46 protein-coding genes and 3 tRNA genes are annotated in these 56,943 nt (G+C 64.6%); 23 read left to right on the top strand and 26 right to left on the bottom strand.

The genetic code is table 11. The annotated features are described in order from the left end of the window. Positions 1–194 precede the first annotated feature (194 nt). A complete protein-coding gene (locus tag ACCC94_RS04590; protein WP_413348219.1) occupies positions 195–773 on the bottom strand; it encodes a TetR/AcrR family transcriptional regulator in 579 nt (192 codons plus the stop codon). Between the two features lie 126 nt (positions 774–899). Here ACCC94_RS04590 and ACCC94_RS04585 point away from each other — a divergent pair, with 126 nt between their 5' ends. Together ACCC94_RS04585 and ACCC94_RS04580 are read left to right on the top strand one after the other, a co-directional pair. After that, on the top strand, positions 900–1,337 hold the full coding sequence (locus tag ACCC94_RS04585) for a hotdog fold domain-containing protein (protein ID WP_017519523.1): 438 nt from the start codon (positions 900–902) through the stop codon (positions 1,335–1,337). A gap of 10 nt (positions 1,338–1,347) precedes the next feature. Beyond that, positions 1,348–2,202, top strand: coding sequence for an alpha/beta fold hydrolase (locus ACCC94_RS04580; protein ID WP_413348218.1), 855 nt, complete (start codon positions 1,348–1,350; stop codon positions 2,200–2,202). A gap of 31 nt (positions 2,203–2,233) precedes the next feature. On the opposite strand, the gene ACCC94_RS04575 is transcribed toward ACCC94_RS04580, so the two are convergent. Beyond that, complete coding sequence (locus tag ACCC94_RS04575) at positions 2,234–3,226, bottom strand: YhdH/YhfP family quinone oxidoreductase (RefSeq protein WP_413348217.1); 993 nt, start codon at positions 3,224–3,226, stop codon at positions 2,234–2,236. A 74-nt stretch (positions 3,227–3,300) separates the two neighbouring features. Further along, complete coding sequence (gene sohB / locus ACCC94_RS04570; protein WP_413348216.1) at positions 3,301–4,329, bottom strand: protease SohB; 1,029 nt, start codon at positions 4,327–4,329, stop codon at positions 3,301–3,303. A gap of 211 nt (positions 4,330–4,540) precedes the next feature. Here sohB and ACCC94_RS04565 point away from each other — a divergent pair, with 211 nt between their 5' ends. The 4 genes from ACCC94_RS04565 (at position 4,541) to ACCC94_RS04550 (ending at position 7,942) form a co-directional block, all read left to right on the top strand. After that, positions 4,541–5,251 (top strand): histidine phosphatase family protein, encoded by a 711-nt coding sequence (locus tag ACCC94_RS04565; protein WP_413348215.1) that lies wholly within the window; start codon positions 4,541–4,543, stop codon positions 5,249–5,251. Positions 5,252–5,309: 58 nt separating this feature from the next. Next, a complete protein-coding gene (locus ACCC94_RS04560) occupies positions 5,310–5,621 on the top strand; it encodes an SCP2 sterol-binding domain-containing protein (RefSeq protein ID WP_017519529.1) in 312 nt (103 codons plus the stop codon). 318 nt (positions 5,622–5,939) lie between these two features. After that, positions 5,940–7,007 (top strand): phosphotransferase family protein, encoded by a 1,068-nt coding sequence (locus tag ACCC94_RS04555; RefSeq protein ID WP_413348214.1) that lies wholly within the window; start codon positions 5,940–5,942, stop codon positions 7,005–7,007. Between the two features lie 167 nt (positions 7,008–7,174). After that, positions 7,175–7,942: an SDR family oxidoreductase gene (locus ACCC94_RS04550; RefSeq protein ID WP_413348213.1), complete on the top strand. Its 768-nt coding sequence runs from the start codon at positions 7,175–7,177 to the stop codon at positions 7,940–7,942. A 160-nt stretch (positions 7,943–8,102) separates the two neighbouring features. Here ACCC94_RS04550 and ACCC94_RS04545 read toward each other — a convergent pair whose 3' ends face one another. After that, positions 8,103–8,747 (bottom strand): hypothetical protein, encoded by a 645-nt coding sequence (locus ACCC94_RS04545; RefSeq protein WP_413348212.1) that lies wholly within the window; start codon positions 8,745–8,747, stop codon positions 8,103–8,105. 157 nt (positions 8,748–8,904) lie between these two features. Here ACCC94_RS04545 and ACCC94_RS04540 point away from each other — a divergent pair, with 157 nt between their 5' ends. After that, complete coding sequence (locus ACCC94_RS04540; protein ID WP_413348211.1) at positions 8,905–9,687, top strand: TSUP family transporter; 783 nt, start codon at positions 8,905–8,907, stop codon at positions 9,685–9,687. Between the two features lie 24 nt (positions 9,688–9,711). Here the strand turns inward: ACCC94_RS04540 and nudC are convergent, their stop codons facing one another. The 9 genes from nudC to ACCC94_RS04495 all read right to left on the bottom strand — a co-directional run bounded on the left by nudC (position 9,712) and on the right by ACCC94_RS04495 (position 22,118). Beyond that, a complete protein-coding gene (nudC, locus tag ACCC94_RS04535; protein WP_413348210.1) occupies positions 9,712–10,551 on the bottom strand; it encodes an NAD(+) diphosphatase in 840 nt (279 codons plus the stop codon). Then, positions 10,551–12,224, bottom strand: a complete 1,674-nt coding sequence (locus ACCC94_RS04530; protein ID WP_413348209.1) for a ferrous iron transporter B — start codon at positions 12,222–12,224, stop codon at positions 10,551–10,553. The genes nudC and ACCC94_RS04530 overlap by 1 nt, the downstream gene beginning before the upstream one ends. Before the next feature lie 42 nt (positions 12,225–12,266). Then, on the bottom strand, positions 12,267–13,079 hold the full coding sequence (locus tag ACCC94_RS04525) for a crotonase/enoyl-CoA hydratase family protein (protein WP_413348208.1): 813 nt from the start codon (positions 13,077–13,079) through the stop codon (positions 12,267–12,269). A 248-nt stretch (positions 13,080–13,327) separates the two neighbouring features. Next, on the bottom strand, positions 13,328–14,671 hold the full coding sequence (locus ACCC94_RS04520; protein WP_413348207.1) for an amino acid permease: 1,344 nt from the start codon (positions 14,669–14,671) through the stop codon (positions 13,328–13,330). Between the two features lie 202 nt (positions 14,672–14,873). Then, positions 14,874–17,060, bottom strand: coding sequence for a putative bifunctional diguanylate cyclase/phosphodiesterase (locus ACCC94_RS04515; protein WP_413348206.1), 2,187 nt, complete (start codon positions 17,058–17,060; stop codon positions 14,874–14,876). Positions 17,061–17,165: 105 nt separating this feature from the next. Beyond that, on the bottom strand, positions 17,166–19,418 hold the full coding sequence (locus ACCC94_RS04510) for an Orn/Lys/Arg decarboxylase N-terminal domain-containing protein (protein WP_413348205.1): 2,253 nt from the start codon (positions 19,416–19,418) through the stop codon (positions 17,166–17,168). A gap of 693 nt (positions 19,419–20,111) precedes the next feature. Then, complete coding sequence (dnaQ, locus tag ACCC94_RS04505) at positions 20,112–20,849, bottom strand: DNA polymerase III subunit epsilon (protein ID WP_413348204.1); 738 nt, start codon at positions 20,847–20,849, stop codon at positions 20,112–20,114. 58 nt (positions 20,850–20,907) lie between these two features. Beyond that, the gene (gene rnhA, locus ACCC94_RS04500) at positions 20,908–21,351 is read right to left on the bottom strand and encodes a ribonuclease HI (RefSeq protein ID WP_017519541.1); all 444 of its coding nucleotides are present in this window, start codon (positions 21,349–21,351) and stop codon (positions 20,908–20,910) included. 11 nt (positions 21,352–21,362) lie between these two features. Next, positions 21,363–22,118, bottom strand: coding sequence for a class I SAM-dependent methyltransferase (locus ACCC94_RS04495; protein WP_413348222.1), 756 nt, complete (start codon positions 22,116–22,118; stop codon positions 21,363–21,365). Positions 22,119–22,207: 89 nt separating this feature from the next. Between ACCC94_RS04495 and gloB the strand changes: the two genes are divergently transcribed. The 8 genes from gloB to fabI all read left to right on the top strand — a co-directional run bounded on the left by gloB (position 22,208) and on the right by fabI (position 33,053). Continuing rightward, positions 22,208–23,002: a hydroxyacylglutathione hydrolase gene (gene gloB / locus ACCC94_RS04490; protein ID WP_413348221.1), complete on the top strand. Its 795-nt coding sequence runs from the start codon at positions 22,208–22,210 to the stop codon at positions 23,000–23,002. A gap of 79 nt (positions 23,003–23,081) precedes the next feature. Beyond that, complete coding sequence (locus ACCC94_RS04485; protein ID WP_413348203.1) at positions 23,082–24,701, top strand: LysM peptidoglycan-binding domain-containing protein; 1,620 nt, start codon at positions 23,082–23,084, stop codon at positions 24,699–24,701. Between the two features lie 116 nt (positions 24,702–24,817). Further along, the gene (locus ACCC94_RS04480; protein WP_413348202.1) at positions 24,818–26,647 is read left to right on the top strand and encodes an extracellular solute-binding protein; all 1,830 of its coding nucleotides are present in this window, start codon (positions 24,818–24,820) and stop codon (positions 26,645–26,647) included. Continuing rightward, entirely contained in the window at positions 26,644–28,509 is a 1,866-nt protein-coding gene (locus ACCC94_RS04475; protein WP_413348201.1) for an extracellular solute-binding protein, read from the top strand. Before ACCC94_RS04480 ends, ACCC94_RS04475 begins: the two co-directional genes overlap by 4 nt. After that, complete coding sequence (locus ACCC94_RS04470; protein ID WP_413348200.1) at positions 28,509–29,591, top strand: microcin C ABC transporter permease YejB; 1,083 nt, start codon at positions 28,509–28,511, stop codon at positions 29,589–29,591. The genes ACCC94_RS04475 and ACCC94_RS04470 overlap by 1 nt, the downstream gene beginning before the upstream one ends. Positions 29,592–29,595: 4 nt before the next feature. Further along, a complete protein-coding gene (locus tag ACCC94_RS04465; protein WP_413348199.1) occupies positions 29,596–30,615 on the top strand; it encodes an ABC transporter permease in 1,020 nt (339 codons plus the stop codon). Position 30,616: 1 nt separating this feature from the next. After that, the gene (locus ACCC94_RS04460) at positions 30,617–32,227 is read left to right on the top strand and encodes an ABC transporter ATP-binding protein (RefSeq protein ID WP_413348198.1); all 1,611 of its coding nucleotides are present in this window, start codon (positions 30,617–30,619) and stop codon (positions 32,225–32,227) included. Positions 32,228–32,255: 28 nt separating this feature from the next. Beyond that, on the top strand, positions 32,256–33,053 hold the full coding sequence (gene fabI, locus ACCC94_RS04455) for an enoyl-ACP reductase FabI (RefSeq protein ID WP_413348197.1): 798 nt from the start codon (positions 32,256–32,258) through the stop codon (positions 33,051–33,053). 166 nt (positions 33,054–33,219) lie between these two features. On the opposite strand, the gene ACCC94_RS04450 is transcribed toward fabI, so the two are convergent. The 9 genes from ACCC94_RS04450 to ACCC94_RS04410 all read right to left on the bottom strand — a co-directional run bounded on the left by ACCC94_RS04450 (position 33,220) and on the right by ACCC94_RS04410 (position 42,170). Beyond that, a complete protein-coding gene (locus tag ACCC94_RS04450) occupies positions 33,220–35,109 on the bottom strand; it encodes a SurA N-terminal domain-containing protein (protein ID WP_413348196.1) in 1,890 nt (629 codons plus the stop codon). A gap of 227 nt (positions 35,110–35,336) precedes the next feature. Beyond that, a complete protein-coding gene (gene hupB, locus ACCC94_RS04445; RefSeq protein WP_003087931.1) occupies positions 35,337–35,609 on the bottom strand; it encodes a nucleoid-associated protein HU-beta in 273 nt (90 codons plus the stop codon). 136 nt (positions 35,610–35,745) lie between these two features. After that, complete coding sequence (lon, locus tag ACCC94_RS04440; protein ID WP_413348195.1) at positions 35,746–38,142, bottom strand: endopeptidase La; 2,397 nt, start codon at positions 38,140–38,142, stop codon at positions 35,746–35,748. A gap of 133 nt (positions 38,143–38,275) precedes the next feature. Next, on the bottom strand, positions 38,276–39,556 hold the full coding sequence (clpX, locus tag ACCC94_RS04435; RefSeq protein WP_017519553.1) for an ATP-dependent Clp protease ATP-binding subunit ClpX: 1,281 nt from the start codon (positions 39,554–39,556) through the stop codon (positions 38,276–38,278). A 108-nt stretch (positions 39,557–39,664) separates the two neighbouring features. Then, positions 39,665–40,303, bottom strand: coding sequence for an ATP-dependent Clp endopeptidase proteolytic subunit ClpP (gene clpP, locus ACCC94_RS04430; protein ID WP_037006195.1), 639 nt, complete (start codon positions 40,301–40,303; stop codon positions 39,665–39,667). 93 nt (positions 40,304–40,396) lie between these two features. Further along, on the bottom strand, positions 40,397–41,707 hold the full coding sequence (gene tig / locus ACCC94_RS04425; protein WP_413348194.1) for a trigger factor: 1,311 nt from the start codon (positions 41,705–41,707) through the stop codon (positions 40,397–40,399). A 142-nt stretch (positions 41,708–41,849) separates the two neighbouring features. Continuing rightward, positions 41,850–41,934, bottom strand: a tRNA-Leu gene (locus tag ACCC94_RS04420). Between the two features lie 52 nt (positions 41,935–41,986). Further along, positions 41,987–42,062: transfer RNA gene (locus tag ACCC94_RS04415), tRNA-His, on the bottom strand. Positions 42,063–42,093: 31 nt separating this feature from the next. Further along, positions 42,094–42,170, bottom strand: a tRNA-Arg gene (locus ACCC94_RS04410). A 262-nt stretch (positions 42,171–42,432) separates the two neighbouring features. Between ACCC94_RS04410 and folD the strand changes: the two genes are divergently transcribed. After that, the gene (gene folD / locus ACCC94_RS04405; RefSeq protein ID WP_413348193.1) at positions 42,433–43,287 is read left to right on the top strand and encodes a bifunctional methylenetetrahydrofolate dehydrogenase/methenyltetrahydrofolate cyclohydrolase FolD; all 855 of its coding nucleotides are present in this window, start codon (positions 42,433–42,435) and stop codon (positions 43,285–43,287) included. A gap of 63 nt (positions 43,288–43,350) precedes the next feature. Here folD and cysS read toward each other — a convergent pair whose 3' ends face one another. Then, the gene (gene cysS / locus ACCC94_RS04400; protein ID WP_413348192.1) at positions 43,351–44,739 is read right to left on the bottom strand and encodes a cysteine--tRNA ligase; all 1,389 of its coding nucleotides are present in this window, start codon (positions 44,737–44,739) and stop codon (positions 43,351–43,353) included. A 3-nt stretch (positions 44,740–44,742) separates the two neighbouring features. Next, positions 44,743–46,425: a glutamine--tRNA ligase/YqeY domain fusion protein gene (locus ACCC94_RS04395; protein ID WP_413348220.1), complete on the bottom strand. Its 1,683-nt coding sequence runs from the start codon at positions 46,423–46,425 to the stop codon at positions 44,743–44,745. A 121-nt stretch (positions 46,426–46,546) separates the two neighbouring features. On the opposite strand from ACCC94_RS04395, the gene ACCC94_RS04390 reads away from it, so the two are divergent. From ACCC94_RS04390 to ACCC94_RS04380, 3 genes are all read left to right on the top strand, one after another. Beyond that, the gene (locus tag ACCC94_RS04390) at positions 46,547–47,053 is read left to right on the top strand and encodes a peptidylprolyl isomerase (RefSeq protein WP_017519610.1); all 507 of its coding nucleotides are present in this window, start codon (positions 46,547–46,549) and stop codon (positions 47,051–47,053) included. Between the two features lie 4 nt (positions 47,054–47,057). Beyond that, positions 47,058–47,780, top strand: coding sequence for a UDP-2,3-diacylglucosamine diphosphatase (lpxH, locus tag ACCC94_RS04385; protein WP_413348191.1), 723 nt, complete (start codon positions 47,058–47,060; stop codon positions 47,778–47,780). A 122-nt stretch (positions 47,781–47,902) separates the two neighbouring features. Beyond that, positions 47,903–49,231 (top strand): SPFH domain-containing protein, encoded by a 1,329-nt coding sequence (locus ACCC94_RS04380; protein ID WP_413348190.1) that lies wholly within the window; start codon positions 47,903–47,905, stop codon positions 49,229–49,231. Between the two features lie 144 nt (positions 49,232–49,375). Here the strand turns inward: ACCC94_RS04380 and ACCC94_RS04375 are convergent, their stop codons facing one another. Further along, positions 49,376–49,987 carry a tRNA-(ms[2]io[6]A)-hydroxylase gene (locus tag ACCC94_RS04375; protein WP_413348189.1) on the bottom strand — a complete coding sequence of 204 codons (612 nt, stop codon included), beginning with the start codon at positions 49,985–49,987 and terminating at the stop codon, positions 49,376–49,378. Between the two features lie 204 nt (positions 49,988–50,191). Between ACCC94_RS04375 and ACCC94_RS04370 the strand changes: the two genes are divergently transcribed. Beyond that, a complete protein-coding gene (locus ACCC94_RS04370; protein WP_413348188.1) occupies positions 50,192–51,055 on the top strand; it encodes a universal stress protein in 864 nt (287 codons plus the stop codon). 142 nt (positions 51,056–51,197) lie between these two features. Here the strand turns inward: ACCC94_RS04370 and ACCC94_RS04365 are convergent, their stop codons facing one another. Beyond that, positions 51,198–51,674: a DUF1289 domain-containing protein gene (locus ACCC94_RS04365; RefSeq protein WP_413348187.1), complete on the bottom strand. Its 477-nt coding sequence runs from the start codon at positions 51,672–51,674 to the stop codon at positions 51,198–51,200. 380 nt (positions 51,675–52,054) lie between these two features. Between ACCC94_RS04365 and acnB the strand changes: the two genes are divergently transcribed. The 3 genes from acnB (at position 52,055) to ACCC94_RS04350 (ending at position 56,837) form a co-directional block, all read left to right on the top strand. After that, positions 52,055–54,664 (top strand): bifunctional aconitate hydratase 2/2-methylisocitrate dehydratase, encoded by a 2,610-nt coding sequence (gene acnB / locus ACCC94_RS04360; RefSeq protein WP_413348186.1) that lies wholly within the window; start codon positions 52,055–52,057, stop codon positions 54,662–54,664. Positions 54,665–55,053: 389 nt separating this feature from the next. Next, the gene (locus ACCC94_RS04355) at positions 55,054–56,256 is read left to right on the top strand and encodes a CmpA/NrtA family ABC transporter substrate-binding protein (RefSeq protein WP_413348185.1); all 1,203 of its coding nucleotides are present in this window, start codon (positions 55,054–55,056) and stop codon (positions 56,254–56,256) included. A 2-nt stretch (positions 56,257–56,258) separates the two neighbouring features. Continuing rightward, a complete protein-coding gene (locus tag ACCC94_RS04350; RefSeq protein ID WP_413348184.1) occupies positions 56,259–56,837 on the top strand; it encodes an ANTAR domain-containing response regulator in 579 nt (192 codons plus the stop codon). Positions 56,838–56,943 lie beyond the last annotated feature (106 nt).

Genomic DNA, 56,943 nt, shown 5'->3' with positions numbered 1-56,943 from the left:
CGCCCCCGCCCCCCACACCCCCCCCCCCCCCCCCCCGCCCAAAACCCCGCCCCCCCCCCCCCCCCCCTCCTACAGGGTGCATCTGCAAACCACCTCGCCGCGGACGAACGGCTCTCGTAGGAGCGGAGCTTCTCCGCGAAGCTCTTCAGCCTGGTCGGGATTTCGCGGACAAGGTCCGCTCCTACAGAAAGCTGTCAGGCCCGCACGCTCTCCCAGGCAATCTGCGCCAACTGCTCGCGGCACTCGATCAGGTCCACCCGCGTCCGCCCGGCCAGCCAGTTGCGCGCGTAGTCGTGGGTCGGGCCGATCACGACGGAGTTGAACAGCTCCGCCGACAGCGCCTTGAACGCCCCGGCCTTGCGGTGCTCCGTCAGCAGCTCGGCGATACGCCGGCCCTGCTGACGGTTCGCCTCGCGCAGTTCCTCCCCCATCTCCCCCGCCTCCACGCGCCCGCGGCTGTGCAGGATGAAGCGCGCCCACTGCGGATTGGCCGAGACCCAGTCGATGTAGGAGGTGACGAACAGCTTCACCACCGCCTCGGCGCTTTTCGCTTCCTCCAGCCCAGCATCGAGCAGCGCCGCGTACTGGCCGACGCCGGCGAGATACAGCGCACCGATGATGCGCTCCTTGTTGCCATAGTGGTGGTAGAGACTGCCGATGCTGGCGCCGGAACGGTCGCGGATCATCTCGATGGTGGTGGCGTCCACGCCGGATTCGCTGAAGCAGGCCAGCGCGGCCTGGAGGATGTCGTCTTTGCGGGAAGGTCGGGCCATGGGGGTCTTGTTCAGGGATTTCGGTACAGAAAGTAATTCTAGAATATTTTTCTAGAATTACTTTCTAATCTTCGTATACTGCCTGGGCGCGCATCCTTCTTCAATCCGTTTGATCCCGGAGTTGCCATGAGTCAGATGATGCAAATGTACCAGCAGGCCGGCCCGGCCCAGTTCAGCGCCATGATCGGCCAGGTCGCCCCCTACTTCGCCAGCATCGCCCCGCAGTTCGTCGAGCTGCGCCCGGGCTATGCGGAAGTCACCTTCCCCAAACGCCGCGAAGTGCTCAACCACATCGGCACCGTGCACGCCATTGCCCTGTGCAATGCGGCCGAGCTGGCCGCCGGAACCATGACCGACGTATCGATCCCCAAGGGCCGCCGCTGGATTCCTCGCGGCATGACGGTGGAATACCTGGCCAAGGCCGAGGGTGACGTCCGCGCCGTGGCCGATGGCCGCGCGATCGACTGGAACCAGGAAGGCGACGTCGTCGTCCCGGTGCTCGCCTACGTCGGTGACAAGAAGGTGTTCCGCGCCGACATCACCATGTACGTCAGCCAGGCCTGAGGAATCCGCCATGATCACCCCGCTCCCCCGTCCGCTGGACAACGGCAACGGCCACAGCCTCTCCAGCCACTGGTACTACCCGCCCGGCGATGCGCGGGGGGCGGTTTTGATCGTTCCCGCCATGGGCGTCGAGCAGCGCTTCTACGCTGCCTTCGCCAACTGGCTGGCCGAGCGCGGCTTCCTCGCCGTGACCTTCGATTACGTCGGCATGGGCCAATCCCGCGCCGGCCACCTGCGCGACCTGGACGTCAACGTCGTCGCCTGGGGCAACCATGATTGCAGCGCCATGCTCGATGCAGTGATCGAGGCCGCCGGCGAACTGCCGGTGTACTGGATCGGCCACAGCCTCGGCGGGCAGATCCTGCCCTTCGTGCGTGGCAACGAGCGCATCCAGCGCGCCTTCACCATCGCCACCGGCAGCGGCTACTGGCGCGAGAACACCAAGGGGCTGCGGCACAAGGCCTGGCTGCTCTGGTATTGCCTGGCACCGGCCCTCACGCCGCTGCTGGGCTACTTCCCGGGCAAGCGCCTGGGCGTGGTCGGCGACCTGCCGCGCGGGGTGATCGAACAATGGCGGCGCTGGTGCCTGGACCCGGAATACGCCGTGGGCGCAGAAGGCGGTGCGGTGCGCGAAGCCTATTCCTCGGTACGCACGCCCATCACCTCCATCTCGTTCACCGACGACGAGATGATGTCCGGGCGCAACACCGAGTCGCTGCACGGCTTCTACCGTGGCTCGCCGAAGACCTTGAAGCGAATCGCCCCGGAGGACATCGGCGTGAAGCGCATCGGCCACTTCGGCTTCTTCCGCCGCCAGTTCGCCGATTCGCTGTGGGCGGGCTACCTGTTGCCGGACCTGGGCTGACCCGAGCCCGGCGCGGGCATCGTGCAGAGGATCAGTCCAGCGTCACCAGCACCCGGCCGACCAGCTTGCCGGCAAGGATCTGGTGAATGGCGGCCGGCAGGTCGTCGAGCTTGACCTCGCGCACCGCCGCTTCGAGGTTGTCGAGCTTCCACTGAAGGGACAGCTTGTCCCACATGGACGCCTTGACCACCAGCGGCAACTCCACCGAGTCCACACCCAGCAGGTTCACGCCGCGCAGGATGAAGGGCAGCACGGTGGCATTGAAGGCGGCGCCGGCGGTCAGGCCGCAGCAGGCGACGCTGCCGCCGTACTGCAGGGACTTGACCACGTTGAACAGGATATCGCCGCCGACGGTATCCACGGCGCCGGCCCACTGCTCACGCAGCAGCGGCTTGTCGACGCCATCGGAGACGGTGGCGCGATCGAGGATCTGCCGCGCACCGAGGCGGTTGAGCAATTCGGCCTGTTCCAGCTTGCCGGTGGCGGCGGCCACGGTGTAGCCCAGTTGCGCCAGCAACATCACCGCGATGCTGCCCACGCCGCCGGTGGCACCGGTGACCAGGATCGGACCGGCGGACGGCGTGACGCCGGCGCGCTCCAGCTTGTCGACGCACAGCGCGGCAGTGAGGCCGGCGGTGCCGAGGATCATCGATTCGCGCAGCGACAGGCCCTGCGGACGCTTGATCAGCCAGGCCGCGGGCACGCGGATGTACTGGCCGAAGCCGCCCGGCGTGTTCATGCCCAGGTCGTAGCCGGTGACGATGACTTCGTCGCCGACGGCGAATTCGCCCACCGAGGACTCTTCCACCACGCCGGCGGCATCGATGCCGGGCGTGTGCGGGTACTTGCGGGTCACGCCGCGGTTGCCGCTGGCGGACAGCGCATCCTTGTAGTTCAGCGACGAATACTTCACCCGCACCAGCACTTCGCCCGCCGGCAGATCGGCAACCTGCCGCTCGGTCACCTGCAGGTCATACACGCCATGCGCGCTCTCCGTGACCCACAACGCCTTGAATGCACTCATCTCGACCCTCCTCTTTCGAATTCGCTGAAACGGGCGCTATCCCGGCGCCCGACACCCAATCTTTGCCAGAAGCGTCACTGCCAGAAGCGGCTGCGACCCAGGCGGTCCCACCAGCTCACCAGCACGCGATCGATCACGCCGCTGACGCCCACGCCGAAGCGCTCCTGGATGGACTTCTTCTGTACGTAACTGAGCTGGTAGACATCCGCCTCGCGGGCGCGTTCGGCCAGGTACTCGTCACTGGTCTTGAGCTCGTCGACCAGCTTCTTGCCCAGCGCCGCCTGGCCCAGCCAGACCTCGCCGGTGGCGATCTCGTCGATGGCCAGCTGCGGGCGGTAGTGAACGACGAAGCGCTTGAACAGCTCGTGGGTGGTTTCCAGGTCTTCCTGGAACTTCTCGCGGCCCTTGTCGGTGTTCTCGCCGAACACGGTCAGGGTGCGTTTGTACTCGCCGGCGGTGAGCACCTCGAAATCGACATCGTGCTTCTTCAGCAGGCGATGGATGTTGGGCAGCTGCGCCACCACGCCGATGGAGCCGAGGATGGCGAAGGGTGCGGAAAGGATGCGCTCGCCGATGCAAGCCATCATGTAGCCGCCGCTCGCCGCCACCTTGTCGACGCAGACGGTCAGCGGTACGCCAGCCTGGCGGATGCGCGCCAGCTGGGAGGCGGCCAAGCCATAGCCGTGAACCATGCCGCCGCCGCTCTCCAGGCGCAGCACCACTTCGTCGCGCGGGGTGGCGAGGGTCAGCAGTGCAGTCACTTCATGGCGCAGCTGCTCGGTAGCCGAGGCCTTGATGTCGCCATCGAAGTCGAGCACATAGACGCGGTTCTTTTCGCCGCCCTTCTTCTTTTTCGCGTCCTTCAGGCTTTTCGCCTCGGACTTGCGCAGGGCCTTGAGCTTGGCCTTTTCCAATACGCTATGTTGCAGGCGCTCGCGCAGCTCCTTGTAGAAGTCGTTGAGCTTGTGCACCTCCAGATGCCCGCTGCCACCGCGACGACCGCGGCCGCGCAACGCGGCGATCACTACCAGGACGATGACGATGGCCACCACCACGGTGAAGGTCTTGGCCAGGAAACCCGCGTAATCCGCTAGAAACTCCACTCACATCCCCTTTTACGATTCTGGTCGAGCCCGCCAGGCGAGCGCAGCGAATCCCGCAAGCATACCCACGCCGCAGGCCCGCCACCAGCGCTGGCAAACGGCTGCATCAGTCCAGCGAATGGCATTCAAACAAGCGTATGTTTTTTCGTTGACAGCCCCAGACGATCCCCATAACCTCGCCGGAACTTTCAGCCCTGCCGGGATACTGCGCGTGGGAAGCATCTACCTGATTCGACATGGCCAGGCTTCATTCGGCGCCGACGACTACGATGTGCTCTCGGCCACCGGCGTACGCCAGGCCCAGATCCTCGGCGAGCACCTGGCCAGCCTTGGCCTGCGCTTCGACCGCTGCGTGGCCGGCGACCTGCGCCGCCAGCGCCACACCGCCGAAGCGGTGATGGGACGGTTGAACGAAGCCGGGATCGAAACCCCGCCCCTGGAAATCGATTCCGCCTTCAACGAATTCGAAGCCGACGCGGTGATCCGCGCGCACCTGCCGGACCTGCTGGAGATCGAGCCGCAGGCGCTGCACATCATGCGCAACGCCGCCGACCACCGCGCCGAGTTCCAGCGCCTGTTCTCCACCGTGATCGCCCGCTGGGTTTCCGGCGACCACGACAAGGACGGCCTGGTGAGCTGGGCGGAGTTCCTCGACACCGTCCACGGCGGCCTCCAGCGCCTGCTGGAATCGGCCAGCGGCAAGGACAACATCGGCGTATTCACCTCCGGCGGCACCATCACCGCGGTGCTCCAGCACGTGACCGGCATACCGGCGCTGAACGCCTTCGAACTCAACTGGCAGATCGTCAACACCTCGCTCAACCGCCTGAAGTTCCGTGGCAGCGAAGTGGCCCTGGCTTCCTTCAACAGTCACGTGCATCTGGAACTGTTGAGGGCGCCGGAACTCATCACCTACCGTTGAGTACCGGCCCATTGCGACGCGAGCGTCGCGCGAGAAAACCTAGAAAAGGAATAGAACCATGAGTGTTGCTGACATCGTTTCCACCATGAAGAGCAAGTTCAACGCCAGCGCGGCCGCCGGCCTGGATCTGGTGTTCCAGTTCAACATCGAAGACGGCGACAACCACTACCTGGTCGTCAAGGACGGCACCTGCGAAGTCGTACAGGGCGACGCCGAGTCCCCCAACGTCACCCTGATCATGGACAGCGAAACCCTCAAGGGCATCACCAGCGGCGAAACCGACGGCATGCAGGCCTTCATGGCCGGCAAGCTGCGCGCCGAAGGCGACATGATGCTGGCGATGAAGCTGGGCGAACTGTTCCCGGTCTGATCCGAGGAAAACTGCCCGCGCAGCACGAAGAACCGGAGTCCATGGCTCCGGTTTTTTTATGCCCGCGCCACGCTGCGAGGTCCTGATCAGGCAGCCTGATCGGGGCCCAACACGAACGCCAATAACGGCTCCGGCCGCTTGTGACGGGCAGAGGCGGACATTAGATTAGCCAATGATCACCCGGCGCCATCATTGCTTTGCCTGATCCTGCAAGGCATCGCGCCGGCCTGCGCGCACCTCGCCAGGGGCCTTGGGCCCTCGCGGGAAGATCAGTACGAGCCAGTACAAAAACGAGCTCCTAGATAAAAAGGGACCAGCATGTCGTTGACCGACCAGACCATCCGCTCCCGCGAAGGCGAAGAACTCGATGCCGCCGTGATCGACGGCTACCTCAAGGACCACATCCCCGGCCTGCAGGGTCAACCGCGCATCAGCCAGTTCCCCGGCGGCGCCTCGAACCTGACCTACCTGATCCAGTACGACAACCAGGAACTGGTCCTGCGTCGCCCGCCGTTCGGCAAGAAGGCCAAGTCGGCCCACGACATGGGCCGCGAATTCCGCATCCTGAACCAGCTCAAGGACGGCTTCCCGTACTGCCCGAAGGCATACGCCTACTGCACCGACGAGTCGGTGATCGGCGCCGAGTTCTATGTCATGGAGCGGGTCAACGGCATCATCCTGCGCAGCGACCTGCCCAAGGAACTGAACCTCGATGCCGACAAGACCACCGCCCTTTGCAAGAGCTTCATCGACAAGTTCGTCGACCTGCATAACGTCGACTACAACGCCTGCGGCCTGGGTGACCTGGGCAAGCCCGAGGGTTACGTGCAGCGCCAGATCGGCGGCTGGATCGATCGCTACGAGAAATCCCTGACCCCCGACGCGCCGGCCTGGGAACAGGTGAAGGTGTGGCTGCGCGAGAAGATGCCGGCCGACCACCACAAGCCCGGCATCGTCCACAACGACTACCGCTTCGACAACGTCATCCTCGACCCGAACAACCCGATGCAGATCATCGGCGTGCTCGACTGGGAGATGACCACCATCGGCGACCCGCTGATGGACCTGGGCAATACCCTCGCCTACTGGATCGAGGCGGGCGACCCGCAGCCGATGCAGATGCTGCGCCGCCAGCCCAGCCACGAGCCGGGCATGCTGACCCGCCAGCAGTTCGCCGACTATTACGCCGAGCGCGCCGGCATCCAGATCGACAACCTCGATTACTACTACACCTACGGCCTGTTCCGCCTGGCCGGCATCATGCAGCAGATCTACTACCGCTTCTTCCACGGCCAGACCCAGGACAAGCGCTTCGCCACCTTCATCCACGCCAACAAGCTGCTGGAACAGGTGAGCCTGCAGGTCATCGGCAAGTCCCGCCTGTAAGAGTCGGTTGTCGACCTGGCGAGCTAGAGCCGTACAAGGCGGAAGCCGGACGAAGAGCGGAGTTTACCGATTGTAAATGAGCATCTGAGTCCGGCTTCCAACGCAGTACGGCCGACGCGCAGCCGGTCGCCAGCCGGCTCTTCCAGCCCCAAACAAGGAGAACCTACATGTCCAAGACCCAACTGTTCGACCTCGACGGCAAGATCGCCTTCGTCTCCGGCGCCAGCCGCGGCATCGGCGAGGCCATTGCCAAGCTGCTGGCGCAACAGGGCGCCCACGTGATCGTCTCCAGCCGCAAGATCGACGGCTGCCAGAGCGTCGCTGACGAAATCGTCGCCGCCGGCGGCAAGGCCACCGCGATTGCTTGCCACATCGGCGAGATGGAGCAGATCCAGGCCGTCTTCGCACAGATCCGCGAGCAGTTCGGCCGCCTGGACATCCTGGTCAACAACGCCGCCACCAACCCGCAGTTCTGTAACGTGCTGGACACCGACCTGTCGGCCTTCCAGAAGACCGTCGACGTGAACATCCGCGGCTACTACTTCATGTCCATCGAAGGCGGCAAGCTGATGAAGGCCAACGGCGGCGGCAGCATCATCAACGTCGCTTCGGTCAACGGCGTCACCCCGGGCGAATTCCAGGGCATCTACTCGGTGACCAAGGCTGCGGTGATCAGCATGACCAAGGTCTTCGCCAAGGAATGCGCGCAGTTCGGCATCCGCTGCAACGCCCTGCTGCCGGGCCTGACCGATACCAAGTTCGCCTCGGCGCTGGTAAGCAACGACGCCATCCGCAACGTCGCGCTGCAGCGCATCCCGCTCAAACGCGTGGCCGACCCGAGCGAAATGGCCGGCGCCGTGCTGTACCTCGCCAGCGATGCGTCCAGCTACACCACCGGCGTGACGCTGAACGTGGACGGCGGTTTCCTCGCATAAGAGTTATTGCGCAAACGAAAAAGGGAGCCGGTTGGCTCCCTTTTTCATGGGCGGGGATTGGGCTTTTCGTAGGAGCGAGCTTGCTCGCGAACCCTGCTTCTCACTGGAGATATAGGATGCGATGCGGTTCGCGAGCAAGCTCGCTCCTACATGAAAACAATCATTGCCAGTCTTTCAGCGCCTGGTTCGCCGCCGCGTTCATCGGCTCGGCGGTCAGCCCGCCGGCTCCATAGCGCACCGCGAAAACGGCCTGGTCGGCCATCGGCAGGTAGTTCACCCGGCCCGCCTTGGGCACGAAGGTCAGCAGGTCATGCTGGCCGTCACGCAACCAGCGCCACAGGTCGACGCCCAGTACGTCATCCGCCAGCGACACCTTGCGCCCCAGGCTCTGCTGCTCCACGGCCAGGAAGCGGCCGCTGAGGTCCTGCAGGCGGTAACCCGGCGCCATCCCGATCAACCGCGCCAGCCCTTTCCACTCCAGCACCCGCGCGTCCAGTTGCCAGAGGTCGCCGGCCAGTTCCACGCGGCGCTCGTCGTTGCCCTGCAACAGCGTTACCTCATAGCGCTGCTCGGCGACCTTGCGGAAACCCAGTGTCGCCAGTGGCCGCTCTGCCGGCAGCGGGTCATAGCTGCGCAGGTCCCAGGCGACCAGCGCCACCAGCACGGCGACGGCCACGAACAGCATTCCCGCCGTACCCCGCAACCAGCCGAGGAACCAGTGACGGTCGAACAGGATGCGGGCGGCCACCAACAAGGCCAACAACGCCAAGAAGGCAACGACCCAGGCCAGACCGTCGTACTGCATCGAATGATTTCCTTCCTCGTAGAAATGCCGGCATTATGCGCACCGCGTACCTGCGCGGCCAGCCACACCGTCGCAGCTTTCGGGCCCGTTAACGTTTCCTATGCCACCGCTCTTTACAAAGGAGCGGCGCCACGGGCTCCTGATCAAGGCTGACCCCATGCCCTTCGAACTCGTCGTAGACCCGACCACCCTCGTCATCCTCGCCGGCGTCGCCTTCCTCGCCGGTTTCATCGACGCCATCGCCGGCGGCGGCGGCCTGCTGACCATCCCTGCCCTGCTCACTGCCGGCGTCCCGCCGCACCTGGCCCTGGGCACCAACAAGCTGAGCTCGACCTTCGGCGCCGCGGTGGCCAGCTACACCTTCTACCGGCGCAAACTCTTCCAGCCGCGCCAATGGCGTAACGGCATCATCGCCACCGCCATCGGCGCGGCGCTGGGCGCCTGGGCCGCGCACCTCATGCCGGCGGAATGGCTCAACCGCATGCTGCCGGTGGTGGTATTCGGCTGCGGCCTCTATCTGCTGTTCGGCAAGACGCCCGAAGCGCCGCTGGACGCCAACCCGCGCATCGCCCAGCGCCGCCAATGGCCTCAGGGCCTCGGCCTGGGCTTCTACGATGGCGTGGCGGGCCCCGGCACCGGCGCCTTCTGGACGGTCAGTTCGCTGCTGATGTATCCGCTGGACCTGGTCCGCGCCAGCGGTGTGGCGCGCAGCATGAACTTCGTCAGCAACATAGTCGCGCTGGCGGTGTTCATCGCTTCAGGTCAAGTGGTCTGGCTGATGGGCCTGTGCATGGGCAGCTCGCTGATGATCGGCGCCTACTTCGGCGCGCGCACGGCGATCGGCGGCGGCGCCAGGTTCATCCGACCGGTGTTCATCCTGGTGGTGCTTGCCTTGACCGTGCGCCTGGCCTGGCAGCACTGGTTCACTGCCGCGGCCTAGGAAAGGCCGCAGCGACGCCTGAACTCAGGCGCCGCCGGGCAGGACAGGATCGGGGCGACCGGCGCGGCGCGCCAGGTAGACCTCGATCAAATAGCGGGCGATGGAACGCTCGGCCGGCAGGCGCGGCAGCTCGTCGACGTGGAACCAGCGGGCATCCTCGATCTCGTCCGGCTGCATGACGATCTCGCCGCTGACGTACTCGGCGTGGTAGCCGAACATCAGCGAATGCGGGAATGGCCAGGGCTGGCTGCCCATGTAGCGGATATTGCCGATCTCCACCCCCACCTCTTCGCGCACTTCCCGCGCGACGCAGTGCTCCACCGACTCGCCCGGCTCAACGAAGCCGGCCAGCGTGCTGTACATCCCCGGCACGAAGCGCGGCGAGCGCGCCAGCAGCACTTCATCGCCACGGGTCACCAGCACGATCATGCTCGGCGACAGCAGCGGGTAGCGCTGGATGCCGCAGCTTTCGCAGTGCATGGCGCGGTCGCGGGGCATGCGCAGGCTGGGCTGGCCGCAACTGCCACAGAAGCGGTTCTGCCGCCACCAGATGCCGATCTGGCTGGCAAAGCCGAGCATGGCGAAGATGTCTTCCTCGGCCTGCATCATGAACTGGCGCAGGCCGATCCAGCTGGCGCCTTCCAGCGGGTCGGTACGGTCGATTTCCAGCAGGTACACCGGCTCGCCATCGAACTGGCCGACGGCGTGCTCGGAAAGCACCGAAAGGTCCTGGCGCTTGAGCCAATCGCGGGGGAACAGCACGCCGTTGCTATCGGCGAGGAACTGCTGCTGGCAGTGGGCGAGCGCCCAGCCGCCGTTCGCCGCGATCTCGAACATCGAGGATTCCCAGCGCCCGGTACGCATCAGGCTGCCACCGTCAGGCCCAGGGCCTTGACGCTCTCGCTGGCGACGTCGAGGACGTCGGGTTGGCCTTCAGGCCGCATCATCGCTCCACCCTCCAGGTAGTACTCCAGGCCGGTCAGCGCATCCGCCAGGGTTTCCAGCATCTGCTCGGACGGCATCTGGGTCGTCTCGATCATCTGTCCCTGAATGTAGTCGGCACAGGCGCCCACGAGCAATGCCGCGCGCTCCTGGCCGAGGAACCACAAACCGCCACGCACCGCCTGCAGGCTGACCGGCACGTTGGCCAGGTGCAGCTTGTCGCCGTTGGATTCCAGGTACGCGGTGATCGCACGCTTGGCCAGCGCCAGGCCCGCCTGGGCCTCGTCGATCACCACGATGCGCGCCTCGGCGAGCTGGTGCACGGCGAAGGAGTCGTCGTCGCCCACCGGCGCCGGACGCGCGCTCATGCGCTCGCCACGCTCCAGGTTGCCGGCCATGCTCTCGACGTACAGCAGCGCGTCGGCCAGCGCGTTGAGCGCGGCAGGTTCGTCCACCGCGCCCTTGGCGACCCAGCCGGCGACCACGCCGTGCTGGTGCTGCAGCGAGGTGGCGGCGGAGTTCAGGCCGACCATGCCCAGGGTCTTGGCCAGTTTGCCCAGCTGGGTGTGCAGGATGCCCAGCGCGTCGGCCTGGGACACGCCGCGCTCGATCAGGTCGAGCTGATCCTTCACCGCGGTCAGCTCCTCGCGGATTGCCACCGACAGCGAACGCATCACCGACTGGCCGGGGCCGGACAGGCGCTGCGACTCGTCTTCGAGCAGGTGATCGGTGAACGGCAACGGCGCGAGGCCGAACACCTGCCGCAATTCGGTGGCGCGTACGCCGCTGGTGTCCGCCAGCGTGGTGAGGTACAGCAACTCCTTGAGCAACTGCCGCGGCGCTTCGTACTGCGGGTTGGCGATCAGTTGCTTCAGCTCGCGGTCCAGCCGCGCGAATACCTGCTTGCGCGTCTTGCGCGGCAGCATCTGCGCGTCCACCAGCGCTTCCAGGGCGCCGGCGCCGACCCAGCACAGGCGGGTGCGCGCGGCGCTGCCCAGCAGCACGTCGAGCTTGCCCAGCGCGCGGCCCATGAGCCTCAGGCTGGGGTAGAGATTCTGTTCGCGGATCAGCCCCACCAGGCCGACCTGGTACATCTGCCGCAGGCGACGGACTTCGCGGGCCGGGTCGTCCACCTGCGGGGCGGTGACGGCGCGCAGCGGGCGCGGCAGGTCCAGGCGCGCACTGAAGAAGAAGCTCTCCGGCAGCGCGGGCTGGCCGGCGGCCTGGCGCACGTCATTGATCGCCGGCAGCAGCAGCTCGGGGATTTCCTGACGATGCGCTTCGAGGTTTTCCAGGTAGCGGCGTAGCACGTAGAGCGCATTGCCGAGGGCGGCCAGTTGGCCGTCGCGGTCTTCGCTGACCCCGGTGGGAATGTCGGTGGCCAGGTCCAGCGCTTCCTGCGCCAGCAACTCGGCACCGGCCAGCTCGATGAGATTGAGCGTGCCGCGAATCTGGCTCAGGCAATCGACGGAATGTTGCAGCAGGCTGCCGTTCTGACGCTCGGCGATGAAGTGCTCGAGATTCTGCTCGGCCTCCTCCATCGTCGCGAACAGCTCGTCGCGGACCAGACTGAGGGACGTGGCTCCAGTAACCATCGGCCTAGTGCGCCTCCTGCGCGCAAGAAGAGTGGACGGACATCAATCGGCGAACTCGGCGGTCTTCTTGCTCATGTGCGCCATCATCGCGGCCTGCAGGTCGGCAGACTGCAGCATGGCGGCGTTCCAGGTGGCGATGTATTCCAGGCCGTCCTCGACGCGGTGGTCGCGGGCGTAGCCGATCATTTCCTTGGTGCCGCGGATGGCGATCGGCGACTTGGCGGCGATCTGCCGGGCCAGCTCCATCACGCCGTCGAACAGCGCGGAGTGGTCGGCGTAGACGCTGTTGACCAGGCCGATGCGCTGCGCCTCCTCGGCGTTGACGTTGCGCCCGGTGTAGGCCAGCTCACGCATGATGCCGTCGCCGATCAGGCGTGGCAGGCGCTGCAGGGTGCCGACATCGGCGGCCATGCCCATGTCGATTTCCTTGATGGAGAACTGCGCATCCGCGCTGCAGTAGCGCATGTCGCAGGCGGAGATCAGGTCGATGCCGCCGCCGATGCAGTAGCCCTGGATCGCCGCGAGGACCGGCTTGCTGCACTTGTCGACGGCGGTGAAGGAGCCCTGCAGTTGCAGGATGGTCTTGCGCAGGGCGCGGGCATTGCGGCCGACGTCCTTGCCCAGGTGGCTGGCGGCCTGGGCCAGCAGAGCGAGGTCGATGCCGGCGGAGAAGTGCTTGCCGGCGCCGCTGAGCACGACGACACGGACTTCATCCGTTTCATCGGCCCATTGGAAGATATCGATGATTTCCTTCCAGAAATCGGCGTTCATCGCGTTGAGTTTTTCCGGACGGTTGATCTGCACATGGGCGATCTTGTCCGTCAGTTCAACGCGGAAGGCTTTGTATTCGGTCACGGGGATGTCCTCGGGAATGCCCTGCTTCTCGTCTGGGTGCGGCGCGTTGCCGCTGGAGCCCGGGCCAACAGTTCTTATGGGTGCCGCTTATTCGCGTGGAGAACAGATTTTTGGCATCGCGCCACTATAACAAGGCAAGACCAAAAGTCGATGCCGCGGTCTGTGACACAGGCCACGGCATCGGTCGCGAATCCGCTGGCAGTTCAGCCATCAAGTGCTTGATCTGCCAGGACCTGCCAGTGCGACTATCAGTCGCCGGCAGCCACCGGCAATCCCTGGGCGCGGTTGCGGTACTGGCGCCAGGTGTACATCGGGATGCCCGCCATGAACACCAGGAAGCCCCAGAAGATCGCCTGCTGGCCCGTGCCGTAGAGCGCCCACAGCGAGTAGAGGAAGCCCAGGCAACCGATGGCCAGCACCTGCGGACGCGAGCGCGGGGAGAAGGACTCCGGCTTGACCGCCAGCAGTTGCAGCAGCGCGGCGGTGCAGAAGGCGTAGGGCACGACGCCGGTCATGGTACCGAGCAGGATGATGACGTTGAACACCTCTACCAGTTCGCCGTGGCCGTCCACCATCACCAGCGCGGTCACCAGCAGCCCGGAGGACAGCAGGCCGTTGGCCGGCGCGCCGTTCTTGTTGAGCTTGCCCAGGGACTCGGGGAACAGCCCGTCACGGGCCGGCGCGACCGGGATCTGGCCCTGCAGCAATACCCAGCCATTGAGCGCGCCGAGGCAGGCGATCACCGCGCCGCCGGCCACCAGGTAATACCCCCAGGAGCCCAGCAGGATGCGCGCGGCGTCGGCGAAGGGCGAAGTGGACTTGGCCAGCACCTCCGGCGGCATCAGCCCCTGCACGGCGGTGATCGACAGGATGTACACGGCGGCGGCGGCCAGGGTGCCGAACAGCGTGGCGCGCGGGATGGTCTTCTTCGGGTCGCGCACATCATCCGCCGGCACGGTGGCGGACTCGAGACCGATGAAGGACCACAGCGTCAGCGCCGCCGTGGTGGCGATGGCCTGGGCATAACCCATGTTCGGCAGCTCGCTGGGCGCCGGGATGGTCAGGTACTCGGGATTGAAATGGAACCAGCCGAGGATGCCGACCAGCAGCAGCGGGATCAGCTTGAGCGCGGTCAGGCAGTTCTGCACCACGGCGAAGGCAGTGATGCCGCGCAGGTTGATCAGGGTGCACAGCCAGATGGCGCCAATGGCCGTGGCGACCATCAGCAACGGGTCGGCCAACGCCGGGATGAACACCCGCAGATAGCCCACCAGCGTGACGGCGATGGCGGCGTTGCCGATCCATGCGGCTTTCCAGTACGTCCAGGCACAAAGATAGCCGGCGAAGCTGCCGAAACCGTCACGGGTATAGGCGTAGGGCCCGCCAGCGCCGGGATTGAGCCGCGCCAGCCGGGCGAAGGTGAAGGCCAGGATCACGGCCCCGGTGCTCGACACCAGCCAGCCGAACAGGCTCAGCCCGCCGAACGCCGCCAGGCTCGACGGCAACAGAAACACACCGGAGCCCACCATGTTGCCAACCACCAGCGCGGTGCAGCTCCAGAACCCCATGCTGCCCTTTTTCGCTTCCGCCATCTGTGCTCCTTAGAAGCCCGCGACCCGTGTTATTCGTTTACCGCCCTGCCCTTCAAGAACCGTTGAAGAAGGCACGGAGCGGCGATCTGCCCTACAGGGTAGCCAGCGCCGGGCAAAGGAGGAAACCGTTTTGCACGGCGAGACCGCCCGTTTCGAGCGATTTCGCCCCGGGCGGTCAATGCCGCCGTAGAAAATCCGCCGCTCAGGCAGACCCGACCTGGCGCATGCCAATCCCGTAAAGCTGCTCGAATTGCGGCGACGGCATCGGCTTGGCGAACAGGTATCCCTGCCCTTCGGTACACCGCTCGACCCGCAGCCGATCGCGCTGGGCGGAAGTCTCGATGCCTTCGGCGATGGTCTCCAGGTCGAAACTGCGCGCCATGTCGAGGATGGCGCGGATCACCGAGAGGTCCTGCTGGGTTTCCAGCATGCCGATGACGAAGCTGCGGTCGATCTTGATGCGGCTCAGCGGATAGGTCTTGAGCAGGCTGAGGGAGGCGTAGCCGGTGCCGAAATCGTCGAAGGCGATGCCGACCCCGTAGGAGCGCAGGCTCTGCAAGGTGCTGAGCACGGTGTCGTCGTGGTTGAGCACGATGTTCTCGGTGATTTCCAGCTCCAGCGCCTCCGCCGGCAGGCCATGGCGTTCCAGCGCCTCGAGGACCTGGGTGACCAGGTTGCCCATGCGGAACTGCGCGCCGAACAGATTCACCCCCATGCGCAGGTCCGGCGCGCCGTTGCGCCGCCAGTAGGCAGCCTGGGCACAGGCTTCATCGAGAATCCAGGTGCCGACGATGGCCGCCAGCGGCCCACCCTCCAGCGACGGCAGGAAGGCTGCCGGGGACAGCAGGCCGCGCTGCGGATGCTGCCAGCGGATCAGCGCCTCGACGCCGCGCAGGGAACCGTCGCGCAGGCTGACCTGGGGCTGGTAGAACAGCAGGAATTCGCCGTTGGCCACGGCCCGGTGCAACTCCATGCCGTAGAGGTGGCGCGCCGCTGCCTCCATCTTCAGTGCGGGCAGGAACACGAAGGCATGCCCGCGGCCGCTGCTCTTGGCCTTGAACAGCGCCAGGTCGGCGTCACCCACCAGGTCCAGCGCCTCCTGGGCGTGCAGGGGCGCCAACGCCACACCGCAGCTGGCGGCAACGCGGATTTCGTGGGCATCGATGAGGATCGGCTCGGCGATCCTGGAGATCACCGCCAGGGCGAAGCGCATGGCGTGCTCGGGTGACAGCAGGTTGGGCTCCAGAATGGCGAACTCGTCCCCACCGATCCGTGCCACCGTGGCGCCGGCGGTAGCCAACTGGTCCAGGCGCGCGGCGACCTGCTGCAGGATCCTGTCGCCCACGGCATGGCCGAGGGAGTCGTTGACGTCCTTGAAGCCATCCAGGTCGATCATCAGCACTGCCGCAGGACGCGACTGCATCAGCACTTCTTCGGTGCGCCGGTAGAACTGGCCGCGGTTGGCCAGACCGGTCAGCACATCGACGCTGGCCAGTTGGCGCAGCGCCTCTTCTTCCTGATGCTGGGCGGTGACATCCTTGAGCACCGCCTCGAATTTCAGCTTGCCCTTCTCCGACCAGCTGAACAGGGTCAGCCCCAGGGAAAGCAGGGAGCCGTCCTTGCGCAGGCCGGTGATCTCCCCCGGCACGGCCATGCCATCCAGGGATGTGGCGTCGCTGGCCCCGCTGATCAGCGCGCGCAGCGACGGGCGCTCGCTCTCGCAGAGCAGCAGTTCGAAGGCCTGGCCGTTGCCTTCGGCCAGGTCGTAGCCGAACAGGCTGGCCGCCGCCTCGTTCCAGGCGATGATCTCGCCCCAGCAGTCGAACCACACCACCGGGGTCGGCGAGGTGCCGGCGTAATCCTCGAACAGCGGCCGGGTGCGTGAGGAAGCCACTTCGATCCGGCGCAACTCGAGCCGGTCCGACGCCATGCGCGCCAGCTCCACCAGGCGCTCCCGATCTTCGCTGGAGAAGTCTTCGTGGGCTTTGCTGTCGATGATGCACAGGGCACCCAGCGCCTGCCCTTCCACCGACAGCAGCGGCACGCCCGCGTAGAAGCGCACGCCATTGGGTGCGGTCACCAGCGGGTTGTCATGGAAACGCTCGTCGCGGCTGGCGTCACCCACCACCATCACGCCGTCCTGGGTGATCGCATGGGCACAGAAGGATACGTCGCGCCCCATGTCCACCTCGCCGACGCCAGTGGCGGCGGCGAAGAACACATGGTCGCTGCCGATCATGTTCACCGCCGCAACCGGCATGCCGAACATGCGCACGGCGATCTGTACCACCGGGTCAAGGCTCGGCAGCAGGCTTTCGTCGTCGAATCCGTAATCGGACAGCGCACTCAGGCGCTCGCTTTCGTTCGGCAACGTCACGGGACAGCGCATGGGGGAAACCTCCCTTTTTCCTCATTTCTCCCTTTACCGATGCGCAGAAGAATAGTTCCACTTTTCAAAAAAGGACGCCGGCCCCCGAATGCAGGGGCCGAGCGGTCATTTGCAGCACTCCACGGTGTAGTGCTTTTCCCCATCGACCTCACGTATCTGCAGGCCATGGACGTCGGAGTCGAAGCCGGGGAAGTTGCGCTCGAAACTCTGCGCGAAGGTAAGGTAGTCGAGTATCGAACGAGTGGATTCGGTGAACCGTTCCCCCGGCATGATCAGCGGAATGCCTGGCGGGTACGGCACCAGCATCACCGCGGCGATGCGCCCTTCCAGCCGATCGACCGGCACCGCCTCGACTTCGCCGCGCACCAGTTGCGCGTAGGCATCCGCCGGGCGCAGGGCGATTTCCGGCAGCACCGTGTACATCCGTTTCATCGCCTTGGCCGTGGCGTGGTCACGGTAGCAGCGGTGCAGTTCGTCGCACAGGTCGCGCAGGCCCATGCCGGCGTAGCGCGCGCCACCGGCCTGGGAGACGCTGGGCAGTGCGTCGGCCAGCGGTTGGTTGGCGTCGTAGCTGCGCTTGAACTCCAGCAACTCGGTCACCAGGGTGCTCCACTTGCCCTTGGTCACGCCCATGGAGAACAGCACGAGGAAGGAGTACAGCCCGGTCTTCTCCACCACCAGCCCGCGTTCCCAGAGAAAGCGGCTGACCACCGCGGCGGGAATCCCGCGCGAGTCGAGGCGCCCGCCGGCGGTGAGGCCCGGCGTCGCCAGGGTGACCTTGATCGGGTCGAGCAGCACGTAGTCTTCCACCGCATCGCCAAAGCCATGCCAGTCGGCGTTGGGCTCCAGCACCCAGTCGCGGGTCTTCACCTCGTCGGTGCCCTCGACACCCGGCGGCTGCCAGACGCTGAACCACCAGTCGTCCTCGGCCAGGTTCTGCTGCACGTTGGCCAGGGCGCGGCGGAAGCTCAGGGCTTCGTCGAAGGTTTCCTGGATCAGCGAGCGTCCCGCCGGGCCTTCCATCATGGCCGAGGCCACGTCCAGCGAGGCGATGATGCCGTACTGCGGCGAAGTGGAAATGTGCATCATGAAGGCTTCGTTGAAGCGCGCCTGCTCGAAGCGCCGTACGCCGGCATCCTGCACGTGGATCATCGAGGCCTGGCTGAAGGCCGCGAGCATCTTGTGCGTGGAGTGGGTGGTGAATACCAGCGGGCCGCTGTCGTCGCGGCTGGTGCCCATGCCGTAGCGGCCATCGTAGAACTCGTGGAAAGCCGCGTAGGCGTACCAGGCCTCGTCGAAATGCAGCACCTCGACGCTGTCGCCCAGGGCCTGCTTGATCATCTGCGCGTTGTAGCAGAGGCCGTCGTAGGTGGAATTGGTCACCACCGCCAGCCGCACCCTGGGCTCGCGGCCGCGCGCCAGCGGGCTGGCCTCGATCTTCGCGGCAATGGATTCGCGGCTGAACTCCGCCAGCGGGATCGGCCCGATGATGCCCAGCTCGTTGCGCTCCGGCGTCAGGTACAGCGGGATGGCGCCGGTCATGATGATCGCGTGGAGGATCGACTTGTGGCAGTTGCGGTCGACCAGTACCAGGTCGTCGCGGCAGACCATCGAATGCCAGACGATCTTGTTCGCCGTGGAGGTGCCGTTGATCACGAAGTAGGTGTGGTCGGCGCCGAAGTTGCGCGCGGCGCGAGCCTCGGCCTCGGCCAGCGGGCCGGTGTGGTCGAGCAACGAGCCCAGCTCGGGTACCGAGACGGAGAGGTCCGAACGCAGGGTGTTTTCCCCGAAGAACTGGTGGAACGCCTGCCCCACCGGGCTCTTGCGGTAGGCCACGCCGCCCCCGTGGCCGGGCGTGTGCCAGGAATAGTTGGACTGCGCGGTGTGCTCCACCAGCGCGCGGAAGAACGGCGGCAGCAGGCCTTCCAGGTACTTGCGCGCGGCGCGACTGACTTGTCTTGCAAGGAAAGGCACGGTGTCTTCGAACAGGTAGAGGATGCCGCGCAGTTGATGCAGGTCGGCCATCGACTCGGCCGGCGCGTTCTCGATGGTCATCTGCTCGCCCAGGGCGAAGATCGGCAACTGCGGCGCACGCACCCGCGCCATGCGGATCAGCTCGACCACGTCCTGCAACAGGCGCTGGTTCTCCCCCGCCCCCTCGGCGGCGACCAGGATGCAGGCCAGCCCATGGTGGGTGGAGGCTACGATGCGCCCCTCGGCGGAGCTGGCGGTGGAGAGGATGCTGAAGCCGTCCTGCTCCAGCTCCCGCGCGATATCCCTCACCCGGTCGCCGGCCACGGTATCGGCCTTAATGTCGCGGTGAACGATGAGAATGGGGAATTTTAAATCTTTATACATTGTGAACCCCTGAGTGGACGTACGACTGGCGTCGATCTCCCTCAGAGTATGGACTCACGGAATGTAGGGGAATGCGCCCGGCTGACCGCTGTAATAAAACGTCGCGTGGGTGACAGGCGAAGCTCCAAACCAGAGCTCTGGCTCTGGCTCTGGCTCTGGCAATTGGAGATTTCCAGAGAAACCTCCGCGCGCTCCGGCCCGCCCCTTTCAGGAGGCCTCGTTGAATCGGAGTTTCAGGGGTTGAGCGGCATGGATGCCGCGAGAGCGTTGTCGGGCCAGGGATGGCCCGTCAACGCGTGCCCCTGAAACTTCGATTCGACGAGGGAATTTTTCGCCTGAGCGAAAAACCGGATGGAGGGGCAAGCCTTCTTGGTTACTTCTTCGGCGCTTGGAAGAAGTGACTCGCCCGAGGGGGCGAAACACAGAGTTCGCGCGTACGCCGAAGCGACGCAGTAATACCCAGCCCGAAGCAGAGACATCGCGGACGAAGTCCGCTCCTACAGGAGCGCGAGACATCCGCAACACCCGGTTAGAACGGATTCATCCGCATAAGATTTCGCGGACAAGGTCCGCTCCTACGAAATATTCGAGGATTATCCGGCGGCACCGGAGCTGGGCGGTTCGCGAGCAAGCTCGCTCCTACGAAAAGCAAAAGGCCCCTGTTCAGGGGCCTTTTTCGTGCAGCGCGGAGGATCACTCCTTCGGCGCTTCCATCTGCGCCCACAGCGACGGACCGCCAGCGGACTTCTCGATCACCGCCAGACGGGCGATATGCGCCTCGATCTCTTCATCGGTGGCTCGGATTACACGGGTCAGCGCGCGATCCGCCGCCAGGCGGCGGATCGCCGTGGCGGTTGCACGGCCACTGCCGTCCCCCTCGGCACCGTTGCCAGCCAGCGACAGGCTGGTCTGGCCACCGGTCATCGCCAGGTAGACGTCGGCCAGAATCTCGGCGTCGAGCAAGGCGCCGTGCAGGTCGCGGCCAGAGTTGTCGACGCCATAGCGCTTGCACAAGGCATCGAGGTTGTTGCGCTGCCCCGGATGACGCTCGCGGGCCATCAGCAGGGTGTCGAGGATGCCGCAGTAGTCGGCGACGTCGGCACGCTCGGTCTGTCCCAGCAGGGCGAACTCGTTGTTGATGAAGCCAACGTCGAACGCCGCGTTGTGGATGATCAGCTGGGCGCCCTTGATGAACTCGAAGAAGTCATCCGCCACTTCGCGGAAGCGCGGCATGTCCTTGACGTATTCATTGGTGATGCCGTGGACCGCGATGGCGCCCTCGTCGATCTCGCGATCGGGCTGCAGGTAGACGTGGAAGTGCCGGCCGGTGAGGCGGCGGCCTTCGAGCTCGACGCAACCGATCTCGATGATCCGGTGGCCGTCGGTGACCGGCATACCGGTCGTTTCAGTATCGAGTACGACGCTGCGCATTCTGTGTGAAACCTTCTTGCGATGGATTCGCCCGGAGCTTTCCGGGCGCTCATGATTCTCAGCGCGGCAGTTCGCTCACGCCACGGTTGGCGAGCATGTCGGCGCGCTCGTTGCCGGGGTGGCCCGTGTGGCCGCGCACCCAGCGCCATTCGACATTATGCCGGTTCACCTGCTCGTCCAGCGCCTGCCACAGGTCGGCATTCTTCACCGGCTGCTTGGCGGCAGTCTTCCAGCCGCGCTTCTTCCAGTTGACCATCCACTCGGTGATGCCCTGCATGACGTACTGCGAGTCGGTGACGATGCGCACGTCGCAATGCCGCTTGAGCGCCGCCAGGGCCATGATGGCGGCCATCAGCTCCATGCGATTGTTGGTGGTTTCCGCCTCGCCGCCCCACAGTTCACGCTCGGCACCCTTGTAGAACAGCACGGCGCCCCAGCCACCCGGACCTGGATTGCCCTTGCAGGCGCCGTCGGTGTAGATCTCGACTTTCTCTTCGCTCATTTGGCTCGCTTTCAGGACTCGGAATCGCGGCGACTGACCTTGGCCACCGGCAGCGGCACCAGTTGGCCGCGCGGCTCGCGACGGGGCTGACGCAGGGGCCGCAGACCGACCACCAGCTTGCGCGCCACCAATAGATAGAAGCCGGCGCCGGAGCCCTGCAGGACGGGTCCCCAGGTCTCCATGCGGGCCAGACGGCCCTGCCATTTCGCCGATGCAAGCGGCGGACGATAACACCCGAAGCGGCGTTTCTCCAGCGCGAAGCCCAGCAGGTTGAGCCAGTCGCAGACCCGGTTCGGCGAGATGCAACGGGCGCGGCGCAAGGCGTCGCGGGCGAAGTAGTGGCGGATCCCCCAGGCGCTCCAGGGATTCACCCCGACCACCAGCAGATGCCCGCCAGGACGCACGCTGCGCGCGGCTTCGCGCAGCAGGCGATGCGGTGACAGGCAGAAATCCAGGCCGTGGTGCAGCAGCACCACGTCGGCGGCGTGCTCGCCCAGCGGCCAAGCCGCCTCGTCGCAGGCGATCTCCACGCCGGGCAACGGTGGCCCCAGGCGCACGCCACACTGGATATTGCCGACACTGGCCGGTAGCTCCGCATGCGGTCCGTAATGCACCAGGTAACCGCCGAAATAGCGCTCCAGCTCGTCGATCAGCAGTTGCTGTTCTGCGGCGAGCATCATCCCGCCGATCGGCCCGGACAGCCAGTGACGGGCCTGGTCGATCAGTTCGAGCCAGTCGGCATCGGCCTGGGCGAAGGGTTCTTCAATCATCACTACCCCCTGTGGGACAGCGCGACACAAAAGTGCGTATCCGCACTACTATGCGCCAATGCCCACCACTTGGCGACTTTCCACCCATGATACAGATAGATGCTCTTCCCGCCTTTTCCGACAATTACCTCTGGCTGTTGCAGGATGCGGCCCGCCGCGAATGCGCGGTGGTCGACCCGGGTGACGCCGCGCCGGTCGAGCAATGGCTGCAGGCCCATCCCGGCTGGAAGCTGACCGACATCCTCGTCACCCACCACCACGCCGACCACGTCGGCGGCGTCGCCCGTCTGAAGGCCGAAACCGGCGCCCGGGTGCTGGGCCCGGCGGGGGAAAAGATTCCGGGGCGCGACGTGGCGCTGGAAGATGGTGACCGTGTCGAAGTGCTGGGCCTGGAATTCCAGGTCATCCACGTGCCCGGCCATACCCTGGGGCACATTGCCTATTTCCACTCGACAGATAGCAACGAAGATGAAAAACAACCGCTGCTGTTCTGCGGCGACACCCTGTTCGCGGCGGGTTGCGGTCGCCTGTTCGAAGGCACGCCGGCGCAGATGCACGCCTCGCTGAGCCGACTGGCCGCCCTGCCCGGCCAAACTGCAGTGTACTGCGCCCACGAATACACCTTGAGCAACCTGCGCTTCGCCTGCGCCGTGGAGCCGAAGAACCCCGAAGTCCTGGCACGCTTCGAGGAAGTCAGCCGTTGGCGCGAACAGGGCAGGATCAGCCTTCCTTCTTCCATTGCCCTGGAACGGGCGACGAATCCTTTCCTGCGCGTGTCAGAAATATCCGTTAAGAAAATCGCCGACGAGCGGAACGGCCAGCAAATCCGCACGCCGGAAGAGGTCTTTGCGACCATTCGCAGCTGGAAGGACCAGTTCTGAGGGCTGGCGAAATCTTGACCAGGACCGGCACGGTTTCTAGAATCGCCGAAATTTTTGCCCCGGACATAGTCATCAGCCAATGCCGCCCAAGACCAGAAAGACCTCCGATCTAGACGCATTGGCACGCGCCATCCGAGTCTCCATTGTGCTGCTCGCGGCGGGCCTGGCGGGCTGCCAGTCGACCCAGCAGACCGCCAGCAACAACCAGATCCGCAGCGCCTCGCGCGCCGTCGATGTGCAGTTCAACCCGGCCTGGAACGAAGCCCAGAACGATATCTGGGAGCGTATGCGCGGCGGCTTCCAGTTGCAGGATCAGCTCAATACCAACCCGCGCATCGAGCGTCAGCGCCTGTGGTTCATGAGCAACCAGTCGTTCCTGGAAAATGCCAGCGAGCGCGGCGCCCCGTACATGCATTACGTCGTCGAGCGCCTGGAAGAGCGCGACATGCCGCTGGAACTGGCGCTGCTGCCGATGATCGAGAGCTCGTACAACCCGATGGCGGTGTCGCGCGCCCAGGCCGTGGGCCTGTGGCAGTTCATCCCGAGCACCGGCACGCACTTCAACCTGCGCCAGACCAACTTCTATGACGGTCGTCGCGACATCACCGCCTCGACCAACGCCGCCCTGACCTACCTGAACCGTCTGCACGACATGTTCAACGGTGACTGGCTGCTCGCGCTCGCCGCCTACAACGCCGGCGAAGGCACCGTCAGCCGCGCGATCGAGCGCAACGAGCGCCTCGGCCTGCCCACCGACTACTGGAACCTGCCGCTGCCGCAGGAAACCCAGGACTACGTGCCCAAGCTGCTGGCCCTGTCGCAACTGGTGAATGCCCCGACCATCTACGGCATCAACCTCAGCCCGATCGCCAACCAGCCCTACTTCACCTCGATCCGGGTCAAGCCGGGCCTGGATCTCTCCCAGGTCGCCGCGGTGGCCGACCTGGACCAGGACGAACTGCAGCAGCTCAACCCCGCCTTCAAGCGCGGCGTGACCCTGGACGGTCCGCACCACCTGCTGGTGCCGCTGGCCAAGGCCGACTCCCTTAAAGCCGGGGTCGCGAACCTGCAGCCGGTCGAACTCAAGCCGCTGGCGGCAACCGTGGCCAGCTCCGGCAGCCGCTACCGCGTGCGCAAGGGCGACAGCCTGCACAGCATCGCCCAGCGCTACCGTCTGAGCGTCGCCGAGCTCAAGGCCGCCAACCGCCTGAGCGCCAACCGACTGCGCAACGGCCAGACCCTGATCATTCCCGGCCAGCCCGGTCGCCCGACCATCGAGCCGGAGAGCCCGCGTCAACTGGCCCAGGTAGAAAGCTCGAAAACCGTCGCCAGCGCCCGCGTCGCCACCCGCAGCTACACCGTGAAGAACGGCGACACCCTGTGGAACATCGCCAAGAAGAACAGCGTCGACGTCGCTGACCTCAAGCGCTGGAACGGCCTGGACAGCCATGGCGTCAAACCCGGCCAGACCCTCAGGCTGCAGAGCGCCGCTGCCACCCAACTGGCTTCCAGCAGCAAGAGCAAGGCCAAGCAGGACACCGCGACCTACTACAAGGTCAAGCAGGGCGACTCGATGTACCTGATCGCCAAGCGCTTCAACGTCGAGATGCAGCACATCAAGCGCTGGAACCCGCGCAGCGGCAAGGCCCTCAAGCCGGGCCAGACCATCACCCTGTACCTCGATACCGCCAGCCGCTGAGTTTCACCTTGCGCCGGGGCGCACAGCCCCGGCCGCATGTCTTCTGGCAGCACGGACAAGCTGCTACTGTACGACGCAACTCTCCTTCAGCCAGCCAGGATCGGATCCTACGCCTGATGCGTCGCTTGTCTCTGATGCTCCTGGGACTTTTCCTGGGCCTCCCCGCCTCTGCCCAGATCACCGAGAGCCACGGCTACGCCCAGTTCGGCGACCTCAAGTACCCGGCCAGCTTCGACCACTTCGACTGGGTCAACCCTCTGGCACCAAAGGGCGGCGTGCTGCGGCTGATGGGCCTGGGCAGCTTCGACACGCTCAACCCCTACACCTTCAAGGGCAGCCCGCCGGTCAGCACCGCGGACTTCCTGCAGTACGGCGTCAGCGAGCTGAACGAGCCGCTGATGGTCGGTACTGGCCTGTATGACCCTTCCGGCGACGAGCCCGCCTCCAGCTACGGCCTGATCGCCCGCAGCGTCGAGTACGCCGAAGACCGCAGCTGGGTGGTGTTCAACCTGCGCCCCGAAGCGCGCTTCCACGACGGCAAGCCGATTACCGCCTACGACGTGGCGTTCTCCTACCGCACGCTGCTGCACCACGGTCACCCGATGTACCGCACCAACCTGCAGGAAGTGCAGCGGGTAGACATCCTTTCGCCGCAGAGCATCCGTTTCGTCTTCAAGCGCCACGACAACCCGCTGCTGATCCTGCGCCTGGGCGAGATGCCGGTGCTGCCGCAGCACTACTGGAAAGGCCGCGACTTCCAGGCCACCACCTTCGAGCCGCCGCTGGGCAGCGGCCCCTACCGGATCACCGAGGTGGAGCCGGGGCGACGGCTGGTGTTCGAGCGGGTCAAGGACTGGTGGGGCAAGGACCTGCCGGTGAACCGCGGCAAGTACAACTTCGACCGCGTCGAGGTGGACTTCTACCGTGACGCCGGCATCGCCTTCGAAGCCTTCAAGGCCGGCGAATTCGACGTCTACATCGAACACCAGGCGAAGAACTGGCGCAGCAACTACCGCTTCCCGGCGGTACGCCGCGGTGACGTGGTAAAGGTGGAAATCCCCCACCGGATTCCCACCCAGACCCAGGCGCTGTTCCTCAACACCCGCCGCGCGACCTTCGCCGATCGCCGCCTGCGCGAAGCCCTGGGGATGATGTTCGACTTCGAGTGGACCAACCGGGCGCTGTTCAACGACGCCTATGTCCGCGCCAGCAGCTACTACCCCAACAGCACCCTGTCTGCCACCGGCGTACCGCAAGGCCAGGAGTGGCTGCTGCTCTCACCGTACCGCGCGCAACTGCCCGAAGCGCTGTTCAAGCGCCCCTTCACGGTGCCGGTGACCAAGGGCGCCGGCATCCCGCGGGAAACCCTGCGCCACGCCTTGGGTCTATTGGGCGAAGCCGGCTGGAAGCTCTCCGGAGACCGCCTGCTGGACGCCAACGGCAAGCAGCTGCGCTTCGAGATCCTGCTGGTCAACCCCAGCCTGGAACGCATCCTCCAGCCCTATCGCGAGAATCTGGCCAGCATCGGCATCGATGCGAGCTTGCGCACCGTGGACCGCGCCCAGTACAAACAGCGTCTGGACCAGTTCGACTACGACATGATTCTGATGACCCTGCCCCAGACCCTCAGCCCCGGCCTCGAACAATGGCAGTACTTCCACTCCAGCCAGGTGGCGGTGAAGGGCAGCAAGAACTATGCGGGCATCGCCAACCCCGTGGTGGATGCGATGCTCGAGAAACTCCTCGGCGCCACCGACCGCGACCAGCAGGAAGCCGCGGCCCGCGCCCTGGACCGGGTGCTGCTGTGGCAGCACTACAGCATTCCCAACTGGTACCTGAACAAGCACCGACTGGCGTACCGCAACCGCTTCGCCTTCGTCACCACGCCGCCCTACACTCTGGGCCTGCGAGCCTGGTGGCAAAAAGACCAGGAGAAAACCCTATGAAGAGCCCCCGCCGCGCCGCGCTCTGCGCCGGCCTGTTGCTGGGACTGCTGGGCAGTGCGCAGGCCGCGCCGCAGCACGCCATCACCCTGTATGACGAGGCGCCGAAGTACCCGGCGAACTTCAAGCACTTCGACTTCGTCAACCCGGATGCCCCCAAGGGCGGCACGTTGCGCCTGTCCGACTTCGGCGGTTTCGACAGCCTCAACCCCTTCATCGCCAAGGGCAACTCCGCGCCGCAGATCAACTTGATCTACGACACCCTGACCTTCCACTCCCTCGACGAGCCCTTCACCGAATACGGCCTGCTCGCCGAGAAGATCGAGAAGGACCCGGAGCACCGCTTTGTCCGCTACTACCTGCGCCCCGAGGCGCGCTTCCAGGACGGCACGCCGGTCACCGCCGAGGATGTGGTGTTCACCTTCGAGACACTGATGAAGGACGGCGACCCGATGTACCGCAACTACTACGCGGACGTCGACAAGGTGGTCGCCGAGGACAAGCTGCGCGTGCGCTTCGACTTCAAGCACGGCGACAACCGCGAGCTGCCGCTGATCCTCGGCCAGCTGTCGATCCTGCCCAAGCACTGGTGGGCCAGCCGCGACTTCAACAAGACCAACATGGAACCACCCCTGGGCAGCGGCCCGTACCGCATCGCCAAGGTCGAGGCCGGCCGCTCGATCCGCTACGAGAAGGTCAAGGACTGGTGGGGCGACAAGCTGCCGGTGAATCGCGGCTTCAACAACTTCGATGCCGTGGTGGTGGAGTCCTACCGCGACCTCACCGTCGCCCTGGAAGCCTTCAAGGCCGGGCAATTCGACTTCAACGACGAACGCATCGCGAAGAACTGGGCGACCGCCTACGACTCGCCCGCCGTGCGTGACGGCCGCATCGTCCGCGAGGAGCCGGTCAACGGCAATCCGTGGGGCATGCAGGCCTATGCCTTCAACATCCGCCGCCCGGTGTTCCAGGACCCGCGCGTGCGCGAGGCGATCACCAACCTGTTCGACTTCGAATGGACCAACAAGCAGCTGTTCTTCGGCTCCTACCTGCGCGATGGCAGCTTCTTCGAGAACTCCGAGATGGCCGCCAAGGAGCTGCCCGACGCCGAGGAGCTGAAGATTCTCGAACCGCTGCGCGACAAGCTGCCGCCAGAGGTCTTCACCCAGGTCTACGTGCCGCCCACCAGCGACGGCAGCGGCATCATCCGCGAGCAGAAGCGCAAGGCCTACCAGCTGCTGCTGGACGCCGGCTACAAGATCGAGAACGACAAGATGGTCGGCCCCGACGGCAAGCAGCTGAGCTTCGAGTTCATGCTCGCCCAGGCCGATTTCGAGCGCGTGCTGCTGCCCTTCAAGCGCAATCTCGCGGAGCTTGGCATCGACATGCAGCTGCGCCGGGTCGACGTCTCGCAGTACATCAACCGCCTGCGCTCGCGGGACTACGACATGATCGTCAGCAGCTGGCCGCAGTCCAGCTCGCCGGGCAACGAGCAGCGCGAGTTCTGGCACTCCAGCAGCGCCGACAAACCCGGCAGCCGCAACTTCATCGGCCTGCGCGACCCGGGCATCGACGCCCTGGTGGAAGGCCTGATCAACGCCGGCTCCCGGGAAAGCCTGGTGCGCCATGCCCGCGCCCTCGACCGCGCGCTGCTCTGGGGCCACTACGTGGTGCCCAACTGGTACCTGGGCAACTGGCGCATCGCCTACTGGAACCGCATCGCCCACCCGGAAAAGTTGCCGCCCTACAGCTACGCGCTGCAGACCTGGTGGCAGGCCCGCGACAAGGCGGTACCGACCAACGCGGGCGCCAAGGCCGCGAACGAAGCGCCGGCTGACGGCGCCGTCGCCCAAGGGGCCAACTGATGCTGGCCTACATCCTGCGGCGCCTGCTGCTGATCATCCCCACCCTGTTCGGCATCCTGCTGGTCAACTTCATCATCATCCAGGCCGCTCCCGGCGGCCCGGTGGAACAGATGATCGCCAAGCTGGAAGGCTTCGACGCCGCCAGCGGCGGCGCCACCGGGCGCATTTCCGGCGGCGGCGGTGAAGTCGCCTCGGCTGGCACGCACTACCGCGGCGCCCAGGGCCTGGACCCGGAACTGGTGAAGGAAATCGAGCGCATGTACGGCTTCGACAAGCCGGCGCCCGAGCGTTTCTGGATAATGCTCAAGAACTACGTGCACCTGGACTTCGGCCAGAGCTTCTTCCGCGACGCCAAGGTCACCGACCTGATCGTCGAGAAGCTGCCCGTGTCCATCTCCCTCGGGTTGTGGAGCACGCTGATCATGTACCTGGTATCGATCCCGCTGGGCATCGCCAAGGCGGTGCGCCATGGCAGCCACTTCGACGTCTGGACCAGCTCGGCGATCATCGTCGGCTACGCCATCCCCGCGTTCCTCTTCGCCATCCTGCTGGTGGTGCTGTTCGCCGGCGGCAGCTACTGGGACTGGTTCCCGCTCAGGGGACTGACCTCCAACAACTTCGACGAGCTGACCTGGGGCGGCAAAGTCCGCGACTACTTCTGGCACCTCGCGCTGCCCATCACCGCGCTGGTGATCGGCAACTTCGCCACCATCACCCTGCTGACCAAGAACAGCTTCCTCGACGAGATCGGCAAGCAGTACGTGGTCACCGCCCGCGCCAAGGGCCTGACCGAACGCCGCGTGCTCTACGGCCACGTGTTCCGCAACGCCATGCTGCTGATCATCGCCGGCCTGCCCTCGGCCCTGCTGGGCATCTTCTTCACCGGCTCGCTGCTGATCGAGGTGATCTTCTCCCTCGACGGCCTGGGCCTGCTGAGCTTCGAGGCGGCGCTGAACCGCGACTACCCGGTGGTGTTCGGCACGCTGTTCATCTTCACCCTGTTCGGCCTGATCATGAAGCTGGTCAGCGACGTCCTCTACACGCTGGTCGATCCGCGCATCGACTTCGAGAACCGGGAGTAATCCGATGCGCCTGTCTCCCATCAATCAGCGCCGCTGGGCGCGCTTCAAGGCCAACAAGCGTGGCTGGTGGTCGCTCTGGCTGTTCCTCGCGCTGTTCGTCCTGAGCCTGGGCGCCGAGCTGATCGCCAACGACAAGCCGCTGGCGATCCGTTACGACGGCCAGTGGTACTTCCCGGTGCTCAAGCGCTACCCGGAAACCGCCTTCGGCGGCGAGTTCCCCATGGAGGCGAACTACAAGAGCCCGTACATGCGCGAACAGATCGCGCAGAAGGACGGCTGGATTCTCTGGCCGCCGATCGCCTACAGCTACGACACCATCAACTACGACCTGCGGGTGCCAGCCCCTTCGGCCCCCAGCGCGGAGAACTGGCTGGGCACCGACGACCAGGCGCGCGACGTGATGGCGCGGGTGATCTATGGCTTCCGCGTCTCCGTGCTGTTCGCCCTGATCCTCACCGTGCTCAGCTCCCTCATCGGCGTCGCCGTGGGCGCGCTGCAGGGCTTCTACGGCGGGTGGATCGACCTGCTCGGCCAGCGCTTCCTGGAAATCTGGTCCGGCCTGCCGGTGCTCTACCTGCTGATCATCCTCGCCAGCTTCGTGCAGCCCGGCTTCTGGTGGCTGCTGGGGATCATGCTGCTGTTCTCCTGGATGAGCCTGGTGGACGTGGTGCGCGCCGAGTTCCTCCGTGGCCGCAACCTGGAGTACGTGCGGGCTGCGCGCGCCCTGGGCATGCGCAACGGGGCGATCATGTTCCGCCACATCCTGCCCAACGCGATGATCTCCACCCTGACCTTCATGCCCTTCATCCTCACCGGCGCGATCGGCACCCTGACCTCCCTGGACTTCCTCGGCTTCGGCCTGCCCGCCGGCGCGCCGTCGCTGGGCGAGCTGGTCGCCCAGGGCAAGTCCAACCTGCAGGCGCCCTGGCTGGGCATCACCGCCTTCGTGGTGCTGGCCGTGATGCTGAGCCTGCTGGTGTTCATCGGCGAAGCCGCCCGCGATGCCTTCGACCCGAGGAAGTGACATGAGCCAGAACGAGAACCTCATCGAAGTCCGCGACCTGTCCGTCGATTTCCTCTGCGGCGACGAACAGGTGCGCGCGGTGGAACACATCAGCTTCGACATCCGCAAGGGCGAGACCCTGGCGCTGGTGGGTGAAAGCGGCTCCGGCAAGTCGGTCACCGCGCACTCCATCCTGCGCCTGCTGCCCTACCCCACCGCCAGCCATCCCTCCGGCAGTATCCAGTACGCCGGCAAGGACCTGCTCAAGCTGCCCGAGCGCAAGCTGCGCGGCATCCGCGGCAACCGCATCGCCATGGTGTTCCAGGAACCCATGACCTCGCTGAACCCGCTGCACACCATCGAGAAGCAGATCGGCGAAGTGCTCGCGTTGCACAAGGGCATGAGCGGCAATCAGGCCCGCGCACGCACGCTGGAACTGCTCGATCTGGTCGGCATCCCCAATCCGGCCAGTCGTCTCAAGGCCTACCCGCACGAGCTTTCCGGCGGCCAGCGGCAGCGGGTGATGATCGCCATGGCCCTGGCCTGCGAGCCGGAGCTGCTGATCGCCGACGAACCGACCACGGCGCTGGACGTCACGGTGCAGCTGAAGATCCTCGACCTGCTGCGCGACCTGCAACAGCGCCTGGGCATGGCCCTGCTGCTGATCACCCATGACCTCAACCTGGTGCGGCGCATCGCCCATCGCGTCTGCGTGATGAAGCGCGGCTGCATCGTCGAGCAGGCTGATTGCGAAACCCTCTTCGCGGCCCCGCAGCACCCCTACACGCGCGAATTGCTCGGCGCCGAGCCCAGCGGTACCCCCACGCAGAACGAGCCCGGTGCACCGCTGCTGGAGGTCGACGACCTGCGCGTGTGGTTCCCGATCAAGAAAGGCGTGTTCCGCAAGACCGTCGACCACGTCAAGGCAGTGGACGGTATCGACTTCAGCCTGCCGCGCGGCCAGACCCTGGGCATCGTCGGCGAGAGCGGCTCGGGCAAGTCGACTCTGGGCCTGGCCATCCTGCGCCTGATCAACAGCCAGGGCGGCATCCGCTTCGAAGGCCAGGCCATCGAAGGCATGAACCAGGCGCAGGTCAGGCCTCTGCGGCGCGAAATGCAGGTCGTCTTCCAGGACCCGTTCGGCAGCCTCAGCCCGCGCATGTCGGTGGGCCAGATCGTCGGCGAAGGCCTGGAAATACATGGCATGGGCACCGCCGAGGAACGCGAGCTGGCGATCATCGAGGCGCTCAAGGAAGTCGGGCTCGACCCGGACACCCGCCACCGCTACCCCCATGAATTTTCCGGCGGCCAGCGGCAGCGCATCGCCATCGCCCGCGCATTGGTGCTCAAGCCGGCGCTGATCCTGCTGGACGAGCCGACCTCGGCGCTGGACCGCACCGTGCAGCGCCAGGTGGTCGAACTGCTGCGCGGGCTGCAGGCCAAGTACAACCTGACCTACCTGTTCATCAGCCACGACCTGGCGGTGGTCAAAGCCCTCAGTCACCAGTTGATGGTGATCCGCCACGGCAAGGTGGTCGAACAGGGCATGGCCGAGGATGTCTTCGCCGCGCCGCAACATGCGTACACACAGCAATTGCTGGAAGCAGCCTTCATGGTGCCCACGCAAGCCTGAGCCAGCAGCCTGAAAAGGAAGCAATCATATGGGGTTTCTCGCCGGTAAACGCGTTCTGATAGTCGGTGTCGCCAGCAAGCTGTCCATCGCCTCCGGTATCGCCGCGGCGATGCATCGGGAAGGCGCCGAGCTCGCGTTCACCTACCAGAACGACAAGCTCAAGGGCCGCGTCGAGGAGTTCGCCACCAGCTGGGGCTCCAGCGCCGAGCTGTGCTTTCCCTGCGACGTGGCCAGCGACGCGGACATCGAGGCCGTGTTCGCCGCGCTGGCAAGGCAGTGGGACGGCCTGGACTGCATCGTCCACTCGGTGGGCTTCGCGCCGGGCGACCAGCTCGACGGCGACTTCACCGAAGTCACCACCCGCGACGGCTTCCGCATCGCCCACGACATCAGCGCATACAGCTTCGTCGCCCTCGCCAAGGCCGGGCGCGAGCTGATGCGCGGCCGTCACGGCAGCCTGCTGACGCTTTCCTACCTGGGCGCCGAGCGCACGTTGCCCAACTACAACGTCATGGGCATGGCCAAGGCCAGCCTGGAAGCCGGCGTGCGCTACCTGGCCGGCAGCCTCGGCCCGGAAGGCACCCGCGTCAACGCCATCTCCGCCGGCCCAATCCGCACCCTGGCCGCCTCCGGGATCAAGAGCTTCCGCAGGATGCTCGCCGCCAACGAGCGCCAGACGCCGCTGCGGCGCAACGTGACCATCGAGGAGGTCGGCAACGCCGGCGCCTTCCTCTGCTCGGACCTGGCCAGTGGCATCAGCGGCGAAATCCTCTATGTCGACGGCGGCTTCAACACCACCGCGATGGGCCCGCTGGGCGACGACTGAAATTGCCCAAAGTTGTAGGAGCGAGCTTGCTCGCGAACCCAGCCGGCGGCACCGATGGCGATCGATTCGCGAGCAAGCCCACTCCTATAGCTCCATGAAAAAAGGTCGCTGATGCGGCCTTTTCCTTGCCCGAAAGAACAAGGGCCGCTTGCGCGGCCCCTGTCTGTCACTTCTTGGCTTCGTCGAATTTCTCGATCTTCGCCTGATCCTGCAGGTAGCGACGGAAGGCGGCAAAATCATCCGCACCGCTACGCGAGGCGAGGAAGCGCTGGTACATCGCTTTCTCCTGCTCGGTCGGCTTGCCCTCCGGCTCGCTCACACCGCTGAGCTTGACCAGCACGAAGTCACCGTTCTGCAGCGCAACGCCACCCAGGCCGGGCTTATCGGCGCCTTGCGGGCGGGCCATGCGGAACACGCTCTGCAGCACGACCGGGTCGACACCTTCCTGACCACGGGCGGCCGCTTCGACGACCTTCCACTGCTGCCCTTCCTGGGCCTGGGTCAGCGGGATCTTGCCGTCGCGCAGCCCAGCCAGCAGCGCTTCGCCACGGGCCTTGGCATCGGTGGCGGCATGTTCCACCTGCAGACGCTTGAGGATATCGGCACTCACCTGCTCGAGAGTTTCCTGCTCAGGCTTGTGGTGCTCCTTCACGCGCAGCACGACCACGGTATCCGGATCGAGCTCGATGGCGCCGCTGTTCGCACCCTCCTCGAGCACTTCGGGACTGAACGCAGCCTGGATGACCTGGCGGTTGGCGGTCACGCCTTCGCCACCCTCCTTGCCGAACGGCTTGCTGGTCTGCACCTTCAAGCCCATGTCCTGAGCCGGCTGGCCCAGATCGGAAGCCTCGTAGGCGGAGCTTTCCAGCTGCTTGGTGGCATCGACGAAGCGCTGCTCGACCAGTTGGGTCTTGGCTTCATGCTCCAGCTTGGCCTTCAGGCTGTCGAAGGTCGGAACCTCCGGCGCTTCGACGCCGAGCAGCTTGATCAGGTGCCAGCCGTAGGAGGTCTTCACCGGAGCGGATACTTCGCCCTTCTTCAGCGCGTAGAGCGACTCTTCGAAAGCCGGGTCATACACGCCGCGACCGGCGAAGCCCAGGTCACCACCATTGGCGGCGGAACCGGTGTCGTTGGACAGCTCCTTGGCCAGCTTGGCGAAGTCTTCACCCTTGTCCAGGCGCGCCTTGATCTCGTCGATCCTGGCCTTGGCCTGCTGGTCATTCTGCTTGTCGTTCACCTCGATCAGAATGTGCGCGGCGTCGCGCTGCTCGGCCAGGCCGGCGATTTCCTTCTGATAGAGGGCGTCGAGGTCTTCCTTCTTCACCTCGACCTGATCGAAGAAGGCGGATTTCTTCAACTCGATGTAGTCGATGGTGACCTGTTCGGGCGTCAGGAACTCGGTGCGGTGAGCGTCGTAGTACGCCTTGATCTCGCTGTCCTCGACCTTGCTCCTGGCCGGGTCGGCCTTGAGGGTCAGGGTGGCGAAGTCGCGGGTCTGCTTCTCCAGACGGGCGAAGGCGTTCAGCTCGTCGTCGGTGACGAAACCGGTTCCGGCGATGCCGGCGCGCAGCTGACCGATCAGCATTTCCTCGCCGAACATGCGGCGGAACTGCATGCGGTCATAGCCCATCTGGCGGATGACCTGATCGAAGCGCTCAGCGCTGAACTTGCCGTCCACCTGGAATTCAGGAGTCGACAGGATCAACTGGTCCAGCGCCTGCTGGGAGAAGGCGAACTTGTCGTTCTGGGCAGCCTGCAGGACCAGCTTGCGCTCGATGAGCGACTTCAGCGCGGATTCCTTGAGCAGCTTGTCGTCGAGCATGGACGAATCGAAGTCCTTGCCCAGGCGCTGCATCAACTGGCGACGCTGCATGTCCGCAGCCTGCTGCAGTTCGGGCAGACCGATGTCTTCACCGTTGACTTGAGCAGCGACGTTCTCGTGGTGGGTTGCGCGAATGATCTGATCGAACCCGGTCAAAGCCATGAGGACAACGATCACGCCCAGGATGGTCTTGGTGATCCAGCCTTGGGAATTGTCCCTGATGTTTTGCAGCATGCGGCCCCCGACGCGGCCACGGCCCACCGTCAATGGCGGCGCGGCGTGGAAAAAAAGCGGATATAAGAAAGGCGCATCCGAGGATGCGCCTTCTCGTAACTGGTGGAGCTTGCGGGCATCGAGCCCGTGACCCCTGATGATTCCAACCGACTTACGCCAGCCGGGTCACCGCTCCGTGACCGGCCCAACCGAGGTTGAACCGGTCCAGGTCAAGTCCAAAAAGACGCTTAGTTGACAGCGTCCTTGAGGGCTTTACCGGCCTTGAAGCCCGGGATCTTAGCAGCAGCGATCTTGATCGGCTTGCCGGTTTGCGGGTTGCGACCGGTGCGAGCAGCACGCTCTTTGACAGCGAAGGTGCCGAAGCCGACCAGTACGACGGAGTCACCAGCCTTCAGGGCGCCAGTTACGGACTCGATCACCGCGTCCAGAGCGCGACCGGCAACAGCTTTCGGGATATCAGCAGATGCGGCGATAGCATCGATCAGTTCCGACTTGTTCACTCTAAGTCCCCTTATTTCTGTTGAGTATGTTTCTATGTGTTAGGTGTAAGCAAAAGCAGGTGCTGGTTTGCCATCTGACAAAGCAAGTGCCGCTTTATAACAAGGGCTCAAAAACAGTGTCAAGAAAGCCCCCCAACTAATGCGTGCTGATTCGCTCCTTGGAATCAGACTCGCGCTTCTCATCCTTTGCAACCATCTCGGGAGCCGCATCGGGCAAGGGCTCCGGGGCGTATTGCAGCGCAATTTGCAGGACCTCGTCAATCCATTTAACCGGTTTAATAACGAGATCGGCCTTAATATTATCCGGAATTTCCCTAAGGTCTCGTACATTTTCCTCGGGAATGATCACAGTCTTGATTCCACCCCGGTGTGCAGCCAGAAGTTTTTCCTTCAGGCCGCCAATGGCCAGCACCTGCCCCCGCAGGGTGATCTCGCCGGTCATGGCAACGTCCGCGCGAACCGGGATCTGGGTGATCGCCGAGACCAGTGCGGTACACATGCCGATGCCCGCGCTGGGGCCGTCCTTGGGCGTGGCGCCCTCTGGGACGTGGATGTGGATGTCATGCTTCTCGTGGAAGTCCGGGGCGATGCCGAGGCTCTTCGAACGGCTACGAACCACGGTCAGCGCGGCGGTGATGGACTCCGCCATGACGTCGCCCAGCGAACCGGTCTTGGTCAGCGCGCCCTTGCCGGGAACCATGGCCGACTCGATGGTCAGCAGTTCGCCGCCCACCTGGGTCCATGCCAGCCCGGTTACCTGGCCGATCTGGTCCTGCTGCTCGGCCAGGCCGTAGCGGAACTTGCGCACACCCAGGTAATTCTCCAGCGAATCCGGAGTCACCACGGCGTCGATGCGCTTGGCCTTGCCGCCGTCCTTGACCGCCTTGCGGCAGACCTTGGCAATCTGGCGCTCGAGGCTGCGCACACCGGCTTCGCGGGTGTAATAGCGGATGATGTCACGGGTAGCGGCTTCCTCGAAGACCAGCTCGCCCTTCTTCAGTCCATTGGCCGCCGTCTGTTTCGGTACAAGATATTTCGAGGCGATGTTGATCTTCTCGTCCTCGGTGTAACCCGGCAGGCGGATGACTTCCATGCGGTCCAGCAACGGCGCCGGAATATTCATGGAGTTGGCCGTGCAGAGGAACATCACGTCGGAGAGGTCGTAGTCGACTTCGAGGTAGTGGTCGTTGAAGTTGTGGTTCTGCTCCGGATCGAGCACTTCCAGCAACGCCGACGCGGGATCGCCGCGCATGTCGCTACCCATCTTGTCGATTTCGTCGAGCAGGAACAGGGGATTGCGTACGCCGACCTTGGTCATTTTCTGAATCAGACGACCGGGCATGGAGCCGATGTAGGTACGGCGGTGACCGCGGATTTCAGCCTCGTCACGCACACCACCCAAGGCCATGCGCACGAACTTGCGGTTGGTCGCACGGGCGATGGACTCGGCCAGCGAGGTCTTGCCCACGCCGGGCGGGCCGACCAGGCAGAGCACCGGACCCTTGAGTTTCTTCACGCGCTTCTGCACGGCGAGATACTCGAGGATGCGCTCCTTGACCTCTTCCAGCCCGTAGTGATCGGCATCGAGGATGTCCTCGGCCTTGTCCAGGTCGTGGCGCACCTTGCTCTCGGCCTTCCACGGCACATTGACCAGCCAGTCGATATAGGAACGCACCACGGTCGCCTCGGCGGACATCGGCGACATCTGCTTGAGCTTGTTCAACTCGGCAGTGGCCTTGGCCAGGGCTTCCTTGGTCAGGCCGGCGGCGTCGATGCGCTTCTTCAGCTCCTCGACTTCGTTGTGGCCTTCGTCGATGTCACCCAGTTCTTTCTGGATGGCCTTCATCTGTTCGTTGAGATAGTACTCGCGCTGGCTGCGCTCCATCTGCTTCTTCACGCGGCCGCGGATGCGCTTTTCGACCTGCAGCAGGTCGATCTCGGCATCCAGCATGGCCAGCACGTGCTCGACGCGGGCGGACAGTTCGGTGATCTCGAGAATTTCCTGCTTCTGCTCGATCTTCAGCGCCATGTGGGCGGCCATGGTATCCACCAGGCGGCCGGGCTCGTCGATGCTGTTGAGCGAAGACAGGACTTCAGCCGGGACCTTCTTGCCCAACTGGACGTACTGCTCGAACTGGCTGAGCAGGCTGCGGGTGAAGACCTCGGATTCGCGCTCGCCGACGGTGACCTCGTCAATGATCGAAACTTCCGCGCGGCAGTAGGCGTCCTCGTCGATGAAGCGTTCGACCTGGCCACGCTGCTCACCCTCGACCAGCACCTTGACGGTGCCGTCGGGCAGTTTCAGCAATTGCAGGACGGTGGCAACGGTGCCCATGCGGTACAGGCCGTCGGCGCCCGGGTCGTCGTCGGCAGGGTTCTTCTGCGCCAGCAACAGGATCTGCTTGTCGCTGGTCATGGCGGCCTCGAGGGCCTCGATGGATTTCTCACGCCCCACGAAAAGCGGGATGACCATGTGCGGATAGACCACTACGTCACGCAGGGGCAGCAGGGGCAACTCGACGAGTGTTTTCATGATATTCGGCTCTACAGCGGCACTTGGCCTGAACGGTGGGTTTGGACCCTTCGGGCTAAGATGGGGTTAGGACTGGGAAAAAACAAGCGCGGTAGATGGGAAGAAAAAAGGGGCCCTAGGGCCCCTTCTGGTTTCAGGCGTCAGGTGCAGCCTTGGCCGGCTGCTCGCTGTTCTCGTAGATCAGCAGCGGCTGGGAGGAGCCCTCGATGACGCTTTCGTCGATCACCACCTTGCTGACGTCGTTCTGCGAGGGGATCTCGTACATGGTATCGAGCAGAATGCCTTCGAGGATCGACCGCAGGCCACGGGCGCCGGTCTTGCGCTCCAGGGCGCGACGGGCGACGGCCTTGAGCGCGTCCGGGCGGAACTCGAGGTCCACGCCTTCCATCTCGAAAAGCTTGGCGTACTGCTTGGTCAGCGCGTTCTTCGGCTCGGTCAGAATCTGCATCAGCGCAGGCTCGTCCAGCTCGTCAAGGGTCGCGATGATCGGCAGGCGGCCGACGAACTCGGGGATCAGGCCGAATTTCACCAGATCTTCCGGCTCGACCTCACGCAGCGCCTCGCCCACCTTCTTGCCCGCTTCCTGGCTGCGAACCTCGGCGTTGAAGCCGATGCCGCCCTTGGTGGAACGGTTCTGGATGACCTTTTCCAGGCCAGCGAACGCACCGCCGCAGATGAACAGGATGTTGCGGGTGTCGACCTGCAGGAATTCCTGCTGCGGGTGCTTGCGGCCGCCCTGGGGCGGTACGGAAGCCACGGTGCCTTCGATCAGCTTCAGCAGAGCCTGCTGAACGCCTTCGCCGGACACGTCGCGGGTGATCGACGGGTTGTCGGATTTGCGCGAGATCTTGTCGATTTCGTCGATGTAGACGATGCCCATCTGGGCTTTCTCGACATCGTAGTCGCACTTCTGCAGCAGCTTCTGGATGATGTTCTCGACGTCCTCGCCCACGTAGCCAGCCTCGGTGAGGGTGGTGGCATCGGCGATGGTGAAGGGAACATTGAGCAGACGCGCCAGGGTCTCGGCGAGCAGGGTCTTGCCCGAGCCGGTCGGCCCGATCAGCAGGATGTTGCTCTTGCCGAGTTCGACATCGTCCTTGCGCTCACGCTGGTTCAGACGCTTGTAGTGGTTGTACACCGCCACAGCGAGCGTCTTCTTGGCACGTTCCTGGCCGATCACGTACTGATCGAGGATGGTGCGGATCTCTTTCGGCGCCGGTAGCTTGTGCGCACTGCTCTCCGCCTGTGCTTCCTGCACCTCCTCACGGATGATGTCGTTGCACAGGTCGACGCACTCGTCGCAGATAAAGACCGAGGGGCCGGCAATCAACTTGCGCACTTCGTGCTGGCTCTTGCCGCAGAAGGAGCAATACAGCAGCTTGCCGTTGTCCTCGCCGTTGCGGGTGTCAGTCATTCGATCGTTCCAATCGGGGATATACGTGAAGGACAAGATGAAGGCATTCGCAGGCATTTTCAAGCCCGCGAAGCGGCCGGATCACCGGCCGCGGTATTGCGGAGAGACTCAGCTCGCAGCAGGACGCTGAGTGAAGACCTGATCGATCAGACCGTATTTGACGGCCTCTTCGCCGCTCATGAAGCGGTCACGGTCGGTATCGCGGGCGATGATATCCAGCGGCTGGCCGGTATGGTGCGCCAGCACCTGGTTCAGGCGCTCCTTGATGAAGAGGATTTCCTTGGCGTGGATCTCGATGTCCGAGGCCTGGCCCTGGAAACCGCCCAGCGGCTGGTGGATCATCATCCGCGAGTGCGGCAGGCAGTAGCGCTTGCCCGCGGCGCCGCCGGCCAGCAGCAGGGCACCCATGCTGCACGCCTGACCCACGCAGATGGTGGACACATCGGGCTTGATGAACTGCATGGTGTCGTAGATCGACATGCCAGCGGTCACGGAGCCACCCGGGGAGTTGATGTAGAGGTGGATGTCCTTGTCCGGGTTCTCGGCTTCGAGGAACAGCAACTGGGCCACCACGAGGTTGGCCATGTAGTCCTCGACCTGGCCGACCAGGAAGATGATCCGCTCCTTCAGCAGGCGCGAATAGATGTCGTAGGAACGCTCACCGCGGGCGGACTGCTCCACCACCATCGGCACCAGACCACCCGCGGCCTGAATGTTCGGAACTTGCGGCATATAAGGATTATGCATGTCCGACGATCACTCCCTAATAAAAAGTCATGTCTCTATAGACGCACAAGCCAGCCCGAAGGCTGGCTTGTGACAATCGAACGAAGCGCTGGATCAGGCTGCTTGCGGAGCTTCTGCAGGCTTGACCGCTTCTTCGTAGGATACCTGCTTGTCGGTCACATTGGCCTTCTGCAGGACAGTATCTACAACTTGTTCTTCCAGTACAACCGAACGGACTTCGTTCAGTTGCTGGTCGTTCTTGTAGTACCAGGAAACAACCTGTTCCGGCTCCTGGTAAGCGGAAGCCATCTCTTCGATCATTTCGCGAACGCGGGCTTCGTCAGCCTTCAGCTCGTGCTGCTTGACCAGCTCGGCGACGATCAGACCCAGCACGACGCGGCGCTTGGCCTGCTCTTCGAACAGTTCGGCCGGCAGTTGGTCCGGCTTGATGTTGCCGCCGAACTGCTGGACAGCCTGGACGCGCAGACGATTGACTTCGTTGCTGATCAGGGCTTTCGGAACTTCGATCGGGTTGGTCTCGACCAGACCTTCCATCACCTGGTTCTTCACCTTGGACTTGATGGCCTGACGCAGTTCACGCTCCATGTTCTTGCGAACTTCGGTGCGGAAGCCTTCCAGGGTGCTTTCCTTCACGCCGAACAGAGCGAAGAATTCTTCGTTCAGTTCCGGCAGCTTCGGCTCGGCGACGCTGTTGACGGTAACGGCGAACTCGGCGGCCTTGCCGGCCAGGTCGAGGTTCTGGTAGTCCTCGGGGAAGGTCACGTTCAGCACGCGCTCTTCGCCGGCCTTGGCGCCAACCAGGCCTTCTTCGAAGCCCGGGATCATGCGGCCGGAGCCCAGCACCAGCAGGGTGCCCTTGGCGGAACCGCCAGCGAAGGCTTCGCCGTCGATCTTGCCGACGAAGTCGATGTTCACCTGGTCGTCGTTCTGAGCGGCGCGGTCAACGGCTTCGAAGCGGGTGTTCTGCTTGCGCAGGATGTCCAGCATGTTGTCGAGATCGGCGTCAGCCACGTCGGCCTGCAGGCGCTCGACCTTGATGCCGTCGAAACCGGCAACCTGGAATTCGGGGAAGACTTCGAAGGTAGCGATGTACTCAAGGCCCTTCTCTTTCTCGAACACTTTCGGCTCGACGGAAGGAGCACCGGCCGGGTTCAGCTTCTGCTCGACCACGGCTTCGTAGAAGGTTTCCTGGATCAGGTCACCGAGGGCTTCCTGACGAGCGGCGGCTTCGTAGCGCTGACGGATCACGCTCATCGGCACCTTGCCGGGACGGAAGCCAGGAACCTTGGCGCGACGAGCGGTCTGCTGCAGACGCTTGTTGACTTCGGTCTCGATACGCTCGGCCGGCACGCCAACGGTCATGCGGCGCTCAAGAGCGGAGGTGCTTTCAACGGAAACTTGCATGGATATTCCTCGTGGCACAGACGTAAGCCGGTCCTTCCGGCTCCCAGAATCAAGGGCAAGCATTCTAGTAGCTAGAAATGCAGAAGTCACCCTGAGTGGAAGCTGCAGAAATTCACGGATGCGAGAGCTTATGGAAAGAAGATGGTGCGGACGGAGAGACTCGAACTCTCACAGCTTGCGCCACCGGAACCTAAATCCGGCGTGTCTACCAATTTCACCACGTCCGCAGGGTACCGCAGAAACGAAAACGCCAGGCTCGGGGCCTGGCGCTTCGGAATATGGGGTGGACGATGGGAATCGAACCCACGACACCAGGAGCCACAATCCTGTGCTCTACCAACTGAGCTACGCCCACCATATTACATTTGCTTGTACCGAACGCCACTTGGCGCACCCGGCAGGACTCGAACCTGCGACCATCCGCTTAGAAGGCGGATGCTCTATCCAGCTGAGCTACGGGCGCTTTAGTGGCGGCAACCCTTGCTAAGCAGACTCAGTGGAAACCACCGAATCGGTTGGCACCGCCTCTTTCGTGTTTCAGGCTGTGCTCGGCAAGCGGGGCGCATGTTATCGATGAGGCCATACCCCGTCAACAACTTTTTTAAAAAAAATTCAAAGAGATAAAGGAGTTACGCCAAATCGGGGACGTCCGCCTTTGCCTTATGAGGGCAGCGTGCGAAAATGCGCGCCTTCTTTTCACCCGCCTTAATGGTTATCCCCCCGACATGACTGCAAAACTGATCGACGGCAAAGCGATCGCCGCCAGCCTCCGCCAGCAGATTGGCCAACGCGTCGACGAACGCCGCCAGCAAGGTCTGCGCATCCCCGGCCTGGCTGTGATCCTGGTCGGCAGCGACCCCGCCTCTCAGGTCTATGTCGCGCACAAGCGCAAGGACTGTGAAGAGGTCGGCTTCCTCTCCCAGGCGTACGACCTCCCCGCCAGCACCACCCAGGAAGAGCTGCTGGCCTTGATCGACCGCCTGAACGCCGACCCGGCCATCGACGGCATCCTCGTCCAGCTGCCCCTGCCCGCCCATCTCGACGCCTCCCAGTTGCTGGAGCGCATCAGCCCGGACAAGGACGTGGACGGTTTCCACCCCTTCAATATCGGCCGCCTCGCCCAGCGTATCCCGCTGCTGCGCCCCTGCACCCCGAAAGGCATCATGACCCTGCTGCAAAGCACCGGCGTGGACCTCTACGGCATGGACGCAGTGGTCGTAGGCGCATCGAACATCGTCGGCCGCCCGATGGCGCTGGAGCTGCTACTGGGCGGCTGCACCGTCACCGTGACCCACCGCTTCACCCGCGACCTGGCCGACCACGTACGCCGCGCCGACCTGGTGGTCGTCGCCGCCGGCAAACCGGGTCTGGTCAAGGGTGAGTGGATCAAGGAAGGCGCCATCGTCATCGACGTGGGCATCAACCGCCAGGAAGACGGCAAACTGGTGGGCGACGTGGAATACGACGTGGCCGCCGAGCGCGCCAGCTGGATCACCCCGGTTCCGGGCGGCGTCGGCCCGATGACCCGCGCCTGCCTGCTGGAAAACACCCTGTACGCCGCCGAGCACCTGCACACCTGATACGCTCGCGATGCACAAGAAAAAGGCCGCTGATCAGCGGCCTTTTTCATTTCCGGGAAGCTATTACTCGGCAAGACGCCAGGTAGTGCCGCCCTTGCCATCTTCCAGCACCACGCCCAGAGCGGTGAGCTCGTCGCGGATGCGGTCGGATTCGGCCCAGTTCTTCGCCGCACGGGCATCCAGGCGAGCCTGGATCAGCGCCTCGACCTGCGCCGCGTCGACCTTTCCGGCAGCACCTGCCTGGAGGAACTCGTCGGCATCCAACTGCAGAACACCCAGCAGAGCCCCCAGCTCACGCACGCGCGCCGCCAGTGCAGCCGCTGCGGCAGGATCGCTCTCGCGCAGGCGATTGACCTCGCGGACCATTTCGAACAGCACGGCAACCGCTTCCGGCGTACCGAAGTCGTCGTCCATCGCGGCGCCGAAGCGCTCGACGAACTCCTCGCCACCCTCGGCGGCCACCTGCGGCAAGCCGCGCAACGCGGTGTAGAACCGCTCCAGCGCGCCCTTGGCTTCCTTCAGGTTGTCTTCGGAGTAGTTGATCGGGCTGCGGTAGTGGCTGGAGACCAGCAGGAAGCGCACGACTTCCGGGTGATATTTCTCCAGCACCTCGCGAATGGTGAAGAAGTTGCCCAGGGACTTGGACATCTTCTCGCCGTCCACGCGCACCGCGCCTGCGTGCATCCAGCTGGCCGCGTAGAGCTTGCCGGTGGCTGCCTCGCTCTGGGCGATCTCGTTCTCGTGGTGCGGGAACACCAGGTCGGGGCCGCCGCCATGGATGTCGAAGGTCTCGCCCAGACAGCAGGTGGACATCACCGAGCACTCGATGTGCCAGCCCGGACGCCCGGCGCCCCAGGGCGACTCCCAGCTCGGCTCGCCCGGCTTGGCGCCCTTCCAGAGCACGAAGTCCAGCGGGTCTTCCTTGGATTCGTCGACCTCGATCCGCGCACCGATGCGCAGGTCCTCGATCTTCTTGCGCGACAGCTTGCCGTAGCCGGCGAACTTGCCGACCCGGTAATAGACGTCACCATTGCCCGGCGCGTAGGCGTAGCCCTTGTCGATCAGGGTCTGGATCATCTCGTGCATGCCGACGATGTGGCCAGTGGCGCGCGGTTCGATGTCCGGACGCAGGACCGACAGGCGCGCCTCGTCTTCATGCATCGCGGCGATCATGCGCGCGGTCAGGTCTTCGAACGACTCGCCGTTCTCCTGGGCGCGACGGATGATCTTGTCGTCGATGTCGGTGATGTTGCGCACGTAGGTCAGGTCATAGCCGCGATGGCGCAGCCAGCGGGCGATGACGTCGAACGCCACCATCACGCGGGCGTGGCCGATGTGGCAGAAGTCGTAGACGGTCATGCCGCACACGTACATGCGCACCTGGTTGCCCACCAGCGGCTTGAAGCTGTCCTTGGCCTTGGACAGCGTGCTGTAGATCTGCAAGTCAGCCATCCGTTACTGCCCCCAGGAATCGCGCAGGGTCACGGTACGGTTGAATACCAGCGCATCGGCGGTGGAATCCTTGGCATCCGCGCAGAAATAGCCCTCGCGCTCGAACTGGAAGCGATCCTCGGCCGTGGCGCTGGCCAGCGACGGTTCGGCGCGGCAACCCTTGAGCACCACCAGGGAGTCCGGGTTGATGTTGTCGAGGAAGCTGCCGCCCTCCTCCGATTTCTCCGGGTTGGCGGAGCGGAACAGGCGGTCATACAGGCGCACTTCGCACTCGACGCTCTCGGCAGCCGGCACCCAGTGGATCACGCCCTTGACCTTGCGGCCCTCGGGATTCTTGCCCAGGGTGTTCTCGTCGTAGCTGCAGCGCAGTTCGACGATGTTGCCGGCAGCATCCTTGATCGCCTCATCGGCACGGATCACGTAGCTGCCGCGCAGGCGCACTTCGCCGCCCGGCACCAGGCGCTTGTAGCCGGCCGGCGGGACTTCCTCGAAGTCGCTGGCGTCGATGTAGATCTCGCGGCTGAACGGCAGCACGCGCACGCCCATGTCCTGCTTCGGATGGCGCGGCAGCTCGAGGTTCTCGACCTGGCCTTCGGGGTAGTTGGTGATGACCACTTTCAGCGGCTTGAGCACGCACATGGCGCGGCCGGCATTGGCGTCGAGGTCGTCACGGATGGCGAATTCCAGCATGCCGATATCGACCACGCCGCCGGCGCGGTTCACGCCGATCATGTCGCAGAAGGCACGGATCGACGCCGGGGTGTAGCCGCGGCGGCGATAACCGGACAGGGTCGACATGCGCGGGTCGTCCCAGCCGTTCACGTGGTTTTCATCCACCAGCTGCTTGAGCTTGCGCTTGCTGGTGATGGTGTAGTTGAGGTTCAGGCGTGCGAATTCGTACTGGCGCGGCTGAGCCGGGACCGGCAGGTTGGCCAGGAACCACTCGTACAGCGGGCGGTGATCCTCGAACTCCAGGGTGCAGATGGAGTGGGTGATGCCCTCGATGGCGTCCGACTGGCCGTGGGTGAAGTCGTAGCTGGGGTAGATGCACCACTTGTCGCCGGTCTGGTGGTGATGGGCGTGGCGGATACGGTAGAGGATCGGGTCGCGCAGGTTGATGTTCGGCGAGGCCATGTCGATCTTCGCGCGCAGCGAGCGGGCGCCGTCCGGGAACTCGCCGGCCTTCATGCGGGCGAACAGGTCCAGGTTCTCTTCCACCGAACGCTCGCGGAACGGGCTGTTCCTGCCCGGCTCGGTCAGCGAACCACGGTAGGCGCGCATTTCCTCGGCGTTGAGGTCGCAGACGAAGGCCTTGCCGGCCTTGATCAGCTCCACCGCCCAGTCATGCAGCTGGTCGAAGTAGTTGGAGGCATAGCGCACCTGGCCGGCCCACTCGAAGCCCAGCCACTTCACATCGGCCTCGATGGCGTCGATGTATTCCTGGTCTTCCTTCGCCGGGTTGGTGTCGTCGAAGCGCAGGTGGCAGTCACCGCCGAACTCCTTGGCCAGGCCGAAGTTCAGACAGATGGACTTGGCGTGACCGATATGCAGGTAGCCGTTGGGCTCCGGCGGGAAGCGGGTGACGATTTTCTGGTGCTTGCCACTTTCCAGGTCGGCCGCAACGATCGGGCGCAGGAAGTTGGCGGCAACAGTGGCTTCTTTCGTATCGGCGGTAGGCTTGCTCATGGTGTCCTTGATCATGCTGGTGTTCGGCCAGGGTAGGCCAGCCAAACCAAAGCGCTTATCATAGCCGAAGCTGTCAACCCCCTGACAGGCCTTCGAATTTTCCAAAGAGCGGAATTCCCTGATGACTACCACCGTCAAACTGCAGACCAACTTCGGCGATATCACCCTTGAACTGTTCGACGACAAGGCGCCGGAAACCGTGGCCAATTTCAAGGAGTACGTGAAGGCCGGCCATTACGACAACACCGTGTTCCACCGCGTGATCAACAACTTCATGATCCAGGGCGGCGGTTTCGAGCCGGGCATGAAGCAGAAGACCACCCGCAAGTCGATCAAGAACGAAGCCAACAACGGCGTCGGCAACAAGATCGGCACCGTCGCCATGGCCCGTACCATGGAGCCGCACTCGGCCAGCGCGCAGTTCTTCATCAACGTCGCCGACAACGATTTCCTCAACCACAGCGCGCCGACCGTGCAGGGCTGGGGCTACTGCGTGTTCGGTGAAGTGAAGGACGGCATGGACGTGGTCAACAAGATCAAGACCGTCGCCACCACCATGCGCTCTGGCCACCAGGACGTACCGGCGGACGACGTGATCATCGAGAAAGCAGAAGTCATCGGCGAGTGAGTCGATGAGCGTCCTGTTCATCTCGGACCTGCATCTCGAAGCGGAACGCCCGGACATCACCCGGGCGTTCTTGCATTTCCTCTCCACCCGCGCCCGCACGGCCGAGGCGCTGTACATCCTCGGCGACTTCTTCGAAGCCTGGATCGGCGACGACGGCATGGACGAGTTCCAGCACGCCATCGCCCGCGCCCTGCGTGAAGTGTCCGATAGCGGCACGCGCATCTACCTCATGCACGGCAACCGCGACTTCCTCATCGGCCAGGCGTTCTGCCGCGAAGCCGGTTGCACCCTGCTGCGCGACCCGAGCCTGATCGACCTCGGCGGCGAAAAGATCCTGCTGATGCATGGCGACAGCCTGTGCACCCTCGACGCGGCCTATATGAAGCTGCGCCGCTGGCTGCGCAACCCGCTGAGCCTGTTCATCCTGCGCCATCTGCCGCTGTCGACTCGCCACAAGCTGGCGCGCAAGCTGCGCAAGGAAAGCCGCGCGCAGACGCGCATGAAGGCCAGCGAGATCGTCGACGTCACCCCGACCGAAGTGGAGAAGGTCATGCGCGACAAGGGCGTGCGCATCCTGATCCACGGCCACACCCACCGCCCGGCCGTTCACGAACTGGTAATCGACGGTCGCCCCGCGCGGCGCATCGTGCTCGGCGACTGGGACACCCAGGGCTGGGCTCTCGAGGCCGACGATCAGGGCCTGCAGCAGGCGCCCTTCTCTCTGTGACGCTCCGGGCCACCGCAATGGTGGCCATGGGCGTTAACCCTCCCGCACTGTCAGACATTTCCCCTTGACCACTACCAGCCGCCTTTAGCAGCATTCGCGGTTTGCTCAATCAAGGAAGAAACATGTTCAGCAAGGGAAACCTCATCAAGTTCGGCGCCCTGCCCCTGGCGCTGGTCGCCGCCGCGTTCATCCTGTTCAACGGCGTCTTCTTCTATAACGAAGCCGGCTTCATGACCCACGTGCGGACCATCTTCGGCGACGAGAAGATCGTCGACGATGTGGGCTACGCCACCAAGTGGTTCGGCCGCGCCACCACCTGGAAGAAAGCCATCAGCGTGCAGTCCGTGCTGCTGATGGACGAGAACGACAACAACCCGGACAACGACGGACTGGGCGCCACCATCGAAGCCTTCCCCATCGTCTTCCTCGGCAACGTCGACGCCAAGGTCGAGTCTTCCGCGCGCTTCCGCCTGCCCGGCGGCGACCAGTTCCTGAAGATGGCCCAGGAATACCGCAACCCGGACAACTTCATTCGCACCGCACTGATCCCGGCGATCAAGGAAACCCTGCAGGCCACCGCCTCGCTGATGACTGCCGACGACTACTACGCCGGCGCCCGCAGCGAATTCGCCGCGGAGTTCGAGAACCAGCTCAACGACGGCCTGTACCTGATCAAGCGCAAGGAAGTCCGCGGCCCGCGCGGCGCCGTGCCGCACCAGACCGCGATCCTGCAGGCCGGCACCGAACAGGGCAGCTTCGGCGACAACAACGCCAGCCAGTTCGTCACCGAAAAGGTCACCGACGCCAAGGGCATCCCGGTGCGCAAGCAGCAGCAGTTCCGCAAGTTCGGCGTGGAAGTGGTGGAGGCGCGCATCACCAACGTCGACCCGAACCCGCAGTACAAGCAGCGCATGGTCAAGGTGCAACAGGCCCTGGCCGAACTGGCGGTGGCTCGCCAGAACCGCCTGAAGGAAGAGGAAGAGAAGCTGCTGGTCACCGCCCGTGGCGAGAAGGAAGTGGAAGCCAAGCGCCAGGAAACCCTGCGCGACCAGATCGAGCGCACCACCCAGGCGGAAACCGAGAAGCAACTGGCGGTAATCAACGCCGAGCGCGAGAAGCAGCGCGCCGAGATCGAGAAGCAGACCGCCGAACTGCTGCGCGACAAGGCCACCGTCACGGCACAGGCCACCAAGATCACCGCCGACGCCGAAGCCTATGCCCGTGAAGCGGTGATCAAGGCGGACGGCGCATTGCAGCCCAAGCTGGATGCTCTGATCGCCATCAACAAGGTCTGGGCCGAAGCCGCCGCCCAGGCGCCGGTGCCCAGCGTGATGATGGCCGGCGGGCAGAACAGCGCCAGCAGCCGCCAGGACGAGATCGGCCAGCTGATGGGCGTGCTGGCGACCAAGGCCGCGCGCGACCTGGCGCTGGACCTGAAGGTGAAGGACTGAGTTTGGCTCTTCTGTAGGAGCGGGCATTGTGGCGGACAACCCAGCGCCCGGTATTGAGGAAAAATCGTTAGCGCGGAAACAAGCGCCAACAAAGAGCAAAGAAAAAGCGCCCGATTGGGCGCTTTTTTCATTTCGGCGGGCAGATCAGGCCGCCTGCTCCACCGGCACACCGCTATGGAAGCGGAATTCGCTGTCCGGCGACTGGATCAGACCCGCCTCCACTTCGCGAATCTCCGCCACGCGGCGGTCGATGTCGGCGTCATCGCCATAACGGCGCGCCAGGCTCAGGTAGCCCTGGAAGTGCCGCGCCTCGGATTTCAGCAGCGAGCCGTAGAACTTGGCCAGATCGGCGTCCAGGTGATCCACCAGCGCGGCGAAACGCTCGCAGCTGCGGCACTCGATGAAGGCACCGACGATCAGGGTATCCACCAGCTTCTGCGGCTCGTGGTTGCGCACCACGGCGCGCAGGCCCGAGGCGTAGCGACCGGCGGAGATCGGCCGCAGGGGTATGCCGCGCTTCTTCAGGATCGCCAGCACCTGTTCGTGATGGCGCAGCTCCTCGCGCGCCAGGCGCGACATGAAGTTCACCAGCTCCTCGTGGGCGCTGTACTTGGCGATCAGGGCCAGGGCCGTGCTGGCGGCCTTGAACTCGTTGTTCTTGTGGTCGATCAGCATCACCGCCTGATCCCGCAGCGCGGCTTCCACCCACGCATCCGGCGTGGCACAACCGAGGAATTCCCTGATTTCAGACAACATGTTGTTTCTCCAACCGCGGCCGCCATGCAGCCGCGCAAACGCTTGGCGCACCCACCCTTGTCTGGCCGGTGCAATAAAGGCGGAGCATTATACGAATGCCGCCGCGCGGGACCAGCTTCCGGCGTTGATATGCCTCAACGTCATGAATGAGATATCGCGACTACAGTTGTTCCACATAAACAACGCGCACGAAGGGAGACGATCATGCAAGCCATCCGTAGCATCCTCGTAGTCGTGGACCCGGACCAGCCGGAAGGTCTCGCGCTGAAACGGGCCCGCCTGATCGCCAGCGTGACCCAGTCGCACCTGCACCTGCTGGCTTGCGAGCGGCGCGCCGACTACAGCGCCAGGCTCGCGGAAGTCGCCGAGGTATTGCGCCAGGAAGGCTTCAGCGCATCCAGCCGCCAGGCCTGGAAGGACAACCTGCACCAGACCATCATCGCCGAGCAGCAGGCCGAAGGCTGCGGCCTGGTGATCAAGCAGCACAGCCCGGACAACCCGCTGAAGAAGGCCCTGCTCACCCCGGACGACTGGAAGCTGCTGCGCTTCTGCCCTTCCCCGGTGCTGCTGGTGAAGACCAGCCTGCCCTGGGCCGGGCGCAACATCCTCGCCGCGGTGGATGTGGGCAACAACGACATCGAGCACCGCACCCTGCATGCCGGGATCGTCAGCCATGCCTACGATATCGCCGGCCTCGCCCACGGCCGGCTGCACGTCATCAGCGCGCATCCCTCGCCCATGCTCTCCGCCGCCGACCCGACCTTCCAGCTCAGCGAAACCATCGAGGCCAAGTACCGCGAGGCGTGCAAGGCGTTCCAGGCCGAGTACGGCGTGGACGACCAGCACCTGCACATCGAGGAAGGCCCGGCGGACGTGCTGATCCCGCGTGCGGCGCACAACCTCGACGCAGCGGTGACGGTCATCGGCAGTGTGGCGCGCACCGGCTTCGCCGGCGCGCTGATCGGCAATACCGCGGAAGTGGTGCTGGATACGCTGGAGAGCGACGTACTGGTGCTCAAGCCGGACGACATCATCGCTCACCTGGAAGAAATCGCCGCCAAGCCCTGACCTGTAGGAGCGAGGGGGACGCCTGGTTCTTGCTCGCGAACCATTTTCCGCCAGCTGCGATGCTGGGGGTTCGCGAGCAAGCTCGCTCCTACATAAAGCAGAAAGCCGCCCATCGGGCGGCTTTTTTATGGTGCCGGGAGCATCAGAGTCGTGACTCCAGCCCATCGGCCAGGAAGCTTGGCGCGATATAGCGCTCGTAATGCGCCTCCGACAGGATGAAGAACTCCTTGTCGATGGCATCGCGCAGGTCCGGCAGCGGCCAGCCGCGGAATTCCGGCAGCAGCGCCAGCCCATAGGCTTCGATCTGGTTGATCATCCTCGAGCCACGGGCGATCAGCTGGTAAGCCCAGCAATAGGGCGACTGCTCGGGCACGAAGCGAATCTGCCGCTGCTCCAGCTGGCTGCGCAGCAAGGAAGCATCGAACACCTCCAGCTTGGCCATCATCACCTGCGCCAGCAGGACTTCCAGACGGCTCAGGACCGCCCGTTTCTCCTCGTCGCCGTAGCGGTTCCAGTTCACCACTTCGTGGTGGAAACGCTTGCAGCCACGGCAGACCAGGTCGCCATAGACCGTCGAGCAGAGCCCGACACAGGGGGTTTTGATGCGCTGGGAAGACATGGGCAACGGGCAGGGGAAAAACCTGCATCTTAGCCCTTTGTCTAGGCAAGATCACCCCTCGGAGCGCCGCAAATCGGCTTACCAACCTGGTCTTTTTCCATTAGAATTGCTCCGCCTTTTTGGCGTCATTGTCCGAAAGAAGCTGTTTTCAAAGCGTCACGAAGCACAGATTCCGGCAGCCGAGCGGTCTGGGCGCTCCCCTCAAGCGTCCAGCCCCATCAGTCCCAGGCCTCCCCGGCGTAAAACTTTGAAAACAGCTTCTGCCCGGAGATCGCCGGTGCCGTCGTAGGTCAGTGGATTACCGTCCACCATGCCTGACGAATGGATCGGAAGGGTCTCCTGGATACGCGTCCTCCGGGACCACTGATGAGGGAAATACTGTGCTTGAAGCCTATCGCAAACACGTAGAAGAGCGTGCCGCCCAGGGCGTCGTGCCCCAGCCGCTGAACGCCGAACAGACCGCTGGTCTGGTCGAACTCCTGAAGAACCCGCCGGCCGGCGAAGAAGAATTTCTCCTCGACCTGATCACCAACCGCGTACCGCCGGGCGTGGACGAAGCTGCCTACGTCAAGGCCGGTTTCCTGTCCGCCGTTGCCAAGGGTGAAGCCACTTCCCCGCTGCTCTCCAAGACCCGCGCCCTCGAGCTGCTGGGTACCATGCAGGGCGGCTACAACATCGCCACCATGGTCGAGCTGCTGGACAACGCCGAGCTGGCCGAAGTCGCCGCCGAGCAACTCAAGCACACCCTGCTGATGTTCGACGCCTTCCACGACGTCGCCGAACGCGCCAAGAAAGGCAACGCCGCTGCCAAGGCCGTGCTGCAATCCTGGGCCGAAGGCGAGTGGTTCAAGGCCCGTCCGGCCGTCGCCGAGAAGCTGACCCTGACCGTGTTCAAGGTCCCCGGCGAAACCAACACCGACGACCTGTCCCCTGCTCCGGACGCCTGGTCGCGCCCCGACATCCCGCTGCACGCCCTGGCCATGCTGAAGATGGCCCGCGACGGCATCGAGCCGGTCCAGCCGGGCGCGGTCGGTCCGCTGAAGCAGATCGAAGCCGTCAAGGCCAAGGGCTTCCCGGTTGCCTACGTCGGCGACGTGGTCGGCACCGGCTCGTCCCGCAAGTCCGCCACCAACTCGGTGCTGTGGTTCTTCGGCGACGACATCCCCTACGTTCCGAACAAGCGCGCTGGCGGCTTCTGCTTCGGCACCAAGATCGCCCCGATCTTCTACAACACCATGGAAGACGCCGGCGCCCTGCCGATCGAGTTCGACTGCACCAACCTGGCCATGGGCGACGTCATCGACGTGTACCCGTACGAAGGCAAGGTCGTGCGTCATGACAGCGGCGAACTGGTCACCACCTTCGAGCTGAAGACCCCGGTCCTGCTGGACGAAGTCCGCGCCGGCGGCCGTATCCCGCTGATCGTGGGCCGTGGCCTGACCGAGAAGGCCCGCGCCGAGCTGGGCCTGGCCCCGTCCGACCTGTTCAAGAAGCCGGAAGCGCCGGCCGACAGCGGCAAGGGCTTCACCCTCGCGCAGAAGATGGTGGGCCGCGCCTGCGGTCTGGCCGAAGGCCAGGGCGTACGTCCGGGCACCTACTGCGAACCGAAGATGACCACCGTCGGTTCCCAGGACACCACCGGCCCGATGACCCGCGACGAGCTGAAAGACCTGGCTTGCCTGGGCTTCTCCGCCGACCTGGTGATGCAGTCCTTCTGCCACACCGCTGCTTATCCGAAGCCGATCGACGTCAAGACCCACCACACCCTGCCGGACTTCATCATGACCCGCGGCGGTGTCTCCCTGCGTCCGGGCGACGGCATCATCCACAGCTGGCTGAACCGCATGCTGCTGCCTGACACCGTCGGCACCGGCGGCGACTCGCACACCCGCTTCCCGATCGGCATCAGCTTCCCGGCCGGTTCCGGCCTGGTCGCCTTCGCCGCTGCCACCGGCGTCATGCCGCTGGACATGCCGGAATCGGTTCTGGTGCGCTTCAAGGGCAAGCTGCAACCGGGCATCACCCTGCGTGACCTGGTCCATGCGATCCCCTACTACGCGATCCAGGCTGGCCTGCTGACCGTCGAGAAGAAGGGCAAGAAGAACATCTTCTCCGGCCGCATCCTCGAGATCGAAGGTCTGAACGACCTGACCGTCGAACAAGCCTTCGAGCTGTCCGACGCCTCCGCCGAGCGTTCGGCTGCCGGTTGCACCATCAAGCTGCCGGAAGAGGCCATCGCCGAGTACCTGAAGTCCAACATCACCCTGCTGCGCTGGATGATCGGCGAAGGCTACGGCGACGCCCGCACCCTGGAGCGCCGCGCGCAAGCGATGGAAGCCTGGCTGGCCAACCCGCAACTGCTGGAAGCCGACAAGGACGCCGAGTACGCCGCGGTCATCGAGATCGACCTGGCCGACGTCAAGGAGCCGGTACTCTGCGCTCCGAACGACCCGGACGACGCTCGCCTGCTGTCCAGCGTCGAAGGCCGCAAGATCGATGAAGTCTTCATCGGTTCCTGCATGACCAACATCGGTCACTTCCGCGCTGCCGGCAAACTGCTGGACAAGGTCAAGGGCGGCATTCCGACCCGTCTGTGGCTGGCTCCGCCGACCAAGATGGACGCCCACCAGCTGACCGAGGAAGGCTACTACGGCATCTACGGCAAGGCTGGCGCGCGCATGGAAATGCCGGGCTGCTCGCTGTGCATGGGTAACCAGGCTCGCGTACAGACCGGTTCGACCGTCGTCTCCACCTCGACCCGTAACTTCCCGAACCGTCTGGGCGATGCCACTGACGTGTTCCTGGCATCCGCCGAGCTGGCCGCTGTCGCTTCGATCATCGGCAAGCTGCCGACCGTCGAGGAGTACATGGCCTACGCGAAGGACATCGACAGCATGTCTGCCGATATCTACCGCTACCTGAGCTTCGACCAGATCGCCGAGTTCCGCGAAGCTGCCGCCAACGCGAAGATCCCGGCCGTCCAGGTCTGAGACTCCTAGCGTGATGAAAAGCCCCGCCTTGTGCGGGGCTTTTTCTTTCCAGGGCCCGGAACAGAGCGCTCGCGCCCTCCCCTCACGATGGGGCTAATACTTATTGACCGGTTGCGCCGCAGGCCCTGCGGACTAAGGTGGATAACAGGCTCCTGCCGATATCCGTGCTCAGGTGCCCTTGTGGAACCCTCCAGAGGTGCGCTCCCTTCCTCTGCGCCCCGCCCTAGTGGCGGGGCTTCTTTTTTCCCCCTGGCACAGCCCTTGCTCCACTCCTGCTACTTGGGATCCAACGGCGGATCGCCCGGACAACCAACAACCGACAATGGCGTCGCGGCTACCTCCCTTTGGCGGCAGGTGGTGCGGCGCTTTTTTGTGTTGCAGAGGTGGAGATGATCAACAGCACCAGCCCATTGCCCGACAGCCTGGCCTGGGTGGCCGGCTCCGACTCCCCGGAAAAGACCGCGCTCAACCTGGGCTTCATGGCCCTCACCGACTCCGCCTCGCTGGTGGTGGCCGCGACCCAGGGCTTCGGCCAGCCGTACGGGCTGACGCTCAACCTGCAGCGGCAGAACTCCTGGGCCAGACTGCGCGACCGACTGCTCAGCGGCGAACTGGACGCGGCGCAATGCCTCTACGGACTGATCTACGACCTGCAACTGGGCCTGGGCGGCGCACCGGCCACGGACATGGCAGTGCTCATGGGGCTGTGCCAGAACGGTCAGTCGATCAACCTCTCCGCCCCCTTGATGCGCGACGGCGTGACCTCCGCTGAAGCACTGCAACGCCACGTGCGCCAGAACGGTGCGCAACTCACCCTGGCGCACACCTTCCCCACCGGCACCCATGCGATGTGGCTCTACTACTGGCTGGCCGCCCACGGCATTCATCCCCTGCAGGACGTACGCAGCCTGGTAGTGCCACCGGCGCAGATGGTCGCCCACCTGAAGGCGGGGCGTATCGACGGCTTCTGCGCCGGCGGCCCCTGGGGCGCCCTGGCGGTGGACGAAGGCATGGGCTTCACCCTCGCCACCAGCCAGCAGATCTGGCCGGACCACCCGGAGAAGGTATTGGGCACTACCCGCGCTTTCGTCGAGCAGTATCCCAACACCGCCCGCGCGCTGGTCATGACCCTGCTCGACGCCAGCCGCTTCATCGAGGCCAGCGAAGACAACCTGCACAGCGCCGCCCAACTGATCAGCAGCGAGGATTACGTCGACGCCCCGCTCGCCAGCATCGAGCCGCGCCTGCTCGGCCGCTACCAGGACGGCCTCGGTCACGCCTGGCAGGACGCGCACCCGCTGCGCTTCTTCAATGGCGGCCAGGCTACCTATCCCTGGCTCTCCGACGGGCTGTGGTTCATGACCCAATTCCGCCGCTGGGGCCTGCTGCGCGAGGACATCGATTACCTCGGCATCGCCCGCCAGGTGCAGCAGCTCGACCTCTACCGCGAAGCCGCCAAGACCATAGGCGTCAGCGTGCCGGACGCCGAGATGCGCAGCTCGACCCTGATCGACGGGCGCCACTGGGACGGCAGCGATCCGGCCGGCTATGCCCGCGGCTTCGCCATCGATGCCCTGGCGGAGCGAGGTTGAGCATGCTGCGCGTCCTGCTGATCAACGACACCGCGAAAAAAGTCGGGCGCCTCAAGGCCGCCCTGGTGGAATGCGGCTTCGAGGTGATCGACGAGTCCGGCCTCACGGTCGACCTGGCGCAACGGGTCGAGGCCCTGCACCCCGACGTGATCCTCATCGACACCGAGTCTCCCGGTCGCGACGTGATGGAACAGGTGGTGCTGGTCAGTCGCGACCAGCCGCGCCCCATCGTCATGTTCACCGACGAACACGACCCGCAGGTGATGCGCCAGGCCATCCGCTCCGGGGTCAGCGCCTACATAGTCGAGGGCATCCAGGCTGAGCGCCTGCAGCCGATCCTCGACGTCGCCATGGCTCGCTTCGAGAGCGACCAGGCCTTGCGCGCGCAACTGCAGGCCCGCGAGCAGCAACTGGCCGAGCGCAAGCGCATCGAGTTGGCCAAGGGGCTGCTGATGAAGATGAAAGGCTGCGCCGAGGAAGAGGCCTACACCCTGATGCGCCGCCAGGCCATGGGCCGCCAGCAGAAGCTGGCGCAGGTGGCGGAACAGATCATCGCGATGCACGAGATGCTCGGCCCCTGAGGCTGCCAGCGGGGTCCGGCGATCTGCCAGCGGCGGCACGGCGCGATCATTTCGCCAGCCACGCAGCTGGCCCCCGCTTCGTCGGCGACGCCCTATGCTGCGGCCG

This window comes from Pseudomonas sp. Pseusp97, assembly GCF_047304025.1.
GTDB lineage: Bacteria > Pseudomonadota > Gammaproteobacteria > Pseudomonadales > Pseudomonadaceae > Pseudomonas.
Note: the sequence above shows the minus strand (reverse complement) of the source record. Positions and strands in the feature narration are given on the sequence as shown.

Coding starts and splice junctions, on each gene's coding strand:
- ACCC94_RS04465 (WP_413348199.1), top strand. CDS start 29,596: ATGCGCCTGTCTCCCATCAATCAGCGCCGCTGGGCGCGCTTCAAGGCC.
- clpP (WP_037006195.1), bottom strand. CDS start 40,303: ATGCATAATCCTTATATGCCGCAAGTTCCGAACATTCAGGCCGCGGGT.
- folD (WP_413348193.1), top strand. CDS start 42,433: ATGACTGCAAAACTGATCGACGGCAAAGCGATCGCCGCCAGCCTCCGC.
- ACCC94_RS04510 (WP_413348205.1), bottom strand. CDS start 19,418: ATGTATAAAGATTTAAAATTCCCCATTCTCATCGTTCACCGCGACATT.
- ACCC94_RS04365 (WP_413348187.1), bottom strand. CDS start 51,674: ATGTCTTCCCAGCGCATCAAAACCCCCTGTGTCGGGCTCTGCTCGACG.
- ACCC94_RS04390 (WP_017519610.1), top strand. CDS start 46,547: ATGACTACCACCGTCAAACTGCAGACCAACTTCGGCGATATCACCCTT.
- ACCC94_RS04485 (WP_413348203.1), top strand. CDS start 23,082: ATGCCGCCCAAGACCAGAAAGACCTCCGATCTAGACGCATTGGCACGC.
- lon (WP_413348195.1), bottom strand. CDS start 38,142: ATGAAAACACTCGTCGAGTTGCCCCTGCTGCCCCTGCGTGACGTAGTG.
- ACCC94_RS04375 (WP_413348189.1), bottom strand. CDS start 49,987: ATGTTGTCTGAAATCAGGGAATTCCTCGGTTGTGCCACGCCGGATGCG.
- ACCC94_RS04350 (WP_413348184.1), top strand. CDS start 56,259: ATGCTGCGCGTCCTGCTGATCAACGACACCGCGAAAAAAGTCGGGCGC.
- cysS (WP_413348192.1), bottom strand. CDS start 44,739: ATGGCTGACTTGCAGATCTACAGCACGCTGTCCAAGGCCAAGGACAGC.
- dnaQ (WP_413348204.1), bottom strand. CDS start 20,849: ATGCGCAGCGTCGTACTCGATACTGAAACGACCGGTATGCCGGTCACC.
- ACCC94_RS04475 (WP_413348201.1), top strand. CDS start 26,644: ATGAAGAGCCCCCGCCGCGCCGCGCTCTGCGCCGGCCTGTTGCTGGGA.
- ACCC94_RS04560 (WP_017519529.1), top strand. CDS start 5,310: ATGAGTGTTGCTGACATCGTTTCCACCATGAAGAGCAAGTTCAACGCC.
- ACCC94_RS04550 (WP_413348213.1), top strand. CDS start 7,175: ATGTCCAAGACCCAACTGTTCGACCTCGACGGCAAGATCGCCTTCGTC.
- lpxH (WP_413348191.1), top strand. CDS start 47,058: ATGAGCGTCCTGTTCATCTCGGACCTGCATCTCGAAGCGGAACGCCCG.
- ACCC94_RS04395 (WP_413348220.1), bottom strand. CDS start 46,425: ATGAGCAAGCCTACCGCCGATACGAAAGAAGCCACTGTTGCCGCCAAC.
- ACCC94_RS04575 (WP_413348217.1), bottom strand. CDS start 3,226: ATGAGTGCATTCAAGGCGTTGTGGGTCACGGAGAGCGCGCATGGCGTG.
- rnhA (WP_017519541.1), bottom strand. CDS start 21,351: ATGAGCGAAGAGAAAGTCGAGATCTACACCGACGGCGCCTGCAAGGGC.
- clpX (WP_017519553.1), bottom strand. CDS start 39,556: ATGACTGACACCCGCAACGGCGAGGACAACGGCAAGCTGCTGTATTGC.
- gloB (WP_413348221.1), top strand. CDS start 22,208: ATGATACAGATAGATGCTCTTCCCGCCTTTTCCGACAATTACCTCTGG.
- ACCC94_RS04555 (WP_413348214.1), top strand. CDS start 5,940: ATGTCGTTGACCGACCAGACCATCCGCTCCCGCGAAGGCGAAGAACTC.
- ACCC94_RS04380 (WP_413348190.1), top strand. CDS start 47,903: ATGTTCAGCAAGGGAAACCTCATCAAGTTCGGCGCCCTGCCCCTGGCG.
- tig (WP_413348194.1), bottom strand. CDS start 41,707: ATGCAAGTTTCCGTTGAAAGCACCTCCGCTCTTGAGCGCCGCATGACC.
- ACCC94_RS04355 (WP_413348185.1), top strand. CDS start 55,054: ATGATCAACAGCACCAGCCCATTGCCCGACAGCCTGGCCTGGGTGGCC.
- ACCC94_RS04470 (WP_413348200.1), top strand. CDS start 28,509: ATGCTGGCCTACATCCTGCGGCGCCTGCTGCTGATCATCCCCACCCTG.
- ACCC94_RS04460 (WP_413348198.1), top strand. CDS start 30,617: ATGAGCCAGAACGAGAACCTCATCGAAGTCCGCGACCTGTCCGTCGAT.
- ACCC94_RS04545 (WP_413348212.1), bottom strand. CDS start 8,747: ATGCAGTACGACGGTCTGGCCTGGGTCGTTGCCTTCTTGGCGTTGTTG.
- ACCC94_RS04370 (WP_413348188.1), top strand. CDS start 50,192: ATGCAAGCCATCCGTAGCATCCTCGTAGTCGTGGACCCGGACCAGCCG.
- ACCC94_RS04450 (WP_413348196.1), bottom strand. CDS start 35,109: ATGCTGCAAAACATCAGGGACAATTCCCAAGGCTGGATCACCAAGACC.
- ACCC94_RS04515 (WP_413348206.1), bottom strand. CDS start 17,060: ATGCGCTGTCCCGTGACGTTGCCGAACGAAAGCGAGCGCCTGAGTGCG.
- ACCC94_RS04540 (WP_413348211.1), top strand. CDS start 8,905: ATGCCCTTCGAACTCGTCGTAGACCCGACCACCCTCGTCATCCTCGCC.
- nudC (WP_413348210.1), bottom strand. CDS start 10,551: ATGCGTACCGGGCGCTGGGAATCCTCGATGTTCGAGATCGCGGCGAAC.
- ACCC94_RS04520 (WP_413348207.1), bottom strand. CDS start 14,671: ATGGCGGAAGCGAAAAAGGGCAGCATGGGGTTCTGGAGCTGCACCGCG.
- fabI (WP_413348197.1), top strand. CDS start 32,256: ATGGGGTTTCTCGCCGGTAAACGCGTTCTGATAGTCGGTGTCGCCAGC.
- ACCC94_RS04480 (WP_413348202.1), top strand. CDS start 24,818: ATGCGTCGCTTGTCTCTGATGCTCCTGGGACTTTTCCTGGGCCTCCCC.
- ACCC94_RS04580 (WP_413348218.1), top strand. CDS start 1,348: ATGATCACCCCGCTCCCCCGTCCGCTGGACAACGGCAACGGCCACAGC.
- ACCC94_RS04530 (WP_413348209.1), bottom strand. CDS start 12,224: ATGGTTACTGGAGCCACGTCCCTCAGTCTGGTCCGCGACGAGCTGTTC.
- ACCC94_RS04590 (WP_413348219.1), bottom strand. CDS start 773: ATGGCCCGACCTTCCCGCAAAGACGACATCCTCCAGGCCGCGCTGGCC.
- ACCC94_RS04585 (WP_017519523.1), top strand. CDS start 900: ATGAGTCAGATGATGCAAATGTACCAGCAGGCCGGCCCGGCCCAGTTC.